Raw genomic sequence first — 57,354 nt, 5'->3', positions numbered from 1 at the left:
GGACCGCGGTGAGCGTCCGGCCGCTGCGCAGCGTGATCAGGCGGCGCAGCGTCGGGTCGTGGGAGACCTGGTGGAGGGTGCGGACCGGCTGGTCCACGGCGAGGTCCACGGCGATGAAGCCGTCCTCGATCATGGACAGGACCAGGGAGGTGGTGCCGAGCTTGAGGTAGGTCGAGATCTCGGAGAGGTTGGCGTCTCCGATGATCACGTGCAGCCGGCGGTATTTCTCGGCGTCGGCGTGGGGCTCGTCGCGGGTGTTGATGATGGGGCGCTTGAGGGTGGTCTCCAGGCCCACCTCGACCTCGAAGTAGTCGGCGCGCTGGCTGATCTGGAAGCCGTGTTCGTGGCCGTCCTGGCCCAGGCCCACCCGGCCGGCGCCGGTGACGACCTGGCGCGAGACGAAGAAGGGGGTCAGGTGGCGCACGATGTCCGAGAAGGCGGTCTCCCGCTTCATCAGGTAGTTCTCGTGGGTGCCGTAGGAGGCGCCCTTGTTGTCGGTGTTGTTCTTGTAGAGGTGGATCGGCTGGGCTCCGGGGAGCTGGCCGGCGCGCAGGGCGGCCTCGGCCATGATGCGCTCGCCCGCCTTGTCCCAGAGGACCGCGTCCCGGGGGTTGGTCACCTCGGGGGCGGAGTATTCGGGGTGTGCGTGGTCGACGTAGAGCCGCGCGCCGTTGGTGAGGATCACGTTGGCCAGGCCGATGTCCTCGTCGGTGAGCTGGCTGGCGTCCGCGGACTCGCGCGCGAGGTCGAAGCCGCGGGCGTCCCGCAGTGGGTTCTCCTCCTCGAAGTCCCAGCGGGCGCGGCGCGCCCGGTGCATCGCCGCCGCGTAGGCGTTGACGACCTGGGATGAGGTGAGCATGGCATTGGCGTTCGGGTGACCCGGGACGGAGATCCCGTACTCCGTCTCGATCCCCATTACTCGCCGTACGGTCATGCGGCCCTCCTTGCCCGGCGCCGCCCCTGGGCGGGGTCGGCGCTCAAGTACCGCTGTGCTTCCGGTCCGTGCGCGGCCCCCGATCCCCCGCACCGCGATGCCGCGGTACCGAAGAGCCTAGAGCCGCTTCGCGGCGCTGAGGCGATCATTTCAGTCATTGCTCGGGTCCGGCTCCTAGGTGGCCGCTCGCTGTGTCGGCTGGTCCGGAGTGGACTTCTTCCGGATCGGCGAATCGGCGGTTCGGCGGTCGGAAAAGCGCATCCGGCTGCGGATGCCCCGTCCAGGACATCCGCAGCCGGACAGCGGTGTTACAGGTACTGACCGGTGTTCGCCACCGTGTCGATGGAGCGTCCCGTGTCCGCGCCCTGCTTTCCGGTGACGAGGGTGCGGATGTAGACGATCCGCTCGCCCTTCTTGCCGGAGATCCGGGCCCAGTCGTCGGGGTTCGTGGTGTTCGGCAGGTCCTCGTTCTCCTTGAACTCGTCCACGCAGGCGGCGAGCAGGTGGGAGACGCGGAGGCCCTTCTGGTTGTGGTCCAGGAAGTCCTTGATGGCCATCTTCTTGGCCCGGTCCACGATGTTCTGGATCATGGCGCCGGAGTTGAAGTCCTTGAAGTAGAGGACTTCCTTGTCGCCGTTGGCGTAGGTGACCTCCAGGAAGCGGTTCTCCTCGGACTCGGTGTACATCTGCTCGACGACCGACTGGATCATGCCTCCGACCGCGGCCTTGGGGGACCCGCCGTGCTCGGCGAGGTCGTCCGCGTGGATCGGCAGGGTCTCGGTCAGGTACTTCGAGAAGATGTCCTTGGCGGCCTCGGCGTCCGGACGCTCGATCTTGATCTTCACGTCGAGTCGGCCGGGGCGCAGGATCGCCGGGTCGATCATGTCCTCGCGGTTGGAGGCGCCGATGACGATCACATTTTCCAGGCCCTCGACACCGTCGATCTCGGACAGCAGCTGGGGGACGATGGTGTTCTCCACGTCCGAGCTGACGCCGGAGCCGCGGGTCCGGAAGAGGGAGTCCATCTCGTCGAAGAAGACGATGACGGGGGTGCCCTCGCTGGCCTTCTCCCGTGCCCGCTGGAAGACCAGCCGGATGTGCCGCTCCGTCTCGCCGACGTACTTGTTGAGCAGCTCGGGGCCCTTGATGTTGAGGAAGAAGCTCTTCCCGGCGGGCTTCCCGGTCACCTCGGCGACCTTCTTGGCAAGGGAGTTGGCCACGGCCTTGGCGATCAGCGTCTTGCCGCAGCCGGGCGGGCCGTACAGCAGCACACCCTTGGGCGGCCGCAGTTCGTGCTCCTTGAACAGGTCGGGGTAGAGGTACGGGAGCTCGACCGCGTCCCTGATCAGCTCGATCTGGTTGCCCAGGCCGCCGATCTTGGTGTAGTCGATGTCCGGGACCTCTTCGAGGACGAGCTCTTCGACCTCGCTCTTGGGTACGACCTCGTAGACGTAGCCGGAGCGGGGCTCGAGCAGCAGGGCGTCACCGGGGCGGATGGTGGTGTCCAGCAGCGGCTCGGCGAGCCGCACCACGCGCTCCTCGTCGGTGTGCCCGATCACCAGGGCTCGCTCGCCGTCCTCAAGGACCTCCTTGAGGGTGACGATGTCCCCGGCGCGCTCGAACTCCATGGCTTCGACCACGTTGAGCGCCTCGTTGAGCATGACCTCCTGGCCACGCTTGAGGTCCTCGACCTCGACGCTCGGGCTGACGTTCACCCGGAGTTTCCGGCCTCCGGTGAAGATGTCGGCCGTGCCGTCCTCGTTCGCCTGCAGAAACACCCCGAAGCCGGCCGGCGGCTGCGCGAGCCGGTCGACCTCCTCCTTGAGGGCCACGATCTGGTCGCGGGCCTCACGGAGCGTGTTGGCGAGCCGCTCGTTCTGCGCGGACACGCCCGCCAGGTTGGTCTGCAGCTCGACGATCCGCTCTTCGAGAATCCTCGTGTGCCGCGGAGAGTCGGCGAGCTTGCGTCGCAGGACGGCGATTTCCTGCTCGAGATAGGCAACCTGGCCGGCTGGGTCGTCAGACCCCCGCCCCGGCCGGATGCCGCGGTTGATGTCGTCGTCGTGGGCTGCCACGGTCCTCACCTCCTCCAAGGGGAGCTGGACGCTTCCTGACCCTACCTGGGCCGGTGCGGGTTGAAACCCCTAGATCACAAACCCGGTCGGCGTGTGTCCGATCTTCACCCTTGCGCACTCCCTCACGCCAGGTGAATACCCACCCAACAACATCGGAAAGCGACCGGTTGTATCGTCGAGACGGTCAACACCCGCCAAGGCTGGCGCTATTTAGTCAATGTTGAATCATGTATCAGGGGACGGCAGATCGTGACTGTGCGGAACGAGGAGCTCGGCGACCTTGAGGTCTGGATCGACCAGGATCTGTGCACGGGCGACGGCATCTGTGCCCAGTACGCACCCGAGATCTTCGAACTCGACATCGACGGTCTAGCTTACGTCAAGAGCGCCGACGACGAATTGCTCCAGGACAAGGGTGCGACGACGCGGGTGCCGCTGCCCCTGCTCACCGAGGTCGCCAACTCCGCGAAGGAGTGTCCCGGCGAGTGCATCCATGTGCGCCGGGTGTCCGACGGGGTCGAGGTCTACGGACCGGACGCCGAGTGACGGCTCAGACACTGCCCGGCGCCGGCAGCGCCGTGAGCGCGAACCTGCCGTCCTTCCACTGCCAGTTGACCTTGCGCTGAAGGTCAGGGCAGCACCGCGGCACCTGCTCCGAGGAGTAGCCGAGCAAAGTGGCCGAAACCTTGGTTCCGCGCAGCGCGAAATCCTTGACGCTCATCTGTTCCTTGGGGTCGAGGAAGGTGGCCACGACCCGCGGCCGCCCCCGTCCCGCGCCCTGCCCCGCCTGCCCCCCGTCGGCCTTCCGGCCGTCCGGCTGGGCGAGGACGTACATGCCGCTGGGCGGGGTGCCCGTCGCGGAGTGGCAGCGCACGACGGCCACCGTCTCCGGTCGCCCGTCACCGTCCAGATCGCCGGAGGCGCGGTCCGTGACGTCCAGTTTCGCCGGGCCGCAGTCCACCGGGTAGTGGGCGGCGGTGGGGTCCGGGGCCTTGACCACCGGGGCGCCGGTGCCCGGCGCGGCCGCGGTGGAGGTGTCGGTCGTGGCCTTGGCGTCGGAGGGCTGGAGCACCGCGGCCCCGGCGACGACGGCGGCGAGGGCGGCCGCTGTCGCGAGCCAGTGCACCGGCCGGGGGTGGGTGTGCGCGAGGTCCGGGCCCAGAGGCTGCACGCGGCGTGACTCCTGTGAGAGCGGTGGCGTCGGGGGGTGCCCCGCATCGTGCCACATCTCACACGGCGCGGCCACCGCCTCCCCGGGGAATCCCGGTGGAATTCCGGGGGGAAGTCGGTGGCCGCGGCCGGGTGTTGGCGCCGGGTGGCGGTGGTGGGGTCAGCCCCGGTCGGCTGAGCCGTTTCGGGGGCCCTCGGCGGCCCGGCCGGCCGCTCCCGCGTCCCCCGCCGCCGCGCCGCCGGCGCCCCAGCCCGCGTAGTCCTCGCCGTAGGCGCCCTTGGCGGGCCTGCGGCGGCGCAGCGGGGGCTCCACGCCGTCCGCGAGGCGGCGGGCGGTGAGCAGGAAGCCGGTGTGGCCGATCATGCGGTGGTCGGGGCGTACGGCCAGGCCCTCGACGTGCCAGGTGCGGACCATGGTCTCCCAGGCCGCGGGCTCGTTGAAGGTGCCGTGCTCCCGGATGGCCTCGACGGTGCGGGCCAGCTGGGTGGTGGTGGCGACGTACGCGCACAGGATGCCGCCGGGGACGAGTGCCTTGGAGACGGGGCCCAGGCATTCCCAGGGGGCCAGCATGTCCAGGATGACGCGGTCGACGTCGCTGTCGGAGAGGTTGTCCTGGAGGTCCCCGACGGTCAGCCGCCAGGCGGGGTGCGGGGCTCCGAAGTAGCGCTCGACGTTCTGCTGGGCGATCTCGGCGAAGTCGGCCCGGCGCTCGTAGGAGTGCAGCATGCCCTGGTCGCCGATGGCGCGCAGCAGGAAGGTGCTGAGCGACCCGGAGCCGACGCCCGCCTCGACGACGCGTGCGCCGGGGAAGATGTCGGCCATGGCCAGGATCTGCCCCGCGTCCTTGGGGTAGACCACGGCGGCGCCGCGGGGCATGGACAGGACGTAGTCGGGGAGCAGGGGGCGCAGCGCGAGGTACGCGACGTTTCCCGTGGTGCGCACGACGGTTCCCTCGGGGGCGCCGATCAGCTCGTCGTGGGGGAAGGAACCCTTGTGGGTGTGGAAGTTCTTCCCGGCCTCGAGCGTGAAGGTGTAGTGGCGTCCCTTGGGGTCGGTGAGCTGGACCTGGTCCCCGACCTGGAAGGGCCCGCGACGGCGGGCGGCACCGGTCGGTTCGGACATGTGGCCAGCCTACCCGGCCTGGGGGGACGTGCTGACCGCGAGCCCGTACGCGGGCTCCTGGAGGCGAGCGAGGTCTCTCAGGCGAGCGCCGAAGGGCGGGCCCCTGTCGAGAGCAGGGGGCACCTCCCAGCGGTAGCTGGGGGAGAGACCAAGCGTCGGAGCGAGGCACGAGCGACAGAGCGCAGTGTCGAGGAGCGTCGGCAGGCCCGCGGCCGGAGGTCGCTGCGGCGAGCGCCCGGAGGCAGGCGAGCCTCTCAGGAAGACGCCGGCGTTCTTGCCATGGCGGCGACGAAGGCGCGTTCGACGTCTGCTGTCGAGAGGACGCCGTAGATTTCCCCGGTCTCCTCGACCACGAGGTATTCGGTGGCGGGGGTGGCGCGCAGGGTGTCCAGGAGTTCTTCGCCGGTGAGCTCGGCGGAGACCCGCATGCCGTCCTTGAGGTCCTGGGCGAGGCCGCTGACCGCGACCCAGGGGCGGCGGTGTTCGGGGATGCCGACGATGGCGGCTTCGCGCACCACGGCGGTGGGCATGCCGTGGCCGTCGACGACGACGAGGGCGCGGGCCCCGGCTTCGTTGGCGCGGCGCAGTGCTTCGGAGAGGGGGGTGTCCGCCGCGACCGGGACGGCGCGGCGGGTGAGGGTGCGGGCGCGGAGGTCGGGGAGGCGTTCACGCAGGCGGGCCATGCGGAGGCTGTTTCCGGCGCCGGTCCAGATGATGGCGGCGAGTATGGCGGCGAGGAGCGCGTCGGTGAGCGAGTCGACGCTGCCGAAGCCTTTGGCCTCGTCGCCGAAGCCGCCGGTCTGGGTGGCCAGCGGGAGGCCCACGAGCACGGCGACGGCGAGTGCGCGGCCGGTCCAGGCGGCGGCGACGGTGCCCGTCATGGCCCTGCCGGTGATCTTCCAGACGACGGCGCGGAGCATCCGGCCGCCGTCCAGCGGCAGGCCGGGGAGCAGGTTGAAGGCGGCGACGATGAGGTTGGAGATCATCAGTCCGGCCAGCAGTACTCCGGGGACGGTGCCCGGCTCGACGACCAGCATGCCGAGGTAGAAGAGGCCGGAGAGGACCAGCGAGAGGAGGGGGCCGACGAAGGCGAGGACGAACTCCCGGCCGGGGGTCTCGGTCTCCTTCTCGATCTCGGAGACGCCGCCGAAGAACTGGAGCTGGATGCGGCGTACGGGGAGTTTGAAGCGCAGTGCCGCTACGGTGTGGGCGAGCTCGTGGACGAGGACGGAGGCGTAGAAGGCCACCGCGAAGAAGAGCGAGACGATGTAGCGGGCGGCGCCCAGTTCGGGGAGTACTCGTTCGAGCTGGCCGCCGAAGACCCAGGTGATGAGGGCGGCGACCAGGAACCAGCTGGGCGAGACGTATACGGGTACGCCGAAGGGCCGGCCCATCAGGAAGCCGCCGCCCACCTCGCGGGGGCGCTGTGGCTTCTCGCCCTCGGGCCCGGTCGTGCGGTCCGCTCCCCCGCTGTCGGACTGCCGCTGCCCGCTGTTGTCCACGGTGTCCCCTCGTCGGATGCGTCGTTCGCACCCCTATCTTCGGTATGGTCCCCACGATCATGCAGTGTGAGGGCCTTGGACGTCGATGGTATGCGTCCGGTTGTCGGTGGTGGGCCGTAGGGTCTGCGCCATGGGAACCTCCACCGGTAAGGCCGAACGGGCCGGGTCGCCGTCGTCGCCCTCCTTGTCGCCGTCGCGTGCGGCGGACTTCATGCGGTGTCCGTTGCTGTACCGCTTCCGGGTGATCGACAAACTGCCGGAGAAGCCGAGCTCCGCGGCGACCCGGGGCACGGTGGTGCACGCGGTGCTCGAGCGTTTGTTCGACGCTCCGGCCGCCGAGCGGACGGCTCCGCGGGCCCGTGCGATGGTGCCGGGCGAGTGGGAGCGGCTGCTGAAGGCGCGGCCGGAGCTGGCGGAGCTGTTCCGCGGGGAGGACGGGGCCGATGACCCGGAGCGGCTCGGGCGGTGGCTCGCGGATGCCGAGCGGCTGGTGGAGCAGTGGTTCTCGCTGGAGGACCCGACCCGGCTGGAGCCGGCCGAGCGCGAGCTGTATGTGGAGACGCGGCTGGAGTCGGGGCTGACGCTGCGGGGCTATATCGACCGGGTGGACGTGGCGCCGAGCGGGGAGGTGCGGATCGTCGACTACAAGACCGGCAAGGCTCCCGCCCCGCAGTACGCGGGGGACGCGCTGTTCCAGATGAAGTTCTACGCGCTGGTGCTGTGGCGGCTGCGGGGGGCGGTGCCGCGCCGGTTGCAGCTGGTGTATCTGGGCAGCGGCGATGTGCTGACGTACGACCCGGGCGAGTCGGATCTGCTGGCCGTGGAGCGCAAGGTGCGGGCCCTGTGGGAGGCCATCGCGGAGGCGACGGCGACGGGGGTGTTCCTGCCGCGGCAGACCAAGCTGTGCGGCTGGTGCGACCACCAGGCGCATTGCCCCGAGTTCGGTGGGACTCCCCCGCCTTATCCCCTGGCGGCCCATCCGGCGCCGTCCGGCAGAATGGGGCAGGTCTAGCGAAGGAGATCCTGTGGCTATCCGCGTCCTACTGGTCGACGACCAGCCGCTGCTGCGCACCGGCTTCCGGATGATTCTCGAGGCCGAGCAGGATCTCGCGGTGGTCGGCGAGGCGGGGGACGGCCTTCAGGCCCTGGACCAGGTGCGGGCGCTCCAGCCGGATGTGGTGCTGATGGACATCCGGATGCCGCGGATGGACGGGGTGGAGGCGACCCGGCAGATCACCGGTCCAGGCCGGGACGGCCCGGCGAAGGTGCTGGTGCTGACCACCTTCGACCTGGACGAGTACGTGGTGGAGGCGCTGCGCGCGGGGGCGAGCGGCTTTCTGCTCAAGGACGCGCCCGCCCATGAGCTGGTGCAGGCGATCCGGGTGGTGGCGGCCGGTGAGGCGATGCTGGCGCCGAGCATCACCCGGCGGCTGCTGGACAAGTACGCCGGGCATCTGCCGTCCGGCGAGGAGCCGGTGCCGGACACCCTGCACACGCTGACCGAGCGCGAGGTGGAGGTCCTCAAGCTGGTCGCGAAGGGGCTGTCCAACGCGGAGATCGCCGCGGACCTGTTCGTCAGTGAGACGACGGTGAAGACCCATGTGGGGCATGTGCTGACGAAGCTGGGCCTGCGAGACCGGGTGCAGGCCGCCGTCTACGCGTATGAGAGCGGGCTGGTGCGCCCCGGCGCGCAGTGACGCGCGAGCGCGCGCAGTGACGCGCGAGCGCCCCGGTACGCGCCAGGCGTCCCGGGGCGCTCTCCCCTCAGCCGGTTCAGCCGTCGCTGGCGCGGCCGAGCTCCCACAGCTGGAGCATGGTCGAGGAGTCGAGCAGGTATTCGCTTCCCACGATGTCGTCGCGAGCGGCCACGTACTGGTTGCCCTGCCACAGCGGCAGATAGGGCACATCGGCCGCGATGATGTCCTGGATCCGCTGGAGGTCTCCGACCGCGAGGGACCGCTGGGCCTCCCGCCGGGTCCTGGGTATCAGCTCGTCCTGGACGTCCTGGTTGCGGTAGGGCGAGTTGAGGAAGTTGTCCTTGGTGAGGAACGGCGCGATGTAGGTGTCGGGGTCCGGGAAGTCGGGGAGCCAGCCCATGCCGTAGGCGGCGTACTCGCGCTTGGGGACGGCGGGGCGGAATTCGGTCCACTTGACGCCGTGGATCCTGACCGAGAACAGGCCGCTGGCGTTGAGCTGGGTCTGGAGCTTCTTGAACTCCTGGGCCGTCTCCGGGCCGTAGTGGTCGGTGGTGTACGTCAGCGTCAGCTTCACCGGGGTCTCGACGCCGGCCTGCTGGAGCAGGTCGCGGGCGGCGCCGACGTTCGGGTCGCCGTACTCGTTGTGGAACGAGTTGATGTGCGAGGAGATGCTGGTGGGGACCATCGAGTAGAGCGGCTCTGCGGTCCGCTTGTACACGTCGCGCACCAGGGCCTGGCGGTCCACGACGCGGGCGATGGCCTGCCGTACGGCCTTGTTCTTCACCACCGGGGCGGTGGTGTCGAAGACCAGGTAGCGGATGCCCTGGCCGGACATCTCCCGCAGCCGGACGCCCTTGACCGCGCCGGTGTCGAGCCGCTCGAGCTGTTCGGGCGAGAAGCCGCGGTTGACGACGTCGATGTCGCCCTTGGCGAGCGCCTGCTCCATGGTCTTGGCGTCGTCGAAGAAGCGCATCTCGACCTTGTCGCTGCGCGGCTCGATGTCGCCCTGGTACTCGGCGTTCTTGGTGAAGACCACCTTCCGCAGCCGGTTGTCGCTCACCTCGGTCTGTGCCGTGTACGGGCCGGAGCCCACGATGTCCCAGCCCTTGTGCACCGCGTTCTTCCGGTAGACCTCGCTGTCGATGATCGCGGCGGCCGGGGTGGTGAGCTTGGAGGGGAAGGTCGCGTCCGGGCTGGCGAGGTGGATGACGATCTCGCGCGCGTTGGGGGTCTCCACCTTGTCCACGTTGGACAGCAGGGACCACACCCCGTTCTGGTCCTTGATCTTCAGGACCCGCTCCAGGGAGAACTTCACATCGGCGGAGGTGAGGTCGTGGCCGTTGGAGAACTTCAGTCCCTTGCGCAGCTTGCACCGGTACTGCTCGCTCTGCCGGTCCTGGAAGCCGCACGTCTCGGCGGCGTCGGGTACGGGGTCGGTTCCGGAGCGGGGCAGTCTCATCAGGGTCTGGAAGGTGCTGTGCAGCACGCTCCAGGAGGCGAAGTCGTAGGCCTGGGCGGGGTCCAGCGGGGCGGTCGCCACCTTGGACGCCTCGATCCGGTCGGTGCTCCCCACGACGATCGCGCCGTCGTCCGAGCCTGCGCCGTCGGTACCGCCGCACGCGGTGAGCGTGGAGGTCATCAGGCCCGCCAGGACCGGCAGCACCAGCGACTTGCGGTTCATTGTCGGGAGTCTCCCTGCGATCGATCAACTACTCGCGAAGAGATTAGTCCGCGGCGCCAGTCCTACCGGAACACAACGAAGTTGAGGCAATATCACGCCCGGATAACGCGTCAGGGTTCTCCGATATCCGGACGCCGTCACGTACCGCACGACATGTCATCAATCCGGACACATGGACCCGTGCAAACCGGGCCAGAGGGGACCCGAAGCAGAGCGTGCCCGCCGTGTCGACGGTGCGCGCGGTGAGAAACATCACTTCCGGCGACCCTGACCGGGAGGCAAGCGGAATTAGGGCAACCCATTTTCCGGGCCGCCCTTTACCGAAATACGCTCGGTGCGCGATCAGCGCAATGCCGTGACCAGAGTGCGCAGGAACGGGACGTCGACTTCTTCGAGCGAACCGACGACCGTGCGCCCCACGGCGGGCTCGATCGGCACCAGCGACGGCACGGCCACCACCTGGCAGCCCGCCGCCTCGGCCGCCGTCACCCCGGTCACCGTGTCCTCCACGACCACGCAGCGCGCCGGGTCCACGCCCAGCCCGGCGGCGGCGAACAGATACGGGTCCGGGTGCGGCTTGGTGCGGCCGATGTCGTCGCCCGCGACCGTGAGCGAGAAGTGCTCGGGGCCCAGGGAGCGCAGGACCGCCTCCATCACGCGCCGGTGGGAGGCGGAGACCAGGGCGGTCGGCACGCCGTGCGCGGCCAGCTCGGTGAGCAGCCGGCGCGCGCCCGGCAGCAGCGGCACGGTGCCGTCGAGCAGCTCGGTGAAGCGGCTGTTGAGCAGTCCGGTCAGCTCGGCGAGCGCGATGTCCGCGCCGGTGGCCTCGATCAGGAAGGAGGCGCTGCGGGTCATGGGGCCGCCGACGACCACATGGCGGTACTCCTCGGCGAGCGCGTGGCCGAGCTCGGCGAAGATGGAGACCTCCGCGTCCCACCAGATGCCCTCGGTGTCGACCAGGGTGCCGTCCATGTCGAGCAGGACGGCTTGCAGGGCGGAGCCTTCGGCCGTGCGGGTGTCGACGGCGGGGATGCTGCTGGTCATCCAATCACCTCCGGGGGCGAGGGGCACGAAGGCCGGTCGTCCTCCGCGACGTCCGTGGTTACCGCGCTTCAGCGGTTTCCGCGATGTGGAAGGCGACCGGCCTCTACCGGATCGACCAGTTTACGACGGTCCGCCCGCGCGTGCCCGGTGGTTTTCCTCCGGGCGTGTGCGGGCGCGTACCGGGCGCGGCGGGGCCGTCACCGGGCGTTGAAGTACTTGGCCTCGGGGTGGTGGATGACGATCGCGTCGGTGGACTGCTCCGGGTGCAGCTGGAACTCCTCCGAGAGCTTGACGCCGATCCGCTCGGGGCGCAGCAGCTCGGCGATCTTCGCCCGGTCCTCCAGGTCGGGGCAGGCTCCGTAGCCCAGGGAGAAGCGGGCGCCGCGGTACTTGAGGTCGAACATGTCGGTCACGTCCGCGGGGTCCTCGGAGGCGAAGCCGAGCTCGGCGCGCACGCGGGCGTGCCAGTACTCGGCGAGTGCCTCCGCGAGCTGGACGGACAGCCCGTGGAGCTCGAGGTAGTCGCGGTAGGAGTCGGCGGCGAACAGTTCGGCGGTGGCCTCGCCGATCCTGGCTCCGACGGTGACGACCTGCAGCCCGACCACGTCGGTCTCGCCGGAGTCCTCGGGGCGGAAGAAGTCCGCCAGGCACAGGCGCCGGCCGCGGCGCTGGCGGGGGAAGGTGAAGCGGGTGAGTTCGCTGCCGTCGTCGTTCAGCAGGACCAGGTCGTCGCCCTTGGACACGCACCGGTAGTAGCCGTAGACGACGGCGGCCTCCAGCAGGTTCTCGGTGTGCAGCTTGTCGAGCCAGCCGCGCAGCCGCGGGCGGCCCTCGGTCTCCGCCAGCTCCTCGTACGTCGGCCCCTCGCCGGTTCGGGCCTGCTTCAGGCCCCACTGGCCCTTGAAGAGGGCGCCCTCGTCCAGCCAGGACGCGTAGTCGGCCTGCTGGATGCCCTTGACGACGCGGCTGCCCCAGAAGGGCGGGGTGGGCACCGGGTTGTCGGTGGCCACGTCGGAGCGCACCGGCCCCTCGTCGGGCTCCGCCACCGCCACCGCCGCCTCGCGCCTGGCGACGCGGCGTTGCTTGAGCTCGGGCAGGGAGGCGCCGGGCACGCCCCGCTTGACGGCGATCAGGGCGTCCATCAGCCGCAGGCCCTCGAAGGCGTCGCGGGCGTAGCGGACCTCGCCCTCGTAGATCTCGTGGAGGTCCTGTTCGACGTAGGCCCGGGTCAGCGCGGCCCCGCCGAGGATGACGGGGTACTGGGCGGCGAGCTTGCGCTGGTTGAGCTCTTCCAGGTTCTCCTTCATGATCACCGTGGACTTCACCAGCAGCCCGGACATGCCGATCACGTCGGCTCGGTGTTCCTGCGCGGCGTCCAGGATCGCCGAGACGGGCTGCTTGATGCCGAGGTTGACCACGTTGTAGCCGTTGTTGGACAGGATGATGTCGACGAGGTTCTTGCCGATGTCGTGGACGTCGCCGCGGACCGTGGCCAGCACGATGGTGCCCTTGCCCGCGTCCTCGCCGTCGGCGGTCTTCTCCATGTGCGGCTCCAGGTAGGCCACCGCAGCCTTCATCACCTCGGCGGACTGGAGGACGAAGGGGAGCTGCATCTGCCCGGAGCCGAAGAGTTCGCCGACGACCTTCATGCCGTCCAGCAGGGTCTCGTTGACGATGTCGAGGGCGGGCCGCTCGGTGAGGGCCTCGTCGAGGTCGGCCTCCAGGCCGTTGCGCTCGCCGTCGATGATGCGGCGCTTGAGGCGCTCCTCCAGGGGGAGGGCGGCCAGTTCCTCGGCCTTGCCGGCCTTGAGGGACTTGGCGGTGGCGCCCTCGAACAGCGCCATGAGCTTCTGGAGCGGGTCGTAGCCCTCGGTGCGGCGGTCGTAAATGAGGTCGAGGGCGGTGCGTACCTGTTCCTCGTCGAAGCGGGCGATGGGGAGGATCTTGGAGGCGTGGACGATCGCCGAGTCGAGGCCCGCCTTGACGCACTCGTCGAGGAAGACGGAGTTCAGCAGGATGCGGGCGGCCGGGTTGAGGCCGAAGGAGATGTTGGACAGGCCGAGTGTGGTCTGCACGTCGGGGTGGCGGCGCTTGAGTTCGCGGATCGCCTCGATGGTGGCGAGGCCGTCCTTGCGGGACTCCTCCTGGCCGGTGCAGATGGTGAAGGTCAGGGTGTCGATGAGGATGTCCTCCTCACGGATGCCCCAGTTGCCGGTCAGGTCGGCGATGAGCCGTTCGGCGATCTCGACCTTCTTCTCCGGGGTCCGGGCCTGGCCCTCCTCGTCGATGGTCAGGGCGATCAGTGCGGCGCCGTGCTCCTGGGCCAGGCGGGTGACCTTGGCGAAGCGCGAGTCGGGGCCGTCGCCGTCCTCGTAGTTGACGGAGTTGATGACCGCGCGGCCGCCGAGCTTCTCCAGGCCGGCGCGGAGGACGTCGACCTCGGTGGAGTCGAGCACGATGGGGAGGGTGGAGGCGGTGGCGAAGCGGCCGGCCAGCTCCTCCATGTCGGCCACGCCGTCCCGGCCGACGTAGTCGACGCACAGGTCGAGCAGGTGGGCGCCCTCGCGGATCTGCTCGCGGGCCATCTCCACGCAGTCGTCCCAGCGGCCCTCCAGCATGGCCTCGCGGAACTTCTTGGAGCCGTTGGCGTTGGTGCGCTCGCCGATCGCCAGGTACGAGGTGTCCTGGCGGAACGGCACGGTCTGGTAGAGGGAGGCGGCGCCGGGCTCGGGGCGCGGGTCGCGCGGGGTGGGGGCCAGCTCGCGGACCCGCTCCACGACCTGACGCAGGTGTTCGGGGGTGGTGCCGCAGCAGCCGCCGACCAGGGAGAGCCCGTATTCGCGGACGAAGGTCTCCTGGGCGTCGGCCAGCTCGCCGGGGGTGAGCGGGTAGTGCGCTCCGTCCTTGCCCAGCACCGGCAGGCCGGCGTTGGGCATGCAGGACAGCGGGACGCGGGCGTGGCGGGCCAGGTAGCGCAGGTGCTCGCTCATCTCGGCGGGGCCGGTCGCGCAGTTCAGGCCGATCATGTCGATGCCGAGCGGCTCGAGGGCGGTGAGGGCGGCGCCGATCTCGGAGCCGAGCAGCATGGTGCCGGTGGTCTCGACGGTCACCGAGCAGATGACGGGGAGGTCGGTGCCCGTGGCGTCCAGGGCGCGGCGGGCGCCGAGGACGGCGGCCTTGGTCTGCAGCAGGTCCTGGGTGGTCTCCACCAGGAGGGCGTCGGCGCCGCCGGCGATCAGGCCCTCGGCGTTCGCCTGGTAGGCGTCGCGGAGCACGGTGTACGGGGCGTGGCCGAGGGTGGGCAGCTTGGTGCCGGGGCCCATGGAGCCCAGCACCCAGCGGGGGCGGCCGTCGGCGGCGAAGCCGTCGGCGACCTCGCGGGCGACCCGGGCTCCCGCCTCGGACAGCTCGAAGACCCGGTCGGAGATCTCGTACTCGCCGAGGGCGGCGTGGTTGGCGCCGAAGGTGTTGGTCTCCACGCAGTCCACGCCGGCTTGGAAGTACTCGGTGTGGACGGAGCGGACGATGTCGGGGCGGGTGATGTTGAGGATCTCGTTGCACCCCTCGAGCTGCTGGAAGTCCTCGAGGGTGGGGTCCTGGGCCTGGAGCATGGTGCCCATGGCGCCGTCCGCGACCACCACCCGGGTGGCGAGGGCCTCGCGGAGTGCGCGGACCCGGTGGGCGGAGTCGGTGGCTGTGGACGTGGGCGTGTGCGAGGCCATGGGTGAGCTCCCTGAGGTGCGACGGCTGTCGGCTTTGCGCCCTCCTCGCGGAGGGCGCACCAGGCCAGCGTAGCCGCCGGGGGGCTCTCGACGGGGGGTGTTCCACGTGGCGGGACAGTTCTCGGGGGGCTCGGGGGGTGCCGCTCGGGGGGCGCCTTTGATCGTTTAACCTTTCCCCGCTGTACCGCCGGGTCGGCATGGACCGATAGTGTTCAGCATTGTCGAACCGTAGTGTCAGGAGGGGTGCGCGATGGCACGGACCATCCAGTCGCTCGAGCGAGCTGCCGCGATGCTACGCCTGCTGGCCGGCGGCGAGCGCCGTCTGGGGCTGTCCGACATCGCCTCCTCGCTGGGGCTGGCCAAGGGCACCGCGCACGGCATCCTGCGCACGCTCCAGCAGGAGGGCTTCGTCGAGCAGGACGAGGCGTCGGGCCGCTATCAGCTGGGCGCCGAGCTGCTGCGCCTGGGCAACAGCTATCTGGACGTGCACGAGCTGCGCGCCCGCGCCCTGGTGTGGACCGACGACCTGGCGCGCTCCAGCGGGGAGAGCGTGTATCTGGGGGTGCTGCACCAGCAGGGCGTGCTCATCGTCCACCATGTCTTCCGGCCGGACGACAGCCGCCAGGTGCTGGAGGTGGGGGCGATGCAGCCGCTGCACTCCACGGCCCTGGGCAAGGTGCTGTCCGCGTACGACCCGGTGGCGCACAGCGAGGCGGCGGAGGCGGCGCGCGAGGCGTTCACGCCCCGCACGGTGACCTCCATGGCCGGTTTCGAGTCCGTCCTGGACCTGACCCGGGCGCGCGGCTGGGGTTCGGACGTGGAGGAGACCTGGGAGGGCGTGGCGTCGATCGCCGCCCCGATCCACAACCGGCGGCGGATGCCGGTGGGCGCGGTGGGCGTCACCGGCGCGGTGGAGCGGGTGTGCAAGGAGGGCGAGCTGCGCTCCGATCTGGTCGCCGCGGTGCGGGACTGCGCGCGGGCCGTCTCGCGCGATCTGGGCGCCAGCCGCTTCTGAGAGTTACCGACTGGTATCCGTCGGTTCGCACCTGGTTGCCCCGGTACGAGTTTTCGGTCACACGACCCTTGACCTCAGCCTTCACCGTGCAGAAAACTGCCGTTCGTCGGTCGGCATTGTCGAACATCTGACGACAATATTCGCTAAGGTGTGACTCGCCGCGGGCCGACCAAGCCTCACCGAAGGGGCGCTGGCCATCGGATAAATCCCGTGGCGCGGCGCTTCCCGGTGTCCATCTGGACGAAGGACAAAGGAGTCGCGGGTGTCCAGCTCCGACATCTTCATCGGCGAGACCATCGGTACCGCCGTTCTCATCCTGCTCGGCGGTGGTGTCGTCGCCGGCGTTGTCTTGAAGCGCTCGAAAGCGTTCGGCGCGGGGTGGCTCGCCATCACCTTCGGGTGGGGTTTCGCCGTGCTGACCGGCGCCTACATCTCGGCGCCGCTCTCCGGGGCGCATCTCAACCCGGCGGTGACGCTCGGCCTCGCGATCGAGGGCGGCACCGAGTGGAGCGATGTGCCGATCTATGTGCTCGGCCAGATGACCGGCGCCATCCTCGGCGCCGCACTGGTGTGGGTCGCCTACCTGGGCCACTTCCAGGCCCATCTGACCGACCGCGAGATCGTCGGCGGTCCCGGCGCGCAGGACACGGCCACCGCCCCGGCCAAGGCGCCGACCGGCGCCGGCCCGGTGCTCGGCGTCTTCTCCACCGGCCCCGAGATCCGCAACACCGCGCAGAACCTGGCCACCGAGATCATCGCCACGGCCGTGCTGGTGCTGGCCATCCTCACCCAGGGCCTGAACGGGAACGGCAACGGCCTGGGCGTCATCGGCGTCCTGATCACCTCGCTCGTGGTGGTCGGCATCGGCCTCTCGCTCGGCGGGCCCACCGGCTACGCCATCAACCCGGCCCGTGACCTCGGGCCGCGCATCGCCCACGCCCTCCTGCCGCTGCCCAACAAGGGCGGCTCGGACTGGGGCTACGCCTGGATCCCCGTCGTCGGCCCGCTGATCGGCGGCGCCCTGGCCGGCGGACTCTACGAGATCGCCTTCGCCTAGCCCCATCCCCACCCACCCCCTCTTACCGCGCAGGAGAGCCGCACACCATGACCGACACCCACTCCACCGGCCCGTTCATCGCAGCGATCGACCAGGGCACCACCTCGAGCCGTTGCATCGTCTTCGACCGGGACGGCCGTATCGTCTCCGTCGATCAGAAGGAGCACGAGCAGATCTTCCCCAAGCCCGGCTGGGTCGAACACAACGCGACCGAGATCTGGGAGAACGTCCGGGAAGTCGTCGCCGGGGCGATCAGCAAGGCCAAGATCACCTCTGCCGACGTCAAGGCGATCGGCATCACCAACCAGCGCGAGACCACGCTGCTGTGGGACAAGAACACCGGTGAGCCGGTGCACAACGCCATCGTCTGGCAGGACACCCGCACCGACGCCCTGTGCCGGGAGCTGGGCCGCAACGTCGGCCAGGACCGGTTCCGCCGGGAGACCGGGCTGCCCCTGGCCTCGTACTTCGCGGGGCCGAAGATCCGCTGGCTGCTCGACAACGTCGAGGGGCTGCGCGAGCGCGCCGAGGCCGGCGAGATCCTCTTCGGCACGATGGACTCCTGGGTGATCTGGAACCTCACCGGCGGGCCGAACGGGGGCGTGCACGTCACCGACGTCACCAACGCCTCCCGCACCCTGCTGATGAACCTCCGCACCCTCGACTGGGACGAGCGCATCCTGTCCTCGATGGAGATCCCGGCGGCCGTGCTGCCCGAGATCCGCTCCTCCGCCGAGGTGTACGGCACCACCGCGGACGGCGTGCTGGCGGGCGTGCCGGTGGCCTCCGCGCTCGGCGACCAGCAGGCGGCCCTGTTCGGCCAGACCTGTTTCTCCGAGGGCGAGGCCAAGTCGACGTACGGCACCGGCACGTTCCTGCTGATGAACACCGGCGGCGAGCCGGTCAACTCGTACAACGGCCTGCTGACCACCGTCGGCTACCGGATCGGCGACCAGAAGCCGGTCTACGCCCTGGAGGGCTCGATCGCCGTCACCGGTTCGCTGGTGCAGTGGATGCGCGACCAGATGGGGCTGATCAACAGCGCGGCCGAGATCGAGACCCTGGCCAGCTCGGTCGAGGACAACGGCGGCGCCTACTTCGTGCCGGCCTTCTCCGGCCTGTTCGCCCCCTACTGGCGGGACGACGCGCGCGGCGTCATCGCGGGTCTGACCCGCTACGTCACCAAGGCGCACATCGCCCGCGCCGTGCTCGAGGCCACCGCCTGGCAGACCCGCGAGATCGTCGACGCGATGACCAAGGACTCCGGTGTCGAGCTCACCGCGCTCAAGGTCGACGGCGGGATGACCTCCAACAACCTGCTGATGCAGACGCTCTCCGACGTCCTGGACGCGCCCGTGGTGCGCCCGATGGTCGCCGAGACCACCTGCCTCGGCGCCGCCTACGCCGCCGGGCTCGCCGTCGGCTTCTGGCCGGACACCGACGCGCTGCGCGCCAACTGGCGCCGCGCCGCCGAGTGGACCCCGCGCATGGACGCGGACGTCCGCGACCGCGAGTACAAGAACTGGCTCAAGGCCGTGCAGCGGACCATGGGCTGGATCGAAGACGAGGAGTAACCAATGACCACCCTGCAGAGCGTCCCGGCCCTCGGGACGCACCCGGCTGCCGGCTCCCTTCCGAGCCGCGCCGAAACCCGGGAACAGCTCTCCAAGGCAACGCACGACCTCCTGGTGATCGGCGGCGGCATCCTGGGCATCACCACTGCCTGGCACGCGGCGCAGTCGGGACTGCGGGTGGCCATGGTGGACGCCGGCGACTTCGCCGGCGCCACCTCCTCGGCCTCCTCCAAGCTGCTCCATGGCGGGCTGCGCTACCTGCAGACCGGCGCGGTCAAGCTGGTCGCCGAGAACCACTTCGAGCGGCGCGCGGTCTCCCGCAGCGTCGCCCCCCACCTGGCGAACCCGCTCACCTTCTACCTGCCGGTCTACAAGGGCGGCCCGCACGGCGCCGCCAAGCTCGGCGCGGGCGTGTTCGCCTACTCGGCGCTGTCGGCCTTCCGGGACGGCGTCGGCCATGTCATAGGCGCCGACAAGGCCGCGCGGGACGTCCCCGAGCTGCGCACCGAGGGCCTCAAGGCGGTCGCGGTCTACGGCGACGGCCAGATGAACGACAGCCGCATGGCGCTGATGACGGTCCGGGCCGCCGTCGAGGCCGGGGCGACCGTGCTCAACCACGCCGAGGTGGTGGGGCTGCGGAAGACCGACGGGCGGGTCACCGGCGCGGACCTCAAGGACCGCCTGGACGGGAGCGAGTTCGGGGTCAACGCCCGTCTGGTGCTGAACGCCACCGGGCCGTGGGTGGACCACCTGCGCAGGATGGAGGACCCGAACGCGGCGCCGTCCATCCGGCTCTCCAAGGGCGCGCACCTGGTCCTCAAGCGCACCTCGCCGTGGCGGGCGGCGCTGGCGACCCCGATCGACAAGTACCGCATCACCTTCGCCCTCCCCTGGGAGGACATGCTGCTGCTGGGCACCACCGACGAGGAGTACGAGGGCGACCCGGCCGACGTGCGGGTGAACGAGAAGGACATCGCCCAGATCCTCGACGAGGCGGCCTTCTCCATCCGGGACCGGCAGCTGTCCCGCGACCTGATCACCTACTCCTTCGCCGGGCTGCGGGTGCTGCCGGGCGGCCCCGGGGACACCGCCAAGGCCAAGCGGGAGACGGTGGTCACGGAGGGCCGCGGTGGCATGCTGTCCATCGCGGGCGGCAAGTGGACCACCTTCCGCCACATCGGGCGCACGGTGATGAACAAGCTGGCGCAGCTGCCGGGCCACCCGCTCGCGGACGACATGGAGCCCATATCCCGGCTGCCCAAGCACGTGCCGCTGCCGGGCCTGGCCAATCCGCACGCGGTCGCGCACCGGCTGCTGGTGGACGGCGGCACCCCGGGCCCGCGGATGGCCGCGGACACCGCGCGCCACCTGGCCACCCACTACGGCTCGCTGTCCTTCGACATCGCGCGGCTGGCCAACGAGGACCCGGCGCTCGGCGAGCGGATCCACCCGGACGCCCCGGAGATCTGGGCGCAGGTCGTCTACGCCCGGGACCACGAGTGGGCGCGGACGGCGGACGACGTGCTGCGCCGCCGCACCACCTTGACGATCCGCGGCCTGGCCACCGACGAGGTGCGCGCCCGGGTCCAGGAGCTGCTGGACCGCCGGACGGACTGACGTTCACCTACGGGGGGGATTCGCGCACGAGGTCGTTCGCGTACGAGGTCGTTCGCGCACGAGGGGGAGGCTCCGTCCGGGGCCTCCCCCTCGGCGTACGTCCGAGCCGTCATGTGCCGGGGGTGCGCTACGGCGTGGCGCCGAGGACCTCCTCGACCAGCACCCGGACACCGGCGGCGTCCCGGAGGCGGTCGCGGCGCAGGATGAGCTCGCGGCCGAGCAGCAGGGCACGGCGGGAGGCGGGGCCGGGGTCGGGCAGCGTGGTGAGGTCGGTGAGGTGGGCGAAGCCGATGACGCGGCGGATGATCTCCGTGCCGGCGAAGCCCAGGCTCTCGGACCACACCTGGGTGAGGAAGCGGTCCAGGTAGGCGTCGTCGAAGAAGGTGTCGATCCGGGCCGGCCACAGCCGGCGCAGCTCGGCCTCGAAGGCGTCCCAGCTCAGGGCGAGTTGCTCGGCGTGGTCGCCCGGGGTGCCGAGGGCGTGGGCACGCAGTTCGGAGACGAGGACGTTGCCCCAGTACAGGCCGAGGTCGAAGCCGATCGGGCCGACGAAGGAGAACTCGGGGTCGAAGACGCGGACCACGTCGGCGCCCTGACGGGTACCCACCATGACGCTGCCGGTGTGCAGATCGCCGTGGAGCAGGGCTTGGGCGCTGGTCATGAAGATGTGCCGCAGGGCGGCGACCTCGGTGCGCAGGGCGGGGTCGGCACGGAAGGCGGCGGCGAGGTCGTCGAGGCTGTGGTGCCAGTGGTTGTGCTCGTGGTCGAGGTAGGGCTCGCTGAGCACCACATCCTCGGTGATCTTGCACAGCTCGGGGCTGACCGAGGTGGCGACGAGTGCCTTGCGGTCGGCGGAGGCCATGCCGAAGTCGCTGGTGGCGAAGGACAGGGCGGCGACGAAGGTGCCGATGTGGCGGGAGACCGAGCCGTATTCCCCGCCCTCGTTGAGGTGGGTCCGCAGCACCCGCAGGTCGGACATGTCCTCCATGGTGAGGGCGTAGTTGTCGGTGTCGTAGCCGTGGATGGCCGGGATGGTGTCCGGGGCGACGGCGGCGACCTGGCGGTAGGCGCGGGCCTCGGCGTCGGCGCGGGCGGGGCTCATGGGCCAGGAGGGGCCGGCGACGCGGACCCAGGGCAGGGCCTGCTTGACGGCGAGGCTGCGGCCGCCGCCGGGGTCGCGGGCGACGAAGACGCGGTTCATGTTGCCGTCGGAGACCTCGTGGACCTCGATGGCCTCGCCCGTCCAGTGGCCCCTCTCCCGCAGGTAGTCGGGGATGTCCTCGGGCTCCAGGACGCGGTAGGCGGCCGGGGCGGCGGTGTGCGGCGGGAGTGTCATCGGCGGTTTCCTCGGGACAGGGTGAAGCTGAAGACCAGGGCGAGGATGAGTACGGCGCCCTCGACCACGTCCTGGGTGTAGTACGGCAGGCCCTTGATGGTCAGTCCGGTGGTGATGACGCCGATGAGGACGGCGCCGAGCGCGGTCCCCCAGACATTGGGTTTGCCGCGGCCGAGCACGGAGGTGCCGACCAGTGCCACGGCGACGGCCTCCAGCAGTTGGGAGGTGCCGGCGGAGACGTCGCCCTGTCCGATCCGGGAGGCCAGGATGAGGCCGCCGACGGAGGCGAGGACGCCGGACAGGACGTAGGCGAGGGCGCGGTAGGCGCCGACGCGGACGCCGGCGAGCCGGGTGGCCTCGGGGTTCGACCCGATCGCGTAGAGCACGCGGCCCCAGCGGGTGCGGGAGAGGAAGATCCAGGCGGCGAGGGTGAGTCCGGCGAAGATCACCACCGAGATCGGCACCCCGGCCACGGTGCCGCGGTCGATGGACAGGAACCCCTCGGTGAACTTGCCGGGTGCGGTGGTGCCGTCGTCCAGTGTCATGCCGGGTGAGATGGACTGGCCGTCGACGAGGATCAGCTTGAGGCCCTGGATCACGAAGAGGGTGCCCAGGGTGGCCAGCATGTCGGGGACCTTGAGGACCACGATGAGCAGGGCGTTGACGAGTCCCACGAGCGCGCCCGCGGCGATCACCGCGAGGACGGCGACGGCGCCGACCTGGTTGTAGATCACCATCGTCTTGGCCGCGACGGTCACGCCGAGGCCGGCCACGGCCCCCACCGACATGTCCATTCCGCCGACCGCCAGGGTGAGGGTGACGCCGAGGCCGAGGATGGCGGCGACGGAGACGTAGCGGAGGGTGTCCAGGAGCGTCGCCGAGTCGCGGAAGGTGGGTTCGGTGAGCGAGAAGAACGCGAAGAGCGCGACGGTGACGAAGATGAAGCCGTATGTGACGACGGCGCCCTGGACGCGCTGACCGGCGCCCGCCGCGGCCGGCTTCCCGGCGGTCACCGGCGGGGCGGTGGAAGGGGTGAGGGTCATCGGAGGGCCTGCTGCTTCCTTCTTCTGCTGTTGCTTCTCGGGTGTGGTGTGATCCGGCGCGGTGTCATACGGATGCCGAGATGGCCTCGATCACGCGGTCGCGCTCGGCGTCGGCGCCGTACGCGTCGAGGCGGATCTCGCCGTCGGCGAGGACCACGACCCGGTCGGCGACCTCCAGGACCTCGTCCACGTCGGCGCTGAGCACGAGGACGGCCGAGCCGTCGGCGGCCAGGGCGCGGGCGCGGCGGCCGATGTCGCGGCGGGCGCCGATGTCCACTCCTCGGAACGGCTCGTCCAGCACCAGGACGCGGGGGCGCTCGGCGAGCCAGCGGCCGACCACGACCTTCTGCTGGTTGCCGCCGGAGAGCTCCTCGACGGGGCTGTGCTCGTCGCGGGTGACGACGCCGAGTCCGTCGATGGTGCGCCGCCCCAGCTCGGCCTCCTGGCTGCGCCGCACCAGGCCGGCGAGGGAGAGGGAGGACAGGAAGGGCAGCGAGATGTTGCGCGCCACCGACCAGCCGGGGATCAGCGCGTCCGCGTGCCGGTCCTCGGGCACCAGGTGGACACCGCGGCGGATGGCGTCGGCGGGGCGGCGCGGCCGGTACGGCTCGCCGTCCAGCTCCAGCTCGCCGGTGCGGAACGGCTCGGCGCCGAACAGGCCGCGCGCCAGCTCGGTCTTGCCCGCGCCGAGCAGCCCCACGACGCCGGTGACCTCGCCCTCGCGCAGGTCGAGGTCCTGGGGCAGCCGGCCGGGCAGCAGCGGTACGCCGCGCAGCGACAGCGCGACGGCCCCGCCGCGCCTGCCGTCGGTCGGCCGGGCGGTCGCCGCGGCCTGGGGCTGGGCGAGCATGGCGCGCAGCGCGCGGTCCCAGTCGAAGGGGCGCGGGAGGTCCTCGGTGAGACGGCCGTCTCGCAGGACGACCAGTCGGTCGGCGAGCGAGTCGATCTCGCCGAGCCGGTGGGAGACGTAGAGCACCGCGATCCCGTCGGCGCGCATCCGCTCGACGATCGCGAACAGCCGGGTGGCCTCGGCCGCGGACAGGGCCGAGGTGGGTTCGTCCAGGATGAGCAGCCGGGGGCGGGTGGACAGGGCGCGGGCGAGGATGAGCAGTTGCTGGTCGGAGATGCCGAGCTCGGCGACATCGCGGCGCAGCAGCTCGGTGGACCAGCCGAGTCCGAGGGTGTCCTGGATCTCGCGGGCGCGGGCGAGGAGGTGACGGGTGCTCAGGAAGGGGTTGCGGCCGCGCCGGGCCAGTTCCTCGAAGACCAGGTTCTCGGCGACGGACAGGCCGGGCACCACGCCCTCGCCGATCCGCTGGTGCACGGTGCGGATGCCGAGGGCGTGGGCCGCGGCGGGCGAGGGCAGCGCGGCGGCCTCCCCGCCGACCAGGACCCGGCCGCCGTGTCCGGCGTGCACCCCGGAGAGGATCTTGATCAGGGTGGACTTGCCCGCCCCGTTGGCCCCCAGCAGCGCGACCACGCTGCCGGGGGCGATGTCCAGGGACACGGAGGTGAGCACCGGCTTGCCGCCGAAGGCCATGCTGACCTCGCGCAGCGAGACGGCGGGCGGCGCCGCGGCGGCCTCGGCTCCGGTCGCGGCTCCGGCATCGGCGCCGGGCTCGGCTCCGGGCGCCGGGTCAGTGGGCGACATTGGGGATCCAGTCCGCCGTGCTGACCTTGCTGAGGTTGAGGGCGGGAAGGGCGGCGCGCAGCTGGTTGAGGTTCTGGATCTTCTTGCTCACCAGGAAGTCGCGGGTGATCGCGACGGCCGGGAACTCGACCGACTTGGTCTTCAGTTGACCGGCGAGTTCCAGGGCGGTGGTGCGGACGACGGCGGCGCCGACGGCGGAGGGGTCGGTGCCGGCGGTGGCGGTCCAGGGGCTGTTCTTGGCGGTGATGACCTGGATGTCGGCGTTGGACACATCGGCGCCGAAGACCTTGACCTTGCCCGCCAGCTTCTTGTTCTGGACGGCGAGGACCGTGCCCTTGGCCAGCTCGTCGTACGGCGCGAAGATGCCCGCGACGCCGGAGTGCTGGGTGAGGGCGGCGCTGACCAGCGGGACGTTGTCGGTGGCTGTGGAGTCGGTGACCTTGCCGACCTTGAACGACTGCTTCCAGCCGTTTTCGGTGACCCGCTTCCTCCAGACGGTGTCGCGCTTGTCGAGCGCGGCGTATCCGGCGACGTTGACGTAGCCGATCTCGGCCTTCTTGCCGAGTTCCTTGGTCATCACGTCCAGGACGGCGTTGGCCATGCCGGCGTCGTCCTGCTTGGTGGAGACGACCCCGGGGTTCTTGGTCTCGACGTCGTAGACGACGACCTTGATGCCCTTCTTGACCGCCTTGTCGATCTCCGGCTGGATGGTCGAGGGGAAGCCGTGGTCGACGATGATCGCCTCTGCCCCGGAATTGATCGCGGCCGACAGGTCGGTGGCCTGCTTGGCGTTGTCGGCCTGGGCGTCGTAGACGGTGAGGTCGATGCCGAGCGCCTTGGCCTGCGCCTTGGCGCCGCTGCCCCACTGCTCGAAGTAGTCGCCCGCGCCGCTCTGCCGGACCAGGGCCACCTTGATTTTCTTCCCCTGGTCGAAGGGCGCGGGCTTCTTGCCGGTCGCGGCCTTCGCCGAGGCGGGGGTGTCCCCGGAGTTCTTGGCGTCCGAGGCGGAGGAGGACTGGGAGCAGCCGGTGGCGACCAGGGCCGTCAGGGAGACGAGGGACGCCGCGGCGAGGGGCAGTCTGGAGCGGGACATGGGGATCTCCGAGTGGTGCGGCAGCGCGGGCGCGCCGGTGGTGCGGGAAAAGGGGTGAAGCCGGCCGGGAAAGACGGGAAAGGCCGGAAGAGGGGGACCAGTGAGGGCTACGGCGGGTAGGGGTCAGCTACAGCTGGCCGTAGTCGTCCGAAGGAGATCCACGTACAGCCGCCGAACGAGCAGCAGCGTCTTCATGCCCACATCATGAGAACGGTTTCAGCCATGCGTCAAAGGTCAGGACGCTCCTTCTCACGACCTGAGACGCGTTCTTCCTCACACCTCCCGGTGTGTCAGGTCCGGGTTACCATCCGGGTCCCGCGCCTCTTCCGGATGTCCCCTCCGTCTCGTCTGCCTCAGGAGTCCTCGATGACCCTTCTGACCACCTGGCCGGAGTCCGGCCCCCAGACCGTCGTGCGCCGCACCGACGACCCCGCCGAGATCGCCGCAGCGCTCGCCCCGATCGGGGTGCGCTACGAGCGGTGGCCGGTCCGCGAGGACGTGCCGCGGGACGCCGGCGGCGACGCCGTCTTCGCCGCCTACCGGGCGGAGATCGACAAGCTGGTCGAGGAGGAGTCCTTCGCCACCGTCGACGTGGTCGCCCTGCACCCCACCGACGACCCCGGCTGGGCGGAGAAGGCCAAGGCGGCGCGCGAGAAGTTCCTCAGCGAGCACACCCACGACGATGACGACGAGGTGCGCTTCTTCGTCGCCGGCGCGGGCGTCTTCTACCTCCACGTGGGCGGCGAGGTGCACGCCGTGCTGTGCGAGGCGGGCGACCTCCTGGGGGTGCCGCGCGGCACCACCCACTGGTTCGACATGGGCGTGAGCCCGTCCTTCACCGCCATCCGCTTCTTCCACGAGGAGGACGGCTGGATCGGCAACTTCACCGGCAGCGACATCGCCCTGCGCTTCCCCGACTTCGACGCCCTGCGGGCGGGGCGGACCGCCGCGTGACCGCTGCCCTGACCTTCGACGGCCTCGACTCGGTGGTGCTGGACATCGAGGGCACCACGAGCGCCACCGGGTTCGTCGTCGACGTGCTCTACCCGTACTCCCGCGAGCGGTTCGGCGCGCTGCTGGCCGAGCGCGGCGCGGAGCCGGCGGTGCGGCGGGCCGCCGACCAGGTCCGCGAGGCGGCCGGCGAGCCGGCGGCCGACGCCGCCCGGATCGAGCGGATCCTGGGTGGCTGGCTGGACGAGGACCGCAAGGCCACCCCCCTGAAGACCCTTCAGGGCATCATCTGGTCCGAGGGGTTCGCGCGCGGCGACCTGGTCTCGCACTTCTACCCCGACACCATCCCGGCGCTGCGCCGCTGGCACGCGGCGGGGCTGCGGCTGCACATCTACTCCTCGGGGTCGGTGGCCGCGCAGCGGGCCTGGTTCGGCCACACGCCCGAGGGGGATCTGCTGCCCCTCGTCGAGGGGTTCTACGACACGGAGAACGCGGGCCCCAAGCAGTCTCCGGAGTCGTACGCCGCGATCACCGCGGCCATCGGCGCCGAGCCGGCCCGCACCCTCTTCCTCTCCGACCGCCCCGGCGAGCTGGACGCGGCCCGCGCGGCGGGCTGGCGCACCGTCGGCGTACGGCGCCCGGGCGAGCCGTACTTCGAGCAGGGGGTCGGCGACCACCCCGAGGCCGCGTGCCTCGACGAGCTCACCCTCACAAGGAGGACCCCGTGACCGAGACCGCCGACCGGGACCCGGACCTGACCCCGGACGCGGCGCGGGAGCTGACCCCGGCGCGGGACCTGGACGCGGAGCTGGAGCGGGCCGGGGCCGTGCTGGCCGCCGAGGCGGCGCGCTTCGCGTCGTTCGGCTGGATGCGCGGCACGTCCGGCAATCTGTCGGTGGTGCTCTCGCGCGACCCGCTGCGCCTGGCCGTCACCGCGAGCGGCCGGGACAAGGGCGAGCTCACGCCCTCCGACGTGGTCCTGGTCGACGCGGCGGGGGCGGCCGTGCCGCTCCCCGACGACCGGGAGCCGGGCCGGCCCTCGGCCGAGGCGGAGCTGCACGCCCGCGTGGCCCGGCTGACCGGCGCGGGCGCGGTGGTCCATGTGCACACCGTCGCCTCGGTGGCCCTCGGCCGCCGCCACCCGGCGGGGCTGGTCTTCAAGGACCTGGAGATGCTCAAGGGCGTGGGCCACCCCGCCGAGGACGAGGAGATCACCCTTCCGGTGATCGCCAACAGCCAGGACATGCGCGTCCTCGGCGACCGTCTGGAGGAGGCCCGCGACCCGCGGATGCCGGCCGTGGTGGTCGCCGGGCACGGGCTGTACGTCTGGGGGGCGGATCCGCGGCAGGCGCGCCACCACACGGAGGTCGTGGAGTGGCTGCTGGAGCTGGAGCTGGCCGGGGGCCGGTAGGTACGTGTGGTCCGTGCCGGGTGGCCGCCTCCCGGGCGGCCACCCGACCGGCTGTCCCCTCGGCGGGCTGTCCCCCGGGCGGGCTGTCCCCTTGCGAGCGGACGGCCAGGTGACTCGCCAGTAAAAAATCAACGAATCGCTCTTGCGTTCTTCGGTGGCGCGCGCATCAATAACAGCGCCCCTCCCGACAGGCTCCTTCTGACGGCCGGTCAGGGACGGTGGCGGTCTGCGCGAGGCCCGAGCCGCGACCCCGCGCGATCTCAACCCCCCGCACCGCGTACGCGAAACGCAGCGACGCGCCCTCGGGCGCGCCGGGATCCCGCCGCGCCTCGTGTGCGCCGCTCCAGGCACCGACGCAACTCCGCGGCTAGGCAGGCACCTCCCCCACACCGGAAGGCAGTCCCATGAGACGCATGAAACTCGGGATCGGCACGGCACTGGGAGCGGCGGGCATGGCCATGGGCGCGCTCGCGCTGGCGCCGACCGCCACGGCGGTCACGCCCACCACCGCGACCCTGACGGCCGAGTGCGGAACCTACGGCTCCGGCCTGGCCACGCTCACGGCCACGCAGAGCGGGACGTCCGCGACCATCACTCTGTCCTCGGGCGCCATCAAGGCGCCCATCGATGTTCCGGCGGGCTCGGTCAGCTCGACCCTGACGCTGTCGAAGAACGGCTCCGGAACCACGACCTTCACCGGCAACTCCAACCCGGCCATCAAGACCGGCGCCGACGTGTCCACCGGTCCGCTCAAGGGCACGGTGGCCGCCGGTGACAAGCTCGAGGCCAAGTCGCTGAAGCTGGTGATCTTCGGCCTCATCACGGTGAACTGCACCGCCACCTCACCCCAGTCCCCGGGGCCGTTCACCTTCTGATCGCGTACGGCGCGTCCAGGCACCATGTGATCGTCAGCGGACCGGCGTCCACCCGGCAGGGGGCGCCGGTCCGCTCGGCGTCAGGCCAGGCGCTCGCCCGGCAGCTGACCCGCCGCCACCTCCAGCACCCCGCGCTCGGTGACCAGGGCGGTGACCAGCCGTCCGGGCGTCACGTCGAAGGCCGGGTTGTGGCCGCGCGAGGCGGCCGGGGCGGTGCGCACCCCGCCCCACTCCAGGACCTCCCGCTCGTCGCGCAGCTCGATGTGGATGTCCGCGCCGCTGCCGGTGGCCAGGTCCACGGTGGTGGTCGGGGCCGCGACCAGGAACGGGATGCCCGCGTCGGCGCAGGCGAGCGCGACGCCGACGGTGCCGACCTTGTTGGCGGTGTCGCCGTTGGCCGCGACGCGGTCCGCGCCGACGATCGCCGCGTCCACCTCGCCGCGCAGGATCGTGCCCGCGGCCGCGCCGTCGGCCTGGACGTAGTGCGGGATGCCCTCGTGGGCCAGCTCCCAGGCGGTGAGCCGGGACCCCTGGAGCAGGGGGCGGGTCTCGTCGGCGTACACGACCTCCACCAGGCCGCGCGCGTGCAGCTCCCGGACGACGCCGAGGGCGGTGCCCCAGCCCGCGGTGGCCAGGGCGCCGGTGTTGCAGTGGGTCAGCAGGCGCAGCGGCCGGTCCGCGGCCACCCGCTTGACGAGCCAGTCGGCGCCGTACGCGCCCATGGCGCGGTTGGCCCGCTCGTCCTCGCGCTGCACGGCGTGCGCCTCGGTCAGCGCGGCCTCGCGCCCCCGGTCGAGCAGCGGCAGCACCCGGTCCACGCAGACGGCCAGGTTGACGGCGGTCGGGCGGGCCTCGCGTATGCGCGAGACGGCCGCGAGGAGGGCCGTACGGTCCCAGCCCTCGCGCTCGGCCTGGAGGGCGGCCAGCACCACGCCGTACGCCCCGGCGGCCCCGATGGCCGGGGCGCCGCGCACGACCAGCCGCTGGATGGCGTCCACCAGGGCGTCCACGGTCTCGACGCGGAGCCGGTCCAGGCGGCCGGGCAGGGCGGTCTGGTCGATCAGCCACAGGCCGTCTCCGGCCCACTCGACGGCACGCAGTTCCTGGCTCACGGGCGGCCCTCCTGACGGTACGGGGGTGCGGGCTGGGGGTGGCGCCACCGTACATGAGCTGCGCGAACCACACTGCGAGACGCCGGGGCGGCAGCCCGGGGACGGTGCTAACCTCCTGCCCCCATGACCATCACTCGCGGCTTCACCGGCCGGGCCCGCCCCGCCCGCCCCGACCGCAGGCTGCCTCCCGGGCAGTACGACGCGGGAGACGCCTTCCCCGTGCTCGCCGCCGAGGTGACGCCCCGGCCGGCCGCCGCCGACTGGACCTTCCGTATCGACGGCCTGGTGGCCCGCCCCCGCTCGTGGAGCCACGAGGAGATGCGGGAGCTGCCGCGCGCGGAGTACCACGGCGACATCCACTGTGTGACCGGCTGGTCGAAGTTCGGGGTGCGGTTCGCCGGGGTGAGCGTGGACGACCTCCTCACGCAGGCGGGGCCCGCTCCCGAGGCCACCCATGCGATCGCCTACTCGCACACCGGCTACACCACCGACCTGGCGCTGACGGATCTGACCGGCGGCCGGGCCTGGATCGCCTTCGAGTACGACGGTCGGCCGCTGGCGCCCGAGCACGGCGGCCCCGCGCGGCTGCTGGTGCCGCATCTGTACTTCTGGAAGAGCGCCAAGTGGATCGCGGGGCTGCACCTGCTGGACCACGACGAGCCGGGCTTCTGGGAGCGGAACGGCTACCACCGGCGCGGCAACCCGTGGCGGGAGGAGCGCTACGCCGGTGACTGACGCGCCCGGCTTCGTGCCCGACACGGCGTTCGCGGTCCCGGGGCGGCTCGTGCCCAGCAACCGGGCCGCCGCCCGCTGGCAGCCGGCCCGCATCGCCGCGATCCGGCGGGAGACCCCGCGCGCGGCCACCTTCCGGCTCGCGCTGCCCCACTGGACCCCGCATGTGCCGGGCCAGCACTACATGGTGCGGCTGACCGCGCCGGACGGCTACACGGCGCAGCGCCACTACTCGGTCGCCTCCCCGCCGGACGACGACGGCTTCATCGAGCTGACCGTGGGCCATGTGGCGGGCGGCGAGGTGTCCGGCCATCTGCACACCACCGCCCGCCCCGGCGACACGGTGGAGGTGCGCGGCCCGCTCGGGGGCTTCTTCGCCTGGCCCGGCGACCGGCCCGCGCTGCTGCTGGGCGCGGGCACGGGGGTGGTGCCGCTGATGGCGATGGTGCGCCACCACCGGCGCCGCCGACTCGCCGTGCCGCTGCGCCTGATCGTCAGCGCCCGTACCCGCGAGGACCTGCTCTACGCCGAGGAGTTCGGCCCGGAGACCACCGTGGTGCTGACCCGGACCGCGGGGCGGCTGTCGGCCGCACATCTGGCCCCGTATCTGCCGGGCGGCGGCGAGGAGGCGGACTGGGAGGCGTATGTGTGCGGCGGCAACGGCTTCGCCGAGCACGCCTCCCGGCTGCTGGTCGACGGCGGCCTGCCGGTGAACCGCATCCGGATCGAACGATTCGGGTGAACGGAGGGCGGAGGCGACGGCGGGCACTGCAAAAGGCGCCATAATGGGGGCAGACATCGGATGTCTGACCCGGGGAGGTCCATCATGGCGGTCACCGACGAGGCGATCGAAAAGATCAAGGGGATGATCGTCTCGGGGGCGCTGCGCCCGGGTGACCGGCTCCCGAAAGAGAGCGAACTCGCCGCCGAGCTGGGCCTGTCGCGCAACTCGCTGCGCGAGGCGGTCCGCGCACTGTCGCTGATCCGGATCCTGGACGTGCGGCAGGGCGACGGCACCTACGTCACGAGCCTGGACCCGCAGCTGCTGCTGGAGGCGCTGAGCTTCGTCGTGGACTTCCACCGGGACGACACGGTGCTGGAGTTCCTCGCGGTCCGGCGCATCCTGGAGCCCGCCGCGACGGCGCTGGCCTGCGCCCGGATCAGCGATGCCACGCTGGACGCGCTGGACTCGCAGCTGGACGCGCTCGGGCCGGAGCCGTCGGTGGAGGAGCTGGTCGACTGCGACCTGGACTTCCACCGGGGCATCGTGCAGGCATCGGGCAACTCGGTGCTGTGCTCGCTGCTTGACGGCCTGTCCGGGCCCACCACCCGGGCCCGGGTCTGGCGCGGGCTGACCCAGGAGGACGCGCTCGGCCGCACGCTGCGCGAGCACCGGGCGATCCTGGCCGCGCTGCGCGACCGGGACGCGGAGGCCGCGCGGTCCTGGGCGACGGTGCACATCGCGAGCGTGGAGCAGTGGCTGCGCTCGACGCTCTGAGGGGGCCCACGCCTTCAGGCCCCACACCTTCGGGCCCTACAGCCTTCAGGCTGTCCACCTTCAGGCCCTACGCCTTCAGGCGCTACACCTTCAGGCCGTACGCCCTGGCCGCCGTGCCCCCGAACACCGCCGCCCGCTCCGGCTCGGCGAGGTGGAGCGTGGCGGCCTCGGCCAGGGCGACCACCTGGTCGTAGGTCGCGGCCAGGGTGCACACCGGCCAGTCGGAGCCGAAGAGCACCCGGTCCGGGCCGAAGGTGTCCAGCACATGCCGGGCATAGGGCAGCACCTGCTCCGGGCGCCAGGCGTCCCAGGCGGCCTCGGTCACCAGACCGGAGAGCTTGCAGACCACGTTCGGCAGCTCCGCGAGCGCGGCCAGCTCCCGGTCCCAGGGGGCGCGGGCGCCGTCGGCGACGGGCGGTTTGGCGGCGTGGTCGAGGACGAAGCGTACGGCGGGCAGTTCGCGGACGGCGTCGATGGCGGCGGGCAGTTCGCGCGGGGTGACCAGCAGGTCGTAGGCGAGGTCGGCACCGGCCAGGTGGGTCAGCGCGCGGCGGACGTCGGGCCGGTCGAGCCAGCGCGGGTCCGGCTCGTCCTGCACCTGGTGGCGCAGGCCCACGAGGCGGTCGCCGCCGGACGCGGCGCGCAGGGCGGCGACCACCTCGGGCAGGGCGGGGTCGGTGAGGTCGGCCCAGCCCACGACGCCCGCGACGCGCTCCGAGGCGGCGGCGGTGGCGAGGAGTTCGAGGGTCTCCTGGTGGGAGGAGCTGGACTGGACCACGACGGTGGCGGCCACGCCATGCGCGTCGAGGTGCGGCTCCAGGTCCTCCACGGTGTACGTACGGCGGATCGGGTCGGCCCAGGGGCCGTCCATCCACGGCTGTTCGCGGCGGGCCAGGTCCCACAGGTGGTGGTGGGCGTCGATGCGCGGCACGGAAGGGCGCTCCTCAAAGATCGGTGGCGGGCGGGCGGCGGGGCGTCAGCGGGTGGTGGGCAGGGGGAGGTCCTCGTCGAGCAGGCCGCGGTCCACCAGGGTCCGCCACAGCTCGTCCGGGATGTCGTACCCGAACATCTCGGCGTTGTCGCGCACCTCCTCGGGCGAGACGCAGCCGACGACCGCCGCGGCCACGGCCGGGTGGCCGAAGGGGAAGCGCAGGGCCGCCGCCCGCAGCGGCACCCCGAACTCGCCGCAGACCGCGGCCAGCCGCCGGGCGCGTTCCAGCACGTCGGCGGGCGCCCGCTCGTAGTTGTAGCGCGCGTCGGGGCGGGGGTCGGCGAGCAGACCGGAGTTGTAGACGCCGCCGACCACCACGGAGGTGCCGCGCCGCTCGCACACCGGCAGCAGGTCGTCGTAGGCGGTGCGCTCCAGGAGGGTCCAGCGGCCGGCGCACAGCACCACGTCGACGTCGAGGTCGGCGACGAACCGGGCGAGCACATCGCTGTGGTTCATGCCGAAGCCGATGGCGCGGACGAGTTTCCGGTCGCGCAGCTCGGCCAGAGCTGGGAAGGCGGTCTCGTAGACCTCGGGGATGTGGTTTTCCACATCGTGGAGGTAGACGATGTCCACGCTGTCCAGGCCGAGGCGGTCCAGGGAGGATTCGAGGGTGGCGCGGATCCCGTCCCGGGTCAGCGTCCACTCGCGGACCCGGTCCGGGGTCTCCACGAACCCCTGGGGGTCGGCCGGCTCCCCGGGCCTGCGGGGCCGCAGGGCGCGCCCCACCTTCGTGGAGAGGGTGTACGAGGCGCGGTCGCGACCCGTCAGCGCGTGCCCGAGGCGCTCCTCCGACAGGCCGACGCCGTAGTGCGGGGCGGTGTCCAGGTAGGTGCACCCGGCGTCGAAGGCGGCCTGGACGGTGGCCAGGGCGCGTTCCTCGGGCACGGGGGCGTACAGATTGCCCAGCGGCGCGCAGCCCAGCCCGAGCGCCGGTACGTACACGCCCGTGCGCCCGAGTTCACGCGGCCCCGTGGGTGGCTGCGCCATGGGTCCCTCACCTCTTTCGTCAGTCAGTCCTGCTTCTCGCCGCTGGCGTAGCGGGAGATGATGAGCGCGACGATGATGATCGAGCCGTTGATGAACTGGTTCCACAGCGGCGGGACGCCGCCGAGCGTCATCACGTTGACCACCAACTGCAGCGTAAGCACGCCCGTGAGCGCGCCGAAGAGCGTGCCGCGGCCGCCCTTGAGGCTGATGCCGCCGATGACCGCGGCGGCGAACACCTGGAAGATCCAGCCGTTGCCCTGGGAGGCGGCCACCGAGCCGTAGTGGCCGGTGTAGAGGATGCCGGCGAAGGCGGCGAGCAGCCCGCCGACGGACAGCACGATCCAGGTGATCCGGTCGACCCGGACCCCGGCCGCGCGCGCGGCCTCCGGGTTGCCGCCGATGGCGTACAGCGCGCGTCCGTGCCGCAGGTAGGCCAGGGCCAGGCCGCCGGCCGCGTACAGCCCCAGGCAGATCCACACGGCGGCCGGGGCGCCCATCCAGTCGGCCTTCCCCAGGTAGCGGAAGGACTCGGGGACGTTGATGATCGACTGGCCCTCGGCGACGCCGACCTGGAGGCCGCGCAGCATGGTGAGCATGCCGAGGGTGGCGATGAACCCGTTGACGCGCAGTTTGAGGATGAGGAAGCCGTTGGCCGCGCCGATCGCGGCGCCGACGGCCAGGCACAGCGGGATCGCGGTCCAGGTGGGCAGCAGGCCCAGGCCCTCGAACCGGGCGCCGTGGGCGGGCAGCACCAGCCACATGGCGATCACGGGGGCGACGGCGATGGTCGACTCCAGGGACAGGTCCATCCGCCCGCAGATCAGGATCAGCGCCTCGCCCAGCACCAGCAGCCCCAGCTCGGTGGACTGCTGGACGACGCCGATCAGGTTGTCCTGGGTGAGGAAGGCGGGCGAGACGATGAAGCCGATCACGCCCAGGACGAAGATCACCGGGACCAGTGACAGATCCCGCCAGCGGGCGAAGTCGATCCTCGGCCGCGCCGGTCCCGCCGCCGCCATCTCGCCGGCCGCCACCACGTCGCCGGGGCGCTGCCGTGCGGTATCGGTCATGACTGGCTTCCCTCTCTCCCCTGATCGCCGTTCTTGCCTCTCTTGCCGCTCTTGCCGCTCTTGCCGGTCGCTCCCGCTTCCGCTCCCCTCGCCGGCGCGCCGTGCTCCGCTGTGGCCATCCCTTCCATCGCGGCGACCAGTGCGCGGTCGCTCCAGTCGTCGCCGAACTCGGCGACCACCCGCCCGTGGAAGAAGGCCAGGACCCGGTCGCACACCCGCAGGTCGTCCAGCTCGTCGGAGACGATCAGGGCGCCGCTGCCGGCCGCCGCCACCTCGCACACCACGCCCAACAGCGCCTCCTTGGACTTCACGTCCACCCCGGCGGTCGGGCGGATGGCCACCAGCACGCTCGGTTCGCGGGCCAGCGCCCGCGCGATGACGACCTTCTGCTGGTTGCCGCCGGAGAGGCCGGAGACGGGCTGTGCGGGGCCGGAGGTCTTGATGTCGAGGGAGGCGATCATGCGGCTCGCGAACGCGCGGGTCCGGGAGGGCAGCACCGTTCCGAAGGGGCCGAGCTGGTCGGTCACGGTCAGCGTGGCGTTCTCGGCGACGCTGCGGCCCAGGACCAGGCCCTGGCGGTGCCGGTCCTCGGGCACGTATCCGATGCCCGCGTCCAGGGCGTGCGGCACGCTTCCGGGGCGTACGGCGCGGCCGTGCACCGCCACCCGCCCGCCGTCCGGCTTGCGCAGCCCCACCAGGGTCTCGCCGACAGCGGTGTTGCCGCTGGCCGTGGCCCCGGCCAGGCCCACCACCTCCCCCGGCCGCACCACCAGGTCCAGCGGGTCGAACTCGCCCTCCAGGGCGAGCCCTTCGGTGCGCAGCACCGGCTCCGCGCCCGGGCCGGTCTGCCGACGCGGGACGGCCTCCTGGCGAGGGGCGGACTCCTGGCGGGGTACGGGGGCGCGCACCGCGCCGCGCGCCCGCTTCGGCGGCCCGGCTTCGGCGTCCCCCGTCATCGCCGCGACCAGTTCGTCCTTGGGCAGCTCGGCGACCGGGGCGGTCACCACGTGCCGGGCGTCGCGGAAGACGGTGACGGTGTCGCAGAGCTCGTAGACCTCCCGCAGGTGGTGCGAGATGAACAGGAAGGCGACGCCCTGCCGGCGCAGCTCGCGCAGCTTGGCGAAGAGCCGTTCGATGCCGCCCGCGTCGAGCTGCGCGGTGGGCTCGTCGAGGATGATCAGGCGGGCGCCGAAGGACAGCGCCCTGGCGATCTCGACGAACTGCCCCTGCTCGACGGTGAGGTTCTTGGCGCGGGTGCGGGGATCGACGTCCACCCCGTACTCGGCCAGCAGGGCGCGGGCGTCCTCGCGCAGCGCGCGCCAGCGGATCCGCCCGGTGCCCTGGAAGCGGCCCAGATAGAGGTTCTCGGCGACGGTCAGGTCGGGCACCACCATGGATTTCTGGTAGACGCAGGCCACCTTGCGCTGCCACGCGGCGGTGTCGCCGTAGCCGGGCGCGGGCTCGTCGGAGAAGGTGACGGTGCCCTCGTCCGGGCGCTCCATGCCGGTCAGCACGGACACCAGCGTGGACTTGCCCGCGCCGTTGCGCCCGACCAGCGCGTGGGCCTCCCCCGGCCGTACGGCCAGGTGCGCGCGGTCCAGGGCCACGGTGGGCCCGAACCGTTTGACGACTCCCTCCGCCCGCACGGCGGTGGGCCGGTCCGCTGCGGCCATGGCTACTTCTTCTCGAGCTGGTTGGCCCACAGGGTCTTGTCGTCGACGTTCTCCTTGGTGACCAGGGGTGCGGGAAGCTGGTCCTCCAGACCGTTCTTGATCTTGACGATCTCGGAGCCGTGGCCGGTCTTGCCGGGCTTGAACTTCTTGCCGTCCAAGGCGGCCTTGGCGTACTCCAGCGCGTACTTGGCGTAGAGGTCGGCGGGCTGGGAGAGGGTGGCGTCGATCTTCCCGGAGCGGATGGCGTCCAGTTCCTCCGGGATGCCGTCGTTGGAGATGATCGTGATGTGCCCGTTGGACCCGGCGGGCTTGAGCCGCTTCTTCTGCTCCAGCAGCGCGAGCGTGGGCTGCAGGAAGGCGCCGCCCGCCTGCATGTAGATGCCGTCGACGTCCTTGTGCTGGGCCAGCAGGCTCTGCAGCTTGGCGGAGGCGACGTCGCCCTTCCAGTCGGTGGGCAGCTCGTGCACCGTGATGCCCGGGAACTTCTCCTTCATGCAGGAGGCGAAGGCCTCGGACCGGTCGCGGCCGTTGATGGAGCTGAGGTCGCCCTGCAGCTCGGCGACCCGGCCCTTGCCGCCCAGCTGCTTGCCCAGATATTCGCAGGCCTTGGTGCCGTAGGCGCGGTTGTCGGCCCGTACGACCATGTAGACCTCGCCGGCGTCGGGGCGGGTGTCCACGCTGACGACGGGGATCTTCTTCTCCTTGAGCTGGTCCAGGGTGGAGGAGATCGCCCCGGTGTCCTGGGGGGCCATGACGATGGCCTTGGCGCCCTGGTCGGTGAGGGCCTGGACGTTGGCGACGAGCTTGGCGATGTCGTTCTGCGAGTTGGACAGCGGCAGCGCGTCGACGGTGCCGTCGTCGATGCCCTTCTCGAGGTACTGCTGGTAGGAGTTCCAGAAGTCCGTGTCGGTGCGCGGCATGTCGATGCCGACCTTGCCGCCGCCCGCGCCGTTGCTCTCGCGGTTGCAGCCCGCGAGTGCGGCGGCGGCGAGCAGCACGGCACAGGCGACGGTGCCGGTCGTGCGAATTCTCGTCATCGTCCCGTCCTTGGTGGAATGGTGCGGCTCTGTGCTCCTGGGCTGGGGGCTGTGCGTGCGGGGTTCAGGGGGCAGGGGGCGGGGGTCGCGGGGCAGGGTTCGTACGGCCGTTCAAGTGGCCGTTCAGGTGGCGGGGCGCAGGCGCAGGCCCTGCATCCCTCCGTCGACGGCCAGCGCGGTGCCGGTGACGGCCGCGGCGGCCGGGCCGGCCAGATACGCGACGGCCGCGGCCACCTCGTCGGCGGACACCAGCCGTCCGGTCGGCTGACGGGCCTCCAGGGCGGCGCGCTCGGCGGCCGGGTCGGCGGCCCGGCCGAGCAGCCGGCCGACCCAGGGGGTGTCGACGGTGCCGGGGTTGACGCAGTTGACGCGGATGCCGTCGCGCACGTGGTCGGCGGCCATGGCGAGGGTCAGCGCGAGCACCGCGCCCTTGCTGGCGCTGTAGGCGGCGCGTTGCGGCAGCCCCGCGGTGGCGGCGATGGAGCAGGTGTGGGTGATGGAGACGGCGCCGGGCCGCTCGGCGGCGGCGGCGCGCAGATGGGGCAGCGCGGCGCGGGCGGTGCGCACCAGGCCCAGGACGTTGACGTCGAGCACCCGCCGCCACTCCTCGTCGGAGTTGTCCTCGACGGTGCCGATGGCGCCGATCCCGGCGTTGCCGACCACGGTGTGCAGCGCACCGAACTCGGCGACCACCTCGGCGACCCCGTTCCGTATGGCCTCGTCGGAGGTGACGTCGGCCTTCACCAGGAGGGTGCCGGCGGGGGCGCCGGCCGGATCGCGGTCGAGCACCGCGACCCGCGCGCCGCGGTCGCGCAGCAGGGCGGCGATCGCGGCGCCGATGCCGGAGGCGCCGCCGGTGACGAGCGCGGCCAGTCCGTCGAAGTCGCCGGTGGGTTGGGCCTGGTTCACGGGGTTCCCTCCTGTCGTGCGGCGGTCCGGGCCTGCCACTGGGGCCCGTCGGGGTAGCGGTAGGCGGCGATGGATCCGGGGTGCATGCGGGCCGAGGAGCCGGGCAGGGCCGGGGCGCGGTAGCGGCCGCCCTCGACGACGGCCGGGTCGTCGAAGTGCTCGTGGAGGTGGTCGACGTACTCGATGACCCGGTCCTCCCAGCTCCCGGAGACCGCGACGAAGTCGAACATGGCCAGGTGCTGGACCAGTTCGCACAGTCCCACGCCGCCGGCGTGCGGGCAGACCGGCACCCCGAACTTGGCGGCGAGCAGCAGGATCGCCAGGTTCTCGTTGACGCCGGCCACCCGGGCCGCGTCGATCTGTACGAAGTCGACGGCGCCGGCCTGGAGCAGCTGCTTGAAGACGACGCGGTTGGCGACGTGCTCGCCGGTGGCGACCTTGACGGGCTGCCCGCTGCGGATGGCGGCGTGGCCGAGGACGTCGTCGGGGCTGGTGGGCTCCTCGATCCAGTGCGGCTCGTACGGCGCCAGGGCGCGGGTCCAGCGCAGCGCCTCGGCCACGTCCCAGCGCTGGTTGGCGTCCACCGCGATCCGCACCTCGGGGCCCACCGCCTCGCGCGCCAGGCGCAGCCGCCGCAGGTCCTCGTCGAGGTCGGCGCCGACCTTGAGCTTGATCTGCCGGAAGCCGTCGGCGACGGCCTCCTGGGCGAGCTTGACCATCTTCTCGTCGGAGTAGCCGAGCCAGCCGGGGGAGGTGGTGTAGGCCGGGTAGCCCCGCTCGACCAGCAGCGCGGCGCGTTCGGCGCGGCCGGGCTCGGCGGCGCGCAGGATCTCGAGCGCCTCGTCGGGGGTGAGGGCGTCGGTGAGGTAGCGGAAGTCGACCAGCTCGACGAGGTCTTCGGGCGGCATGTCGGCGAGAAACCGCCACAGCGGCTTGCCCGCCTGCCGGGCGGCGAGGTCCCAGGCGGCGTTCACCACCGCGCCGGCCGCCATATGCATGACCCCCTTCTCGGGCCCGAGCCAGCGCAGCTGCGAATCGTGCGTCAGCTCCCGGTAGAGGGCGCCGAGATCGGCGGCGGTCAGCGGGGCGGCGCGGCCCACGAGATGGGGGCGCAGGGAGCGGATCGCGGCCGCGGTGACATCGTTGCCACGGCCGATCGTGAAGACGAACCCGTGGCCCTCGGCCGGGCCGCCGCCGGTCTCCTCGGTCCCGTCGGTGCGCAGCACGACGTACGCCGCCGAGTAGTCGGGGTCGGGGTTCATGGCGTCCGAGCCGTCGAGCTCTTCCGAGGTGGGAAACCGGACGTCGTGGACCTCGATCTCGGTGACGGTCGGGCGCAATCTCAACGGGACTCCCTGTGCAGCGCGATAGAACATCGGACCTTTCGCGGTGATCCGATGTATAGCGCCGTCAGAGCCGCCTCGTCTAGGGGCGTGCGCGAACTTTCCCGGGAGCTTCGGAGCACAGGTCGGATGAATCAGCAGGTCCCTTGTCGGCTGCTCGCCGTACGGGCTTCCTTGATCATTTCTCCGTCCGCTCCCCTCCCCGCTCCTGCCCCTCCGCGGGCCCACCCTCACATGGGGGCTGCGGCCCGGGGGCCGGGAAGCCGTAGGCTTGGGACGCACGCGAATGGAACTGCAGCTGGTGGCGGTACGGACCCGTCCGCCCCGGTCGGAAGGAGGCGCTGGGTGATCGAGCTTGAGGGGGTTCCCGAGCTGATCGACCCGGTCATGATCTGTGCCTTCGAGGGCTGGAACGACGCCGGAGACGCCGCCTCCACCGCGGTCGGGCACCTGGATCGGGAATGGAAGGGCGAGGTCTTCGCCGCCCTCGACGCCGAGGACTACTACGACTTCCAGGTCAACCGGCCGACCGTGGCGCTGGAGGGCGGAATCCGCAAGGTCACCTGGCCGACCACCCGGCTCTCGGTGGTCCGCGCGAGCGGCGGCGACAAGCCCCGCGACCTGGTGCTGGTGCGCGGCATCGAACCGAGCATGCGCTGGCGGTCGTTCTGCAACGAGATCCTCGGGTACGCCCACGAGCTGGGCGTCGAGATGGTCGTCGTCCTCGGCGCACTGCTCGGCGACACCCCGCACACCCGGCCGGTGCCGGTCAGCGGCGTCACCTCCGACCCGGACCTGGCCCGCACCCTCGATCTGGAGGAGTCGCGGTACGAGGGGCCGACGGGCATCGTCGGGATCCTCCAGGAGGCGTGCACCCACGCGGGCGTCCCGGCGGTGAGCCTGTGGGCGGCCGTGCCGCACTACGTCTCGCAGCCCCCGAATCCCAAGGCGACCCTGGCCCTGCTCAACCGCCTCGAGGACCTGATCGGCGTGCGTATCCCGCTCGGCGAGCTGACGGAGGACGCGCGCGCCTGGCAGCTCGGGGTGGACCAACTCGCCGCGGAGGACAGCGAGGTCGCGGAGTACGTCCAGTCCCTGGAGGAGGCGCGCGACACGGCCGAGCTGCCGGAGGCGTCGGGCGAGGCGATCGCCCGCGAGTTCGAGCGCTATCTGCGGCGCCGGGACGGCCAGCCGGGCCCGGGCGGACACGCCACGGACGGGGGCGGGCTCGGGGACGGCCGGGACGCGGGCGCGGGCGGCCCCGGCTCGTATCTGCGCGACTCCTCGGCCTCCGGATCCGGCGGCTCGACGGGGGCGACGGGCTCGACACGTCCGCGGAGACCTTCGGCGCGGGACGAGGCCGACGCCGGGTCGGACACCGGCTCGGACACCGGCTCGGACGCCGGCTCCGGATCCGTTGACGGGCCGGGCGACGGCGGCGAGGGCGGCCGTGAGCGCCCCGACGAGCAGGAGTAGGCGGACCGGGAGCAGGCGGCCCCGGAGCGGGTGGGGCCAGGATCAGGCGGGACCGGGCGGCGCGCCTCGCGCCCTCCCGGTCCCGCGCGGTGTTCCGCAAACGCGGCGGTGTGTCCGAACGCGGCGGTATGTCCGAACGCGCGGTGTTCCCCGAAGGCGAGCGGGCCGGGCCCGGGGGCGAGACCCCGGGCCCGGTCGGCAGTCGGCGGCCTGCGGGCGGCAGTCGGCGGCCGGCGGTCGGCGGGGGCCGCCGCTAGGGTCTTTCGTTTGGATCAGGCCGGATCAGGGAGCGGGGTCTGGTGCAGGGGGCACCTCCCAGCGGTAGCTGGGGGAGGATCGCAAGGCGGAGGAGGGCGCCATGGCGGAGCCATGGCAACCGACGACAACGCCGCGAGGCGCGGTGCCAGACCCCGCGAGCCCGGCATGATCCAAACGAGAGGCCCTACAGCGCGACGCCCAGCAGCGCGTCCACCGCGCGGGACACCAGGCCCGGAGCCCCCTCGTCCGTGCCGCCCTCCGACGCCTGCGCCGCCGCCCAGCGGTCGACCGCGGCGAGCGCGGCCGGGGCGTCGAGGTCGTTCGCCAGGGCGGTGCGGATCTCGTCCAGGAGCCCGTCGGCCGGCGGGCCGGCGGGGCGGGAGACGGCGGCGCGCCAGCGGGCCAGGCGCTCCTCGGCCTCGCGGAGCACGCCGTCGGTCCACTCCCAGTCCGCGCGGTAGTGGTGGGAGAGCAGCGCGAGCCGGATGGCCGCCGGGTCCACGCCGTCGCGGCGCAGCGCGGAGACGAAGACCAGATTGCCCTTGGACTTGGACATCTTCTCGCCGTCCAGGGCCACCATGCCCGCGTGCACGTACGCCTTCGCGAACGGCCGCTGACCGGTGAGGACCTGGGCGTGGGAGGCGCCCATCTCGTGGTGCGGGAAGGCGAGATCGGAGCCGCCGCCCTGCACGTCGAAGCCCATGCCGAGGTGATCGAGCGCGATGGCCACGCACTCGATGTGCCAGCCGGGGCGGCCGGGCCCCAGGGAGCCGCCGTCCCAACTCGGCTCGCCCGGGCGGGCGGCCATCCACAGCATGGGGTCCAGCGGGTTCTTCTTGCCGGGTCGGTCCGGATCGCCGCCGCGCTCGGCCGACAGCAGCCGCATGGCCTCGGCGTCGAGCCCGGAGACGCCGCCGAAGGAGGCGTCCGACTCGACGGAGAAGTAGATGTCGCCTTCGAGTTCATAGGCGGCGCCCGCGTCGCGCAGCCGCTCCACGAGCGGCACGATGCCGGGGATCGCCTCCACGGCGCCGATGTAGTGGCGCGGCGGCAGCATCCGCAGCGCCGTCATGTCCTCGCGGAACAGGGAGGTCTCACGCTCTGCGAGGGCCGTCCAGTCGAGGCCCTTCGCCACGGCGCGCTCAAGCAGGGGGTCGTCGACGTCGGTGACGTTCTGGACGTAGTGAACCTGCCGCTTGGTGTCGAGCCACACGCGTTGTACGAGGTCGAACGCGTTGTAGGTCGCCGCATGTCCCATGTGGGTCGCGTCGTACGGGGTGATCCCGCAGACGTAGATGCGGGCGACGGGGCCGGGGTCGAGGGTGATCGATCCCCCGGTCGCGGTGTCGTGGATCCTCAGGTCGCGGCCTCTGCCAGGCAGGGCGGGCACCTCGGAAGCGGGCCAGGCATACATGTGTCGAGCGTAACCGGACGCCCCTTCCGGATACGAACCGGATGGGGTCTGGTTGGCTTGATAGGCGGTCTTGCGAATTCGCCCATGACCTGCTGTGTCTGCCGCATCGGCCCCACAGGCCGCACTGCGGGGCCGGTGGGGGCACCCTTTCCGGGCCGTTTCCGGGCGTGGTTCCGGGAGCCGGTTGGTGGCCGGGGGCGCGGTCAGACGGGGGGCCAGGGGATGGCGGGCCACTGCCCGCTGGGCTTGGGGTGGCGCCCCGACCGCAGCAGGCCCGCGATCCGGGCGCGCAGCGCCGCGATCTCGGTCTCGGTGATCAGCTCGGACAGCCGGGCGGTGAGCGGATCCCCGTCGGCCAGCCGGTCCGCGAGCCGACGCAGCACCGCGAGCGCCTCGTCGGTCAGCGGCTCGCCGGCCCAGCCCCACAGCAGGGTGCGCAGCTTGTCGTCCGCGTTGAACGTCACACCGTGATCGATGGCGTAGAGCCGCCCGTCGGCGGTGGGCAGCAGGTGGCCGCCCTTGCGGTCGCCGTTGTTGATCACGGCGTCGAGGACGGCCAGCCGCCGCAGCCGCTCGTCGTCGGCGTGCACCAGCAGCGCGGTGCGGCCCTCGTCCACCTCGGCGAAGGCCACGGCCTTCCAGCCGGGACCCGGCTCGTCGCCGTCGACGAGCGCGAGCAGCCCCGGGTCCGGGGCCCCGTCGCCGTCCTCGCCGTCCTCGCCGTCCTCGCCGTCGCCGCCGGTGGCGGCCTCGATCCACAGCTGGCACATCCCCTGCCCGTACGGCCCGTCCCGCAGCACGGTCGGGGGCACCAGGCCCCACCCGGTGGCCTCGGAGAGCTCGTACGCCGCGACCTCGCGCTGGGCCAGCGTGCCGTCCGGGAAGTCCCACAGCGGGCGCTCCCCCGCCACCGGCTTGTAGACGCACGCCACGCTGTGGCCCTCGTACTCGACCGTGCAGTACAGCACCGCGTTGGACGCCTCACGGACCCGCCCGCGCACCGTCAGCTCGCCCCGCGCCAGCAGCTCGGACGGCTCCGGAGGCGTCACGCCCCGCGGCGATATCCGTTCTGGCGCGGACATACGTGTCCCTCCGGGTCGAGCGGCAGACTGCACAGCGGGCACGGCGGGCGGCCGGCGTTGACGACCTCCAGGGCGCGCTTGGCGAAGGCGCGCGCCTGGGGCCCGGTGAGCCGCACGCGGAGCATCGGCGGCCCGTTGACCTCGTCCTGGAGCAGCCGCTCCTCGGCCTCCGCGAGGTCCTCCTCGGACTCCGCCTCCAGCTCGACGAGGGCCTGCGCCTCCACGATCATGCGCTGTTCCTCGCCGTCCCAGGCGAGCGCCATGGTGCCGACCCGGAACTCCTCCTCCACGGGGACTTCCAGCGGCGCGGTGTCGGTGAGCTCGGGGGGCGCGACGGCCGGCACCGGGGCGCTTCCGCCGGTGCGCCGCACCACCTCGTCCAGCAGCTCGTCTATCCGCTCGGCGAGCGCGGCGACCTGGGTCTTCTCAAGCGCGACGCTGGTGGTCCGGCCGCCCCCGGACGCCTGCAGGAAAAAGGTGCGGCGCCCGGGCAGCCCGACCGTGCCGGCGACGAAACGGTCCGGCGGGTCATAGAGGAACACCTGACGGGACAACGTCCTGCTCCATTTGTTTCGACGTGGTTCGGCGTGGTCTTCGGCGTAGTTGCGTGGTCTTCGGCAGGTCTTCGGTGTGGTCTTCGGTGGGTTTCGACATGGTTCGGCGTGGTTTTCGGCGGCCTCGGCCGCTGACTGCCGAGGTCACACACCTGCCTGGTCACGGCTGCCCGCGGTTGGGCGGCGCCGCGGCACCACCCTACTGCGCCCGGCGATCACGGTGCTCACGCGCCGCCGCCCACCTCCGCGTCCCCGGACCGGCCCTCGCCCGCGCCGTCCTCGCGGGGCGCGAGGGAGCCGAAGTCGCCGGTGTCGCCGAGCCGCACGAGGAAGGGGCGCAGCCGGGTGTAGCGGATGGCGGTGACCGAGCAGGGCTCGACCGAGACGCGCTGGAAGAGGTCCAGGTGCATGCCCAGAGCGTCGGCGACGAGCGCCTTGATGATGTCGCCGTGCGAGCACATCAGGTAGACCGCGTCGGCGCCGTGCTCCTCCTCGATCCGGGCGTTCCAGTCGCGCACCGCGTCGACCGCGCGGGCCTGCATGGCCCGCATGGACTCGCCGCCCGGGAAGGCGGCGGCGGACGGGTGCTGCTGGACGACCTGCATGAGGGGCTCGTCGGCGAGCTCGGCCAGCTTGCGGCCGGACCAGTCGCCGTAGTGGCACTCCCCGATCCGCTCGTCGGTGTGCAGGGGCAGCTCCGGCCGGGCGGCCAGCAGCGGGGCCAGGGTCTCCCGGCAGCGCTGCAGCGGGCTGGTGACGGCGGCGGCCAGCGGGAGCGCGGCGAGCCGCCCGGGGAGGGCGGCGGCCTGGGCGGCGCCGCGCTCGTCGAGTGCGACGCCGGGCGTCCAGCCCGCGAGGAGTCCCGCGGTGTTGGCGGTGGACCGGCCGTGCCGTACGAGGATCAGCGTGGGCATGCCTGCCACCCTACGGCCCCGGTGCCCCCGTACCCCGTGCCCCCGTGCCTCGTACCCCGTGCCTCGTACCCCGTGGCCCGTGCCCCAGCCCGTCGCCCGTGCCCCCGTGCCCCAGCCCGTCGCCCGTGCCCCCGTGCCCCAGCCCGTGGCCCGGTGCCCTACGTCCGGGCTCGCCCGGAGGCCGCCCGGTGTGCTTTCAGCGGAAGGGGGCAGAATGCCCGGCGTGATCGTGGACTGTGCCATTTACCGGGGCGGGCGCCGAACCGAGGGGCCCGCCGACTTCTCCGACGCCCTCGCGGAGGCGAGAGCCACCGGTGACTCCTTCCTGTGGATCGGGCTGCACGAGCCGACCGAGAGGGAGTTCGACCTGGTCACCAGCGAGTTCGGGCTGCACCCGCTGGCCGTGGAGGACGCGCTGCGCGCCCACCAGCGGCCCAAGCTGGAGGTCTACGACGACTCGCTGTTCCTGGTGCTCAAGCCGGTCGAGTACGACGACTCCGCCGACAGCGTCACCGCCGGGGAGCTGATGGTGTTCGTCGGCGACTCCTTCGTGGTGACCGTGCGGCACGGCAGCACCAATCCGCTGGGGACGGTGCGCGAGCGGCTGGAGAGCAACCCGGACGTGCTCCAGCACGGGCCCACGGCCGTGATGTACGCGGTGTCCGACGCGGTCGTGGACCACTACCTGGACGTCGCGGACGCGCTCCGCGTCGACCTGGACGAGCTGGAGGCGGAGGTGTTCAGCCCGGCGGGGGCGGTGGGGAACACGGCCGGGCGGATCTACACCTTCAAGCGCCAGGTGCTGGAATTCCGGCGGGCCACCGGTCCGTTGGGGGACCCGATGATGCGGCTCGCGGGGACGGGGCTGCCGTTCGTCCACGAGGGGTCCCGGCCGTTCTTCCGCGACGTCAGCGACCATCTGACCCGGGTGAACGAGCACGTGGAGGGGCTGGACCGGCTGCTGTCGGACATACTGTCCGCGCATCTGGCGCAGATGGGCGTGCGGCAGAACGACGACATGCGGAAGATCTCGGCGTGGGCGGCGATGGCGGCGGTGCCGACGATGATCGCCGGGATCTACGGCATGAACTTCGAGTACATGCCCGAGCTGGGGTGGCGGTGGGGGTATCCCGCGGTGCTGATGCTCATGGGCGGGGCGATCTTCGGGCTGTACCGATTGTTCAGACGGCGCGGCTGGCTGTGACGGGGCGGCGGGGCCGGGCGTAGGCGGCCGGCCGGGGCGGCGGGGCCGAGCCGTAGGCGGCGCGGCGAACGTAGGCGACCGGCCGGGCGGTGGGGCCGGGCGTAGGCGGCCGGCCGGGGCGGCGGGGCCGAGCGGCGGGAGCGGCCGCCCGGGGCGGCGCGGCCGGGCGTCAGGCGAACTCGGGGGTGGGCTCGGCGGGCCCGCCGAGCGCGTCCAGCAGTTCCGGCGTCCGCAGGGTCACCATGCGCCGCCAGCCGCCGAGCCGCTCGTACAGGTACACGGCGTGGACGCCCGCCGTCAGCAGCGCCCCCCTGGCCCGCGACCAGCCCAGGATGCGGCCCATACGGGCCATCACGGCGAGGCTGACGTCGCGGTGCACCCGGGCCTCGACGAGCGCGCACTCCCTCAGGGCGCGCCGGATCGCCCGGCCGTGCCCGGCGGCGGCCAGGCGCAGCAGCTCCTCGTGGCAGTAGGCCAGGTGGTTCCTCTCGTCGCCCGCGATCATCTTGAGCGCGCGGCCGAGGAGCGGATCGTCCCCGAAGAACCGGCACAGCATCGCCATCTGGCCGGCCGCGCGCTGCTCGGTGACCCGGCTGTGGGCGAGGTAGGCGACGATGTCGTGCTCGGTGAGCGGTGCGTCGCGGCGCAGTTTGTCGTGGGCGAGGCCGACACCGCGCGCTTCGAGCAGCATGGTGTAGTCGGTCTCGGGCGGGACCTCGACCGGTTCGAGTCCGCGCCGGCGCAGCAGGGCGTTGAAGATCCTGCCGTGCTTGTCCTCGTCCGCGCCGTGCCGGGCGATCTTCGGGGCGAGGGCGCGCTCGCCATCCGGTACGAGGGTGGCGATCCTGCCGTTCTCCCAGCCGCCCTGGGCCTCGCCGCCGGCGGCGATGGAGCAGAAGAACCGGAAGGATTCGTCGTTGTCGACAATCTCCTGGAACAGCCTTTTCGCCGAGAGCATCTCCGCCACCTCCGTGCCCGACGTCCGCGCAGCAAAAGTCAAATGCCGGGCGCCGGGCACGGCAACAGGTGGCCTCCTCCGCTCCGCCGGCCGAGGGACCGGCGAGGTCCCGGGCACTCGCGTAACCGCCCGGGGGCCTGAGCGTTGTGCTGGGTGACGGCCGTGGCGGGGAAGACACCCCGAGCCCCCACCACGGCCGCAGATCTTCTCCCAGGTGCCCGCCGACCCCCCGGGACCGCCCGGGCTCCGGCTAGGCCAGCCCGGCTCGCTCCAGCGCCTCGATGCCCGCGCGGAGCCCCGCGACGCGCTCTTCGAGGGTGAAGCCCGACGGGGACAGTGACAGCGTGGTGACGCCGGCCTCGGCGTACGCGCGCATGCGGTCGGCGATGCGCTCGACGGGGCCGAGCAGCGTCGTGGAGTCGATCAGCTCGCGCGGGACGGCCGCGGCGGCGCCCTCCTTGTCGCCGGCCAGGTACTTCTCCTGGATCTCGGCGGCCTCCTTCTCGTACCCCATGCGCTGCGCCAGCTTGTTGTAGAAGTTCTGCTTCGCGCTGCCCATGCCGCCCACGTACAGCGCGGTGTAGGGGCGGAAGACGTCGGCGAGGGCGTCGATGTCCTCGCCGACGGCCAGCGGGACGGTCGGCACCAGGTCGAAGCCGTCCAGGCTCTTGCCCGCCTTCTCGCGGCCCGCGCGGATCGCGCTCAGGGTCGTCGCCTCGGCGTGCTCGGGCGCGAAGAAGACGAGCAGCGCGCCGTCGGCGATCTCGCCGGTCTGCTCGAGGTTCTTCGGGCCGATGGCCGCGATGTACAGCGGGATGTGTTCGCGCACCGGGTGCACGGTGAGCTTGATGGGCTTGCCGGGGCCGCCGGGCAGCGGCAGGGTCCAGTTCTCGCCCTCGTGGGTCAGGCGCTCGCGCGCCATGGCCTTGCGGATGATCTCCACGTACTCGCGGGTGCGGGCGAGCGGCTTGTCGAACCGCACCCCGTACCAGCCCTCGGAGACCTGCGGCCCCGAGACTCCGAGCCCGAGCCGGAAGCGGCCTCCGGAGAGCGAGTCGAGGGTCGCGGCCGTCATCGCCGTCATCGCGGGCGTCCGGGCCGGGATCTGGAAGATCGCCGAGCCGACGTCGATGCGCTCGGTCTGGGCGGCCACCCACGCCAGCACGGTGGCGGCGTCGGAGCCGTACGCCTCCGCGGCCCAGCAGACCGCGTAGCCGAGGCGGTCTGCCTCCCGGGCGACCGCCAGGTTGTCCGCGTCCATCCCGGCGCCCCAGTAGCCGAGGTTGATTCCGAGCCTCATGCCGCACGCACCCCTTACCCATCAGTAACGTACCTGTCGCCGGGACTCTAGCGCGCCGGGTCCGGGTACGTCAGGACCGGGTTATCCACAGGCCGCCACGGCTCGTGGCGCGGCCAGTAATCTCAACGTTCATGGAGCTAAGGCACCTCGGCCGCACGGGCCTGCGCGTATCCCGCCTCGGGCTCGGCACGCTCACCTGGGGGCGGGACACCGACGAACACGACGCGGCGGATCAGCTCAAGGAGTTCTGGGAAGCGGGCGGGACCCTCGTGGACACCGCCGATGTGTACGCGGACGGCGAAGCGGAGTACATCCTGGGCCAGCTGATGGGGGGCCTCGTACCGCGCCGTGAGCTGCACATCGCCACCAAGGCCGGCAGCGTCCCCGATCCCGACCGCCGCTTCGACGGATCGCGGGGGTATCTGCTGGGCGCGCTCGACGCCTCGCTCCAGCGGCTCAACACCGAATACGTCGATCTGTGGCAGGTGCACGCCTTCGACCCGGCCACCCCGCTCGAGGAGACGCTCCAGGCGCTGGACATCGCGGTCAGCAGCGGGCGGGCGCGGTATGCCGGGGTGTCCAACTTCTCCGGCTGGCAGCTCGCCAAGGCCGCCACCTGGCAGCTCGCCTCGCCCGGCGCGCACACCCGGCTCGCCAGCACCCAGATGGAGTATTCGCTGCTGCAGCGCGGCATCGAGCGGGAGGTGCTGCCCGCGGCCCTGGACCTGGGCCTGGGCATCCTGCCCTCCTCCCCGCTGGGCCGCGGGGTGCTCACCGGCAAATACCGCCACACCACCCCTGCCGACTCGCGCGGCGCCTCCGACCAACTGGCCGCCTTCGTCGCCCCCTACCTCGACGAGGAGGCGAGCCGGATCGTCGAAGCCGTCAGCACCGCGGCCGACGGCCTGGCCACCACCCCGCTGCACGTGGCGCTCGCCTGGGTCCGCGACCGCCCGGGCGTCACCGCGCCCATCGTCGGCGCTCGAAACGCGCAGCAGCTCAGGGCGGCGCTGTCGGTGGAGGCGCTTAGTCTTCCGGAGGAAATCTGCCAGGCGCTCGACGATGTGTCGGCGCCCGTGCACCGCTATCCCGACCAGGACTGGAGCACGCTGTGAGTACCGACCGCCTCGCCGGCGACGCCGCCTCCGCGCCCGAGGAGGAGCCCACCACCGGCGCCCCCGCGGCGGGGACGGACGCGGATACGGATACGGGTACGGGTCCGGCGGGGCCAAGCGCCGCGCCACCCTCCGGCGCGGAGGCCGCGGCCGACACCACGCCGCGGCTGGGCGACGCCAACCAGCCACCGGGCGACGCCAACCAGCCACCGGGCGATGCCACCGAGCCGCAGGGGGACGCCACCCCGCCGCAGGGCGACACCACCGTGCCGCTCGGCGGAGCCACCCAGCCACCGGGCGACGCCACCCACCCGCAGGGCGATGCCACGGCGGCGCCGCGCGGAGCCGCCGTGGGCGCCGGGGGCGGCAAGCGGTCCGCCGCCGCGGAGGCGCTGGCCGCGGCCGTGCGTGCCGTCGAAAGCGGGGAGCGGTCGGCGGCCTCGTTCTTCACCGACACCCCCGCGGCCCGCCAGGGCCGAGCCGCGGCCCGCGGCACCGGGGGCAGCGGGGCCGGTTCCGAGGGGGCGCGGGAGCGCACGGGCGGCCCGGGGCGCGAGCAGCCCCGGGCGAGCGCGCCCGGCGGACCCGCCCCTGCGAGCGGGGCCCCCGCGGGGCCGGGCGCCGGGGCCGGGCAGCCCGTTCGGATCATGCCCAGGGCCGCGTCCGGCCCGGTCGACAACGCTCCCGGCGCCGCCGAGGTCCGGCGGGTCCTCGCCGAGGGCGGCGCACCCGAGAGCCTGGCCGGCGCGGTCGTGGCGGCGCTCGGCGAGGGGGCCGCCGAGGCCCTGCGCGAGGACCCGTGGCAGCTGCTCGCCGTGCCCGGCGTGCGCCCCGACCAGGCGGACGGCTTCGCCCGTTCCCTGCTCGGCCCGAGCTGCGGGCCGGACGACGAGCGCCGGGCCCAGGCGCTCACGGTCTGGCTGCTCGAGCGCGCCGCGCTCGAAGGCCACACCGCGCTGGAGTCCTCCGCGCTGCGCGCGGGGCTGGCCAAGCTGTCCGTACCGGACCCGGACGCGGGTCTGCGCTCCGCGATCGCGGACGGCCGGGTGCTGGTCTTCCAGGACGCCCTCGACACCCCGGGCGCCGCCCGCCCGGCGGCCGGGGACGGGGACGAGGAGGACGAGCAGCCGGTGCGGGTCCTTCTGGGGCTGGACCGCTTCGCGCTGGCGGAGGAGAGCCTGGCCGACGGCCTGGCCCGGCTGGCGAGCACCTTCAGCGACCGGCTGAGCGCGACGGCGCCGGGTGGCGCGGGCGACGAGGGCGGCGACGCGGGCGGTGCGCCGGAAGCGACCGGGGCTGCGGCCAGTCAGGCGGCGGCCGGGGCGGCCGGGGCGGGCGGGGCCGATGAGCCCGAGACCGCTGAGGCCGGAGCCGACACGGACAGTGCGGCCGGGGCCGGCGCGGCGGGGGCGACCCGTCAGACTGCGGCTGCCGCGGCCGGGAGCCACACGGCCGGGGCCGGGGCGGGCGCGGACAGTGCGGCCGGGAGCCACTCGGCCGGGGTCGACGCGGCCGGGGCCGGGGCGAACGCCGACAGTGCGGCCGGGGTGGGCAAGGCGACCCCGGCCGTGACCGCGGCTGCCGAGGCCGGGGGCGTGGCGGCCGGGAGCCACACAGCCAGGGCCGACGCGCCCGGGGCGACCGGAGCCGACACGGACAGTGCGGCCGGGGCGGGCGGGGCGACCCGTCAGGTTGCGGCTGCCGAGGCCGGGGGCGTGGCGGCCGGGAGCCACGCGGTCGGCGCGGTCGGGGCCGGGCGCGGTGGGGATGGCGCCGCGGGCAGTTCGGACGCGGCCGGGTGGGCGGCCGCGGCCGCCGCCGCGCCCAGCCCGTCCGCCGCGGAGCTGATCCGCGCGGTCGCGGGCCACGGCCTGGTCGCGCACACCGGCGGCGAGGCGGCCCGGGCCGAGCCGGCGGCGCTCGTCGCCGCGGCCGGGTCCCTGGGGCTGCGGGCCTACGCGGCGGCGCATACCGAGGACGGCAGGCGCCGGCTGGCCGAGCTGATCGGCGACGCCGCGGCGGTCACCGTCGCGGGGCTGCTCGCCGGCCAGGAGGGTCCGGGGCGGGACGAGGACGGGGCGCTCGCGCTCGATCTGATCGCCGTGCTGGACGCCCCGCAGCTGGACGTGGAGACCGCGGCGATGCTCGTGGAGTCGTTGCCGGACGGCGCGCGGCTGGTGCTGAGCGGGGACCCCGGGGTGCTGTGGTCGGCGGGGCCTGGCAAGGTCTTCGCGGATCTCCTGGCCGCCCGCCGCTGCCCCCAGGTCGTCTCCCGCACGCCCGACCCCGGGCCGATCGGGGAGCTGGTCTCGGGCATCGGGATCGGGGAGCTCAACCAGGTCGAGGCGCCGGGCAAGGAAGTCGTGATCGTCCCGGTGCGCGACGCGGGCGAGGCCGTGCACCGCACGGTCCAGCTCGTCGCGGACTCGGTGCCGCGCGCGCTCGGCGTGCCGTCCGAGCACACACAGGTGATCACCCCCGGCCACGGCGGCGCCGCGGGCACCCGCGCGCTCAACGCCGCCCTGAAGGAGCGGCTGAACCCAGGACCCGGCCGGTTCGGCGGCTTCGACCCGGGCGACCGGGTCGCCTATGTCCCGGCGCCGGGCCGTGCGCTGCCCGGCACGGTGGTCTCGGCGGACGCCGAGGGACTGCACCTCGACTGCGCGGGCACGGCCGTCGTGGTGCCCCGCGAGCAGGTCGCCGACACGGTCCGCCCCGGCTGGGCGCTCACCGCTCACCAGGCCGTCGGCACGCGCTGGCCCGCGGCGGTCGTGGTGCTGCCCCAGGACGCCGCCGCGGGGCTGACCCGGGCCTGGGTGTACACCGCCTTCAGCCGTGGCGAGCGCCACCTGTCCGTGGTGCACGGGGCGGACGCGGCACTGGCGCGGGCGGTGGCCGAAATCCCGGCGACGGAACGGACCACCCGCCTGCGATCGCTGCTGCAGACCCAGCTCCCCTCCACGGCGCGCTGACCGGCGCCCCGCCCCGGACGCGGGCGGGGCAGCCGTGGAGGCGCCCTCACGCACCGGCCGCCCTCACGCACCGGCCGCGCTCCCGCGCCCCGGGGGCGGCACTCCCGGCACCTGCGGCCGTCCGGAGACGGGCCGTGCAGGGCCTGAGGCGTCACGCGGACCGGCATGCCCGCGTGACGCGTGCGGCACGGCACGTGCAGCCCCGCGGCGGCGGTCCGTAGAGCCACGCGGCCCATGAGCGAGCCCGCACGCTCAGCGCAGGCGGACGGACACCCTGCGGCCCACGGGCGCGGCCGTACGAGGGGCGGTGGAGAGGCCCCCACGCGCCGCGCGGGCCGGCCGCCGCGCCTGCAACGGTGACGCCATGCGGCCCGGAAGCGCGCAGCCCGGCACGCGCGGCACCTGCCCTGCGCAGCCGGAGCCCAGGGGGCGACGCGGCTCATGCGCCGGGCGGCACGCGTGAGCCCCTGCGGCGCCGCGGCGCCGCAGGGGCTCAGGACAGGCGGGCTCAGTTGCCGGGGCCCAGCACCTCCAGGTCGTCCTCGCCTTCCGCCTCGTCGTCGTCCTCGACCTCGTCTTCGTCGTCGTCGAGGTCCTCGTCGAAGACCGAGCTCACGTCGAAGCGGCAGACGACCTGCTGCGGGTCCGGCTGGTCGAAGGGGGCGGCCAGCCACTCCCCCGGCTCGGCGAGTTCGTCGCCGGCCGCCACCCACAGGGTGGAGTCGCCCTCCTCGAGGCCGAACTCCTTGTGGCGGGAGGCGATCTCGTCCGGTTCGTATTCGCCGAAGAGCACGCCGATGGCGGACTGGACGCTGTCGCCGACGACCGCCGCGCCGGCCGGCCCCGCCGTTTCCGCGGGGACCTGGTCCAGCTCGGCGACCCGCCGGGCCTGCGCGAGCAGGCGCTGGGGTTCGACGACGGCGTAGTCCCGGCGGATCAGCACGCTGAGGGCACTCGGTTCGTCGGGGCCGGCGTAGGGGGGCAGGGAGTCGTCGCCTGGGATCTCGAAGGGCGTCACCTCGTCGTAGGCGTCATAGAGCAGCTCGTCGTACACCTCGGCTGCCGCGGCCAGGTCGTTGAACGCGGCGTAGACGGCCGGGTCGTCCTCCCCGGACCGGCGTTCGACAGCGTCGAGGTGACGATCCAGTGCGGCTTTCACCGCTTCGGCGGCGGCGCGTACCTCGGCAGCGGATGGCTGCGCAGCATCAGACATAGTGCAGACGCTATCCGTAGGGGGCCTGGTCCCGCACAATAGATGCGATGCCGGAATACGAATTCTGCGACGTGTACGTGCCGCGCGGGGTCTCCCGCAAGGCCGCCACGCGCTTGCTGACCGATCATGCCGAGTACGGACACTGGGAGCTCGACCGCCTTCGACTCAATCCCGACGGCAGCCGCAGGGTGCGGTTGCGCCGCCGGATCATCCGCCAGCTCCGCGCCACCTGGTGAATCGCCGAAGAGTGAACCGTGAAGACTCGAACCGTGCAGACGTAAACGGCTGAAACGCCGAGCGGGCCCCGCCGTGGGCGGGACCCGCTCGTTGTCACCTCATCTCATCGCGCCGGGGGCGGCGCGATGTGCCGGTCTCAGCGCTGCTCGGCGCTCCTCAGCGCTGGCCGGCCCGCGCCCTGCGGTAGAGCACGGTGCCCGCGAGCAGCATGCCCGCCGCGGCCGGGAGGGCGATGGCGACCGGCCCGGCGCCGGTGTGGGCGAGCTGCTCGCTGCCGGTCGGCTGGGAGCCGCCGAGGTGCGAGGAGGCGCCGTGGGCGCCGGCCTGCTGGGCCCCCTGGTGCCCACCGTGGCCCGCCCCGTGGCCGCCGCTGTTGCCCGGTGTGGAGGGGGCAGGCGTGTGGCCGCCCGGGTTGTCGTCCCCGGGGTGGTGCGGCTTGCCCGGGTCGTCCGGGTCACCGGGGTTGCCGGGGTCGCCCGGGTTGCCGGGGTCACCCGGGTCGCCGGGGTCACCCGGGTCGCCGGGATTTCCGGGGTCACCCGGGTCGCCGGGGTTCCCGGGGTCGCCGGGGTCACCCGGGTCGCCGGGCTGCCCCGGGTCTCCGGGGTCGCTCGGCTCGGCGTCCACGACGCCGCCGCATTCGCCCCCGAAGTCGGAGTTTCCACCCGTGCCGACCCCGATGTCGTTCCCGCAGACGTTCGCCGGCACATGGATCGGGGCCTGGATGCTGTTGCCGGAGCCGATGCCCGGCGAGTGCTCCGTGCGGCTCTCCGCGCTGGAGCCGCTCTGCTGGGAGCCGCCGGACGCGCCCCCACCGACCGTGTTGCCACAGCCGGTCCCCCCGCTCCCGTTGAGCACCCCGAGGATCTGCACGGTGTTACCGCAGACGTTCACCGGAATCTCGACGGGTGCCTGGATCGAGTTGCCGGACACGGCTCCCGGCGAGTGCGCGGTCGTAGCGCCCGCCCCCGTGCCCGCGTAGGCGTAGCCGCCGGTCACGGCCAGTACGCCGCCCGCCGCCGCCATGGTGATCAGGCCCTTTTTCGCAACCTGTCGCATAACTCTTTCGCTCCCCTGCCTTCCGTCCTGCGGAATGCGCGCGAGCCGAAGCGCCCGCCCCCCATCCCCGGCCTCCCCGGAGCACCTCACCGGCCTCCGGGGCCACCCGGGATCACACCCCTCCGGACTGTGACTTCACGTCACGTGATCAATGCCGCGACCCCGTTGAGGGCCGCACACCATGTAACGAGGAAGGAGCAATCGAGCTATGAATCTACGACCCCATTCACCCTTATTGGTTCAGTCGGTATGTGTGATCGATTACCGCGCCGACGAGGGCGCGGCCGGGCCGGTCAGCAGGCGTCGAGGAACCGGTCGAGCACCCTGACCCCGAACTTCAGCCCGTCCACCGGCACCCGCTCGTCGACGCCGTGGAACATGCCGGCGAAGTCCAGCTCCGGCGGCAGTCGCAGCGGCGCGAAGCCGAAGCAGCGGATGCCGAGGTCGTCGAAGGACTTGGCGTCGGTGCCGCCGGAGAGGCAGTACGGCACGGCGCGGGCGATCGGGTCCTCGGCCTTGAGCGCCGACTGCATGGCGTCGACGAGCGCGCCGTCGAAGGTGGTCTCCAGGGCCTTGTCCGCGTGGACGTCCTCGCGCCGGACCCGGGGGCCGAGGATTCGGTCGATGTCGGCCAGGAACTCCTCCTCGTACCCCGGCAGGAAGCGGCCGTCCACGTGCGCCGTGGCCTGGCCCGGGATGACGTTGACCTTGTAGCCGGCGCCGAGCATGGTCGGCGCGGCGGTGTTCTGCAGCGTCGCCCCGATGAGCTTGGCGATGCCGCCGAGCTTGGCCAGCGTCTCCTCCATGTTCTCCGGGTCGAGCGGGGTGCCGAGCGCGTCGGACAGCTCGTCCAGGAAGGACCGTACGGTCTTGGTGACCCGGACCGGGAACTTGTGCCGCCCGAGCCGGCCGACGGCCTCGCACAGCTCGGTGATCGCGTTGTCGTTGTTGGTCATCGAGCCGTGACCGGCGGTGCCGTCCACGGTCAGCCGCATCCAGTGCATGCCCTTCTGGGCGGTCTCGACGAGGTAGAGGCGCAGGTTCTCGTTCACCGTGAAGGAGAAGCCGCCGACCTCGCCGATCGCCTCGCTGACCCCCTCGAACAGGTCCGGGTGCCGGTCGACGAGGTGCCGGGCGCCGTACACCCCGCCCGCCTCCTCGTCGGCGAGGAACGCCAGCACGATGTCGCGCGGGGGCTTGCGGCCGCTGCGCAGCCGGTCGCGGACGACCGCGAGCGTCATCGCGTCCATGTCCTTCATGTCCACCGCGCCCCGGCCCCAGACGCACCCGTCCGCGATCTCGCCGGAGAAGGGGTGGTGGGTCCAGTCGTGGGCGTTGGCGGGGACGACGTCGGTGTGGCCGTGGATGAGCAGCGCCGGGCGCGAGGGGTCCTCGCCCTCGATGCGCGCGACGGTCGACGCCCGGCCCTGGTGCGACTCGAAGATCTGCGGCTCGAGCCCCACCTCGGCGAGCTTCTCCGCGACGTACTCGGCGGCCGCGCGCTCGCCCGGGCCCGAGTGGTCGCCGTAGTTACTGGTGTCGATCCGGATCAGGTCGCGGCACAGGTCGACGACCTCGTCCTCGCCGCTGACCGTGCCGGTCGCCCTCGCGGCCGAAATCGACTCGCTCACGCTGCCTCCTCAGGTTTCTGCTGTCCTGGGCCATCCTCCCCCGC

The 57,354-nt window shown here is 72.5% G+C and carries 48 protein-coding genes (1 of these 48 cut by a window edge); 19 read left to right on the top strand and 29 right to left on the bottom strand.

All coding sequences use genetic code 11. From position 1 onward, the window contains the following. Together dop and arc are read right to left on the bottom strand one after the other, a co-directional pair. Positions 1–934: the 5' portion of a depupylase/deamidase Dop gene (dop, locus tag ABFY07_RS19075; RefSeq protein WP_076971107.1), read on the bottom strand. It extends 578 nt beyond the left edge of the window; only the first 934 of its 1,512 coding nucleotides appear in the window; it begins with the start codon at positions 932–934; the stop codon falls past the left edge of the window. 308 nt (positions 935–1,242) lie between these two features. After that, positions 1,243–3,009, bottom strand: a complete 1,767-nt coding sequence (gene arc / locus ABFY07_RS19070) for a proteasome ATPase (RefSeq protein ID WP_346175632.1) — start codon at positions 3,007–3,009, stop codon at positions 1,243–1,245. Between the two features lie 255 nt (positions 3,010–3,264). Between arc and ABFY07_RS19065 the strand changes: the two genes are divergently transcribed. Then, positions 3,265–3,555 carry a ferredoxin gene (locus ABFY07_RS19065; protein WP_428836960.1) on the top strand — a complete coding sequence of 97 codons (291 nt, stop codon included), beginning with the start codon at positions 3,265–3,267 and terminating at the stop codon, positions 3,553–3,555. A 4-nt stretch (positions 3,556–3,559) separates the two neighbouring features. On the opposite strand, the gene ABFY07_RS19060 is transcribed toward ABFY07_RS19065, so the two are convergent. From ABFY07_RS19060 to ABFY07_RS19050, 3 genes are all read right to left on the bottom strand, one after another. Next, positions 3,560–4,180: a hypothetical protein gene (locus ABFY07_RS19060; RefSeq protein WP_346175630.1), complete on the bottom strand. Its 621-nt coding sequence runs from the start codon at positions 4,178–4,180 to the stop codon at positions 3,560–3,562. Between the two features lie 159 nt (positions 4,181–4,339). After that, on the bottom strand, positions 4,340–5,302 hold the full coding sequence (locus ABFY07_RS19055) for a tRNA (adenine-N1)-methyltransferase (protein WP_065968316.1): 963 nt from the start codon (positions 5,300–5,302) through the stop codon (positions 4,340–4,342). A gap of 254 nt (positions 5,303–5,556) precedes the next feature. Further along, positions 5,557–6,804 carry a site-2 protease family protein gene (locus ABFY07_RS19050; protein WP_346175629.1) on the bottom strand — a complete coding sequence of 416 codons (1,248 nt, stop codon included), beginning with the start codon at positions 6,802–6,804 and terminating at the stop codon, positions 5,557–5,559. A 130-nt stretch (positions 6,805–6,934) separates the two neighbouring features. Here ABFY07_RS19050 and ABFY07_RS19045 point away from each other — a divergent pair, with 130 nt between their 5' ends. Continuing rightward, entirely contained in the window at positions 6,935–7,816 is an 882-nt protein-coding gene (locus ABFY07_RS19045) for a RecB family exonuclease (RefSeq protein ID WP_346175628.1), read from the top strand. Positions 7,817–7,829: 13 nt separating this feature from the next. After that, positions 7,830–8,501, top strand: coding sequence for a response regulator (locus tag ABFY07_RS19040; RefSeq protein ID WP_014181038.1), 672 nt, complete (start codon positions 7,830–7,832; stop codon positions 8,499–8,501). A gap of 76 nt (positions 8,502–8,577) precedes the next feature. Here ABFY07_RS19040 and ABFY07_RS19035 read toward each other — a convergent pair whose 3' ends face one another. The 3 genes from ABFY07_RS19035 to metH form a co-directional block, all read right to left on the bottom strand. Next, on the bottom strand, positions 8,578–10,182 hold the full coding sequence (locus ABFY07_RS19035; protein WP_346175627.1) for an ABC transporter substrate-binding protein: 1,605 nt from the start codon (positions 10,180–10,182) through the stop codon (positions 8,578–8,580). Between the two features lie 342 nt (positions 10,183–10,524). Continuing rightward, positions 10,525–11,226, bottom strand: coding sequence for an HAD family hydrolase (locus ABFY07_RS19030; RefSeq protein WP_346175626.1), 702 nt, complete (start codon positions 11,224–11,226; stop codon positions 10,525–10,527). Between the two features lie 197 nt (positions 11,227–11,423). Next, on the bottom strand, positions 11,424–14,948 hold the full coding sequence (gene metH / locus ABFY07_RS19025; protein WP_346175625.1) for a methionine synthase: 3,525 nt from the start codon (positions 14,946–14,948) through the stop codon (positions 11,424–11,426). A gap of 250 nt (positions 14,949–15,198) precedes the next feature. Here metH and ABFY07_RS19020 point away from each other — a divergent pair, with 250 nt between their 5' ends. The 4 genes from ABFY07_RS19020 to ABFY07_RS19005 all read left to right on the top strand — a co-directional run bounded on the left by ABFY07_RS19020 (position 15,199) and on the right by ABFY07_RS19005 (position 20,211). Continuing rightward, positions 15,199–15,963 carry an IclR family transcriptional regulator gene (locus ABFY07_RS19020; RefSeq protein WP_065968310.1) on the top strand — a complete coding sequence of 255 codons (765 nt, stop codon included), beginning with the start codon at positions 15,199–15,201 and terminating at the stop codon, positions 15,961–15,963. Positions 15,964–16,225: 262 nt separating this feature from the next. Beyond that, on the top strand, positions 16,226–17,020 hold the full coding sequence (locus tag ABFY07_RS19015; RefSeq protein ID WP_065968309.1) for an MIP/aquaporin family protein: 795 nt from the start codon (positions 16,226–16,228) through the stop codon (positions 17,018–17,020). Positions 17,021–17,067: 47 nt separating this feature from the next. Further along, positions 17,068–18,594 (top strand): glycerol kinase GlpK, encoded by a 1,527-nt coding sequence (glpK, locus tag ABFY07_RS19010; RefSeq protein WP_346175624.1) that lies wholly within the window; start codon positions 17,068–17,070, stop codon positions 18,592–18,594. Between the two features lie 3 nt (positions 18,595–18,597). Next, positions 18,598–20,211, top strand: a complete 1,614-nt coding sequence (locus ABFY07_RS19005) for a glycerol-3-phosphate dehydrogenase/oxidase (protein ID WP_346175623.1) — start codon at positions 18,598–18,600, stop codon at positions 20,209–20,211. Positions 20,212–20,338: 127 nt separating this feature from the next. Here the strand turns inward: ABFY07_RS19005 and mtnK are convergent, their stop codons facing one another. The 4 genes from mtnK to ABFY07_RS18985 form a co-directional block, all read right to left on the bottom strand. Beyond that, positions 20,339–21,547 (bottom strand): S-methyl-5-thioribose kinase, encoded by a 1,209-nt coding sequence (gene mtnK, locus ABFY07_RS19000; protein WP_346175622.1) that lies wholly within the window; start codon positions 21,545–21,547, stop codon positions 20,339–20,341. After that, positions 21,544–22,590, bottom strand: coding sequence for an ABC transporter permease (locus ABFY07_RS18995; protein WP_346175621.1), 1,047 nt, complete (start codon positions 22,588–22,590; stop codon positions 21,544–21,546). Before ABFY07_RS18995 ends, mtnK begins: the two co-directional genes overlap by 4 nt. Before the next feature lie 64 nt (positions 22,591–22,654). Further along, a complete protein-coding gene (locus ABFY07_RS18990; protein ID WP_428836955.1) occupies positions 22,655–24,241 on the bottom strand; it encodes a sugar ABC transporter ATP-binding protein in 1,587 nt (528 codons plus the stop codon). Further along, the gene (locus tag ABFY07_RS18985) at positions 24,228–25,334 is read right to left on the bottom strand and encodes a substrate-binding domain-containing protein (protein WP_346175620.1); all 1,107 of its coding nucleotides are present in this window, start codon (positions 25,332–25,334) and stop codon (positions 24,228–24,230) included. The genes ABFY07_RS18990 and ABFY07_RS18985 overlap by 14 nt, the downstream gene beginning before the upstream one ends. A gap of 366 nt (positions 25,335–25,700) precedes the next feature. On the opposite strand from ABFY07_RS18985, the gene ABFY07_RS18980 reads away from it, so the two are divergent. The 4 genes from ABFY07_RS18980 (at position 25,701) to ABFY07_RS18965 (ending at position 28,571) form a co-directional block, all read left to right on the top strand. Then, a complete protein-coding gene (locus ABFY07_RS18980) occupies positions 25,701–26,288 on the top strand; it encodes a 1,2-dihydroxy-3-keto-5-methylthiopentene dioxygenase (RefSeq protein ID WP_346175619.1) in 588 nt (195 codons plus the stop codon). Further along, a complete protein-coding gene (gene mtnC / locus ABFY07_RS18975) occupies positions 26,285–27,013 on the top strand; it encodes an acireductone synthase (RefSeq protein WP_346175618.1) in 729 nt (242 codons plus the stop codon). The genes ABFY07_RS18980 and mtnC overlap by 4 nt, the downstream gene beginning before the upstream one ends. Positions 27,014–27,081: 68 nt before the next feature. After that, the gene (mtnB, locus tag ABFY07_RS18970) at positions 27,082–27,696 is read left to right on the top strand and encodes a methylthioribulose 1-phosphate dehydratase (protein ID WP_404778145.1); all 615 of its coding nucleotides are present in this window, start codon (positions 27,082–27,084) and stop codon (positions 27,694–27,696) included. A 404-nt stretch (positions 27,697–28,100) separates the two neighbouring features. Then, entirely contained in the window at positions 28,101–28,571 is a 471-nt protein-coding gene (locus ABFY07_RS18965) for a hypothetical protein (RefSeq protein WP_346175617.1), read from the top strand. Between the two features lie 80 nt (positions 28,572–28,651). Here ABFY07_RS18965 and mtnA read toward each other — a convergent pair whose 3' ends face one another. Continuing rightward, on the bottom strand, positions 28,652–29,683 hold the full coding sequence (gene mtnA, locus ABFY07_RS18960; RefSeq protein ID WP_346175616.1) for an S-methyl-5-thioribose-1-phosphate isomerase: 1,032 nt from the start codon (positions 29,681–29,683) through the stop codon (positions 28,652–28,654). Positions 29,684–29,806: 123 nt separating this feature from the next. Here mtnA and ABFY07_RS18955 point away from each other — a divergent pair, with 123 nt between their 5' ends. From ABFY07_RS18955 to ABFY07_RS18945, 3 genes are all read left to right on the top strand, one after another. Next, entirely contained in the window at positions 29,807–30,418 is a 612-nt protein-coding gene (locus ABFY07_RS18955; RefSeq protein ID WP_346175615.1) for a sulfite oxidase-like oxidoreductase, read from the top strand. Further along, on the top strand, positions 30,411–31,157 hold the full coding sequence (locus tag ABFY07_RS18950; protein WP_346175614.1) for a ferredoxin reductase: 747 nt from the start codon (positions 30,411–30,413) through the stop codon (positions 31,155–31,157). The genes ABFY07_RS18955 and ABFY07_RS18950 overlap by 8 nt, the downstream gene beginning before the upstream one ends. 84 nt (positions 31,158–31,241) lie before the next feature. After that, positions 31,242–31,913, top strand: coding sequence for a FadR/GntR family transcriptional regulator (locus ABFY07_RS18945; RefSeq protein ID WP_346175613.1), 672 nt, complete (start codon positions 31,242–31,244; stop codon positions 31,911–31,913). 82 nt (positions 31,914–31,995) lie between these two features. Here ABFY07_RS18945 and ABFY07_RS18940 read toward each other — a convergent pair whose 3' ends face one another. From ABFY07_RS18940 to ABFY07_RS18910, 7 genes are all read right to left on the bottom strand, one after another. After that, the gene (locus ABFY07_RS18940; RefSeq protein ID WP_346175612.1) at positions 31,996–32,844 is read right to left on the bottom strand and encodes an amidohydrolase family protein; all 849 of its coding nucleotides are present in this window, start codon (positions 32,842–32,844) and stop codon (positions 31,996–31,998) included. 45 nt (positions 32,845–32,889) lie between these two features. After that, the gene (locus tag ABFY07_RS18935; RefSeq protein WP_346175611.1) at positions 32,890–33,891 is read right to left on the bottom strand and encodes an aldo/keto reductase; all 1,002 of its coding nucleotides are present in this window, start codon (positions 33,889–33,891) and stop codon (positions 32,890–32,892) included. Between the two features lie 23 nt (positions 33,892–33,914). Continuing rightward, positions 33,915–34,910 (bottom strand): ABC transporter permease, encoded by a 996-nt coding sequence (locus ABFY07_RS18930; protein ID WP_065968342.1) that lies wholly within the window; start codon positions 34,908–34,910, stop codon positions 33,915–33,917. 47 nt (positions 34,911–34,957) lie between these two features. Further along, a complete protein-coding gene (locus ABFY07_RS18925; protein WP_346175610.1) occupies positions 34,958–36,634 on the bottom strand; it encodes a sugar ABC transporter ATP-binding protein in 1,677 nt (558 codons plus the stop codon). Positions 36,635–36,636: 2 nt separating this feature from the next. After that, positions 36,637–37,671 (bottom strand): sugar ABC transporter substrate-binding protein, encoded by a 1,035-nt coding sequence (locus ABFY07_RS18920; protein WP_346175609.1) that lies wholly within the window; start codon positions 37,669–37,671, stop codon positions 36,637–36,639. Between the two features lie 123 nt (positions 37,672–37,794). Further along, entirely contained in the window at positions 37,795–38,580 is a 786-nt protein-coding gene (locus ABFY07_RS18915) for an SDR family NAD(P)-dependent oxidoreductase (protein WP_346175608.1), read from the bottom strand. Continuing rightward, on the bottom strand, positions 38,577–39,920 hold the full coding sequence (locus tag ABFY07_RS18910) for an enolase C-terminal domain-like protein (protein WP_346175658.1): 1,344 nt from the start codon (positions 39,918–39,920) through the stop codon (positions 38,577–38,579). Before ABFY07_RS18910 ends, ABFY07_RS18915 begins: the two co-directional genes overlap by 4 nt. A gap of 348 nt (positions 39,921–40,268) precedes the next feature. Here ABFY07_RS18910 and ABFY07_RS18905 point away from each other — a divergent pair, with 348 nt between their 5' ends. Beyond that, a complete protein-coding gene (locus ABFY07_RS18905) occupies positions 40,269–41,399 on the top strand; it encodes a PAC2 family protein (protein WP_346175607.1) in 1,131 nt (376 codons plus the stop codon). A 442-nt stretch (positions 41,400–41,841) separates the two neighbouring features. Here the strand turns inward: ABFY07_RS18905 and mshC are convergent, their stop codons facing one another. From mshC to ABFY07_RS18885, 4 genes are all read right to left on the bottom strand, one after another. Then, positions 41,842–43,071: a cysteine--1-D-myo-inosityl 2-amino-2-deoxy-alpha-D-glucopyranoside ligase gene (gene mshC / locus ABFY07_RS18900; protein ID WP_346175606.1), complete on the bottom strand. Its 1,230-nt coding sequence runs from the start codon at positions 43,069–43,071 to the stop codon at positions 41,842–41,844. 203 nt (positions 43,072–43,274) lie between these two features. Beyond that, positions 43,275–44,153, bottom strand: a complete 879-nt coding sequence (locus tag ABFY07_RS18895; protein ID WP_346175605.1) for an SCO1664 family protein — start codon at positions 44,151–44,153, stop codon at positions 43,275–43,277. Then, positions 44,117–44,707: a DUF3090 domain-containing protein gene (locus ABFY07_RS18890; protein ID WP_065968286.1), complete on the bottom strand. Its 591-nt coding sequence runs from the start codon at positions 44,705–44,707 to the stop codon at positions 44,117–44,119. The genes ABFY07_RS18895 and ABFY07_RS18890 overlap by 37 nt, the downstream gene beginning before the upstream one ends. Positions 44,708–44,931: 224 nt before the next feature. Continuing rightward, positions 44,932–45,621 (bottom strand): histidine phosphatase family protein, encoded by a 690-nt coding sequence (locus tag ABFY07_RS18885; protein WP_346175604.1) that lies wholly within the window; start codon positions 45,619–45,621, stop codon positions 44,932–44,934. A gap of 214 nt (positions 45,622–45,835) precedes the next feature. Between ABFY07_RS18885 and corA the strand changes: the two genes are divergently transcribed. Beyond that, positions 45,836–46,825 carry a magnesium/cobalt transporter CorA gene (corA, locus tag ABFY07_RS18880; RefSeq protein ID WP_346175603.1) on the top strand — a complete coding sequence of 330 codons (990 nt, stop codon included), beginning with the start codon at positions 45,836–45,838 and terminating at the stop codon, positions 46,823–46,825. Between the two features lie 169 nt (positions 46,826–46,994). On the opposite strand, the gene ABFY07_RS18875 is transcribed toward corA, so the two are convergent. Continuing rightward, positions 46,995–47,783, bottom strand: a complete 789-nt coding sequence (locus ABFY07_RS18875; protein ID WP_346175602.1) for a ferritin-like domain-containing protein — start codon at positions 47,781–47,783, stop codon at positions 46,995–46,997. Between the two features lie 250 nt (positions 47,784–48,033). After that, positions 48,034–49,083, bottom strand: coding sequence for an LLM class F420-dependent oxidoreductase (locus ABFY07_RS18870; protein ID WP_346175601.1), 1,050 nt, complete (start codon positions 49,081–49,083; stop codon positions 48,034–48,036). Between the two features lie 131 nt (positions 49,084–49,214). On the opposite strand from ABFY07_RS18870, the gene ABFY07_RS18865 reads away from it, so the two are divergent. Together ABFY07_RS18865 and ABFY07_RS18860 are read left to right on the top strand one after the other, a co-directional pair. Continuing rightward, entirely contained in the window at positions 49,215–50,198 is a 984-nt protein-coding gene (locus tag ABFY07_RS18865; protein ID WP_065968280.1) for an aldo/keto reductase, read from the top strand. After that, complete coding sequence (locus ABFY07_RS18860; protein ID WP_346175600.1) at positions 50,195–53,170, top strand: helix-hairpin-helix domain-containing protein; 2,976 nt, start codon at positions 50,195–50,197, stop codon at positions 53,168–53,170. Before ABFY07_RS18865 ends, ABFY07_RS18860 begins: the two co-directional genes overlap by 4 nt. Before the next feature lie 508 nt (positions 53,171–53,678). On the opposite strand, the gene ABFY07_RS18855 is transcribed toward ABFY07_RS18860, so the two are convergent. Next, a complete protein-coding gene (locus ABFY07_RS18855; RefSeq protein WP_346175599.1) occupies positions 53,679–54,383 on the bottom strand; it encodes a hypothetical protein in 705 nt (234 codons plus the stop codon). 47 nt (positions 54,384–54,430) lie between these two features. Here ABFY07_RS18855 and ABFY07_RS18850 point away from each other — a divergent pair, with 47 nt between their 5' ends. Further along, entirely contained in the window at positions 54,431–54,619 is a 189-nt protein-coding gene (locus tag ABFY07_RS18850) for a DUF5703 family protein (protein WP_018537156.1), read from the top strand. A 157-nt stretch (positions 54,620–54,776) separates the two neighbouring features. Here ABFY07_RS18850 and ABFY07_RS18845 read toward each other — a convergent pair whose 3' ends face one another. Then, a complete protein-coding gene (locus ABFY07_RS18845) occupies positions 54,777–55,679 on the bottom strand; it encodes a chaplin (RefSeq protein WP_346175598.1) in 903 nt (300 codons plus the stop codon). 293 nt (positions 55,680–55,972) lie between these two features. Further along, positions 55,973–57,310: a M20/M25/M40 family metallo-hydrolase gene (locus ABFY07_RS18840; RefSeq protein ID WP_346175597.1), complete on the bottom strand. Its 1,338-nt coding sequence runs from the start codon at positions 57,308–57,310 to the stop codon at positions 55,973–55,975. Positions 57,311–57,354: the final 44 nt, after the last annotated feature.

It is taken from the genome of Streptomyces sparsogenes subsp. cuspidosporus, from assembly GCF_039532705.1.
Taxonomy (GTDB): domain Bacteria; phylum Actinomycetota; class Actinomycetes; order Streptomycetales; family Streptomycetaceae; genus Streptomyces; species Streptomyces sparsogenes.
Note: the sequence above shows the minus strand (reverse complement) of the source record. Positions and strands in the feature narration are given on the sequence as shown.

Bases quoted from the DNA above. Each gene is read 5' to 3' on its own strand.
- ABFY07_RS19055 (WP_065968316.1), bottom strand. From the start codon at position 5,302: ATGTCCGAACCGACCGGTGCCGCCCGCCGTCGCGGGCCCTTCCAGGTC.
- ABFY07_RS19045 (WP_346175628.1), top strand. From the start codon at position 6,935: ATGGGAACCTCCACCGGTAAGGCCGAACGGGCCGGGTCGCCGTCGTCG.
- ABFY07_RS19035 (WP_346175627.1), bottom strand. From the start codon at position 10,182: ATGAACCGCAAGTCGCTGGTGCTGCCGGTCCTGGCGGGCCTGATGACC.
- ABFY07_RS19030 (WP_346175626.1), bottom strand. From the start codon at position 11,226: ATGACCAGCAGCATCCCCGCCGTCGACACCCGCACGGCCGAAGGCTCC.
- metH (WP_346175625.1), bottom strand. From the start codon at position 14,948: ATGGCCTCGCACACGCCCACGTCCACAGCCACCGACTCCGCCCACCGG.
- ABFY07_RS19020 (WP_065968310.1), top strand. From the start codon at position 15,199: ATGGCACGGACCATCCAGTCGCTCGAGCGAGCTGCCGCGATGCTACGC.
- glpK (WP_346175624.1), top strand. From the start codon at position 17,068: ATGACCGACACCCACTCCACCGGCCCGTTCATCGCAGCGATCGACCAG.
- ABFY07_RS19005 (WP_346175623.1), top strand. From the start codon at position 18,598: ATGACCACCCTGCAGAGCGTCCCGGCCCTCGGGACGCACCCGGCTGCC.
- mtnK (WP_346175622.1), bottom strand. From the start codon at position 21,547: ATGACACTCCCGCCGCACACCGCCGCCCCGGCCGCCTACCGCGTCCTG.
- ABFY07_RS18995 (WP_346175621.1), bottom strand. From the start codon at position 22,590: ATGACCCTCACCCCTTCCACCGCCCCGCCGGTGACCGCCGGGAAGCCG.
- ABFY07_RS18990 (WP_428836955.1), bottom strand. From the start codon at position 24,241: ATGTCGCCCACTGACCCGGCGCCCGGAGCCGAGCCCGGCGCCGATGCC.
- ABFY07_RS18985 (WP_346175620.1), bottom strand. From the start codon at position 25,334: ATGTCCCGCTCCAGACTGCCCCTCGCCGCGGCGTCCCTCGTCTCCCTG.
- ABFY07_RS18980 (WP_346175619.1), top strand. From the start codon at position 25,701: ATGACCCTTCTGACCACCTGGCCGGAGTCCGGCCCCCAGACCGTCGTG.
- ABFY07_RS18965 (WP_346175617.1), top strand. From the start codon at position 28,101: ATGAGACGCATGAAACTCGGGATCGGCACGGCACTGGGAGCGGCGGGC.
- ABFY07_RS18955 (WP_346175615.1), top strand. From the start codon at position 29,807: ATGACCATCACTCGCGGCTTCACCGGCCGGGCCCGCCCCGCCCGCCCC.
- ABFY07_RS18945 (WP_346175613.1), top strand. From the start codon at position 31,242: ATGGCGGTCACCGACGAGGCGATCGAAAAGATCAAGGGGATGATCGTC.
- ABFY07_RS18935 (WP_346175611.1), bottom strand. From the start codon at position 33,891: ATGGCGCAGCCACCCACGGGGCCGCGTGAACTCGGGCGCACGGGCGTG.
- ABFY07_RS18930 (WP_065968342.1), bottom strand. From the start codon at position 34,910: ATGGCGGCGGCGGGACCGGCGCGGCCGAGGATCGACTTCGCCCGCTGG.
- ABFY07_RS18925 (WP_346175610.1), bottom strand. From the start codon at position 36,634: ATGGCCGCAGCGGACCGGCCCACCGCCGTGCGGGCGGAGGGAGTCGTC.
- ABFY07_RS18920 (WP_346175609.1), bottom strand. From the start codon at position 37,671: ATGACGAGAATTCGCACGACCGGCACCGTCGCCTGTGCCGTGCTGCTC.
- mshC (WP_346175606.1), bottom strand. From the start codon at position 43,071: ATGTATGCCTGGCCCGCTTCCGAGGTGCCCGCCCTGCCTGGCAGAGGC.
- ABFY07_RS18895 (WP_346175605.1), bottom strand. From the start codon at position 44,153: ATGTCCGCGCCAGAACGGATATCGCCGCGGGGCGTGACGCCTCCGGAG.
- ABFY07_RS18885 (WP_346175604.1), bottom strand. From the start codon at position 45,621: ATGCCCACGCTGATCCTCGTACGGCACGGCCGGTCCACCGCCAACACC.
- corA (WP_346175603.1), top strand. From the start codon at position 45,836: ATGCCCGGCGTGATCGTGGACTGTGCCATTTACCGGGGCGGGCGCCGA.
- ABFY07_RS18875 (WP_346175602.1), bottom strand. From the start codon at position 47,783: ATGCTCTCGGCGAAAAGGCTGTTCCAGGAGATTGTCGACAACGACGAA.
- ABFY07_RS18870 (WP_346175601.1), bottom strand. From the start codon at position 49,083: ATGAGGCTCGGAATCAACCTCGGCTACTGGGGCGCCGGGATGGACGCG.
- ABFY07_RS18865 (WP_065968280.1), top strand. From the start codon at position 49,215: ATGGAGCTAAGGCACCTCGGCCGCACGGGCCTGCGCGTATCCCGCCTC.
- ABFY07_RS18855 (WP_346175599.1), bottom strand. From the start codon at position 54,383: ATGTCTGATGCTGCGCAGCCATCCGCTGCCGAGGTACGCGCCGCCGCC.
- ABFY07_RS18850 (WP_018537156.1), top strand. From the start codon at position 54,431: ATGCCGGAATACGAATTCTGCGACGTGTACGTGCCGCGCGGGGTCTCC.
- ABFY07_RS18845 (WP_346175598.1), bottom strand. From the start codon at position 55,679: ATGCGACAGGTTGCGAAAAAGGGCCTGATCACCATGGCGGCGGCGGGC.